This is a genomic window from Chryseobacterium nakagawai, assembly GCF_900637665.1.
Lineage (GTDB): Bacteria > Bacteroidota > Bacteroidia > Flavobacteriales > Weeksellaceae > Chryseobacterium > Chryseobacterium nakagawai.
Genome location: NZ_LR134386.1, coordinates 403370 through 461040, shown reverse-complemented (window position 1 = coordinate 461040; position 57671 = coordinate 403370). Strand labels below are relative to the sequence as shown.

Annotated in this window: 45 protein-coding genes (1 of these 45 cut by a window edge); 20 read left to right on the top strand and 25 right to left on the bottom strand. The window is 36.3% G+C overall.

The annotated features are described in order from the left end of the window. From EL260_RS02115 to EL260_RS02105, 3 genes are all read left to right on the top strand, one after another. Positions 1-154 carry the final stretch of a polyadenylate binding domain-containing protein gene (locus tag EL260_RS02115; protein ID WP_123858639.1) on the top strand. It extends 491 nt beyond the left edge of the window, so the window shows 154 of its 645 coding nt (coding positions 492-645); its start codon lies off the left edge, out of view; the stop codon is at positions 152-154. 19 nt (positions 155-173) lie between these two features. Then, positions 174-539, top strand: coding sequence for a hypothetical protein (locus EL260_RS02110; RefSeq protein ID WP_228445279.1), 366 nt, complete (start codon positions 174-176; stop codon positions 537-539). Between the two features lie 67 nt (positions 540-606). Next, positions 607-3303, top strand: coding sequence for a TonB-dependent receptor domain-containing protein (locus EL260_RS02105; protein WP_185145891.1), 2697 nt, complete (start codon positions 607-609; stop codon positions 3301-3303). A 338-nt stretch (positions 3304-3641) separates the two neighbouring features. Here EL260_RS02105 and EL260_RS02100 read toward each other — a convergent pair whose 3' ends face one another. The 12 genes from EL260_RS02100 to EL260_RS02045 form a co-directional block, all read right to left on the bottom strand. After that, positions 3642-4139, bottom strand: a complete 498-nt coding sequence (locus EL260_RS02100) for a cupin domain-containing protein (protein ID WP_123858638.1) — start codon at positions 4137-4139, stop codon at positions 3642-3644. A 25-nt stretch (positions 4140-4164) separates the two neighbouring features. After that, positions 4165-6447 carry a GH92 family glycosyl hydrolase gene (locus EL260_RS02095; protein ID WP_123858637.1) on the bottom strand — a complete coding sequence of 761 codons (2283 nt, stop codon included), beginning with the start codon at positions 6445-6447 and terminating at the stop codon, positions 4165-4167. A gap of 21 nt (positions 6448-6468) precedes the next feature. Next, positions 6469-7332 (bottom strand): ROK family protein, encoded by an 864-nt coding sequence (locus EL260_RS02090; protein WP_228445277.1) that lies wholly within the window; start codon positions 7330-7332, stop codon positions 6469-6471. 118 nt (positions 7333-7450) lie between these two features. Then, entirely contained in the window at positions 7451-9856 is a 2406-nt protein-coding gene (locus EL260_RS02085; protein WP_123858636.1) for an endo-beta-N-acetylglucosaminidase H, read from the bottom strand. Positions 9857-9919: 63 nt separating this feature from the next. After that, the gene (locus EL260_RS02080) at positions 9920-12076 is read right to left on the bottom strand and encodes an endo-beta-N-acetylglucosaminidase H (RefSeq protein ID WP_123858635.1); all 2157 of its coding nucleotides are present in this window, start codon (positions 12074-12076) and stop codon (positions 9920-9922) included. Positions 12077-12185: 109 nt separating this feature from the next. Then, a complete protein-coding gene (locus EL260_RS02075) occupies positions 12186-13613 on the bottom strand; it encodes a glycoside hydrolase family 125 protein (RefSeq protein ID WP_123858634.1) in 1428 nt (475 codons plus the stop codon). Positions 13614-13645: 32 nt separating this feature from the next. After that, positions 13646-15877 carry a GH92 family glycosyl hydrolase gene (locus EL260_RS02070; RefSeq protein WP_123858633.1) on the bottom strand — a complete coding sequence of 744 codons (2232 nt, stop codon included), beginning with the start codon at positions 15875-15877 and terminating at the stop codon, positions 13646-13648. A 122-nt stretch (positions 15878-15999) separates the two neighbouring features. After that, a complete protein-coding gene (locus EL260_RS02065; protein WP_105683163.1) occupies positions 16000-16971 on the bottom strand; it encodes a glycoside hydrolase family 130 protein in 972 nt (323 codons plus the stop codon). Positions 16972-17006: 35 nt separating this feature from the next. After that, positions 17007-18305 carry an MFS transporter gene (locus EL260_RS02060; protein ID WP_123858632.1) on the bottom strand — a complete coding sequence of 433 codons (1299 nt, stop codon included), beginning with the start codon at positions 18303-18305 and terminating at the stop codon, positions 17007-17009. A 151-nt stretch (positions 18306-18456) separates the two neighbouring features. Beyond that, entirely contained in the window at positions 18457-20094 is a 1638-nt protein-coding gene (locus tag EL260_RS02055) for a SusD/RagB family nutrient-binding outer membrane lipoprotein (RefSeq protein ID WP_123858631.1), read from the bottom strand. 15 nt (positions 20095-20109) lie between these two features. Next, positions 20110-23070, bottom strand: a complete 2961-nt coding sequence (locus EL260_RS02050) for a SusC/RagA family TonB-linked outer membrane protein (protein WP_123858630.1) — start codon at positions 23068-23070, stop codon at positions 20110-20112. Positions 23071-23442: 372 nt separating this feature from the next. After that, positions 23443-24321 (bottom strand): AraC family transcriptional regulator, encoded by an 879-nt coding sequence (locus EL260_RS02045; RefSeq protein ID WP_123858629.1) that lies wholly within the window; start codon positions 24319-24321, stop codon positions 23443-23445. A gap of 254 nt (positions 24322-24575) precedes the next feature. Between EL260_RS02045 and EL260_RS02040 the strand changes: the two genes are divergently transcribed. The 5 genes from EL260_RS02040 to EL260_RS02020 all read left to right on the top strand — a co-directional run bounded on the left by EL260_RS02040 (position 24576) and on the right by EL260_RS02020 (position 29720). Continuing rightward, positions 24576-24992, top strand: coding sequence for an OsmC family protein (locus tag EL260_RS02040; protein WP_068940661.1), 417 nt, complete (start codon positions 24576-24578; stop codon positions 24990-24992). 118 nt (positions 24993-25110) lie between these two features. Then, positions 25111-25716 carry a TetR/AcrR family transcriptional regulator gene (locus tag EL260_RS02035; protein ID WP_123858628.1) on the top strand — a complete coding sequence of 202 codons (606 nt, stop codon included), beginning with the start codon at positions 25111-25113 and terminating at the stop codon, positions 25714-25716. Between the two features lie 10 nt (positions 25717-25726). Beyond that, a complete protein-coding gene (locus tag EL260_RS02030) occupies positions 25727-26995 on the top strand; it encodes an acetyl-CoA C-acetyltransferase (RefSeq protein WP_123858627.1) in 1269 nt (422 codons plus the stop codon). Between the two features lie 191 nt (positions 26996-27186). Continuing rightward, positions 27187-28428, top strand: coding sequence for a beta-ketoacyl-ACP synthase II (gene fabF, locus EL260_RS02025; protein WP_123858626.1), 1242 nt, complete (start codon positions 27187-27189; stop codon positions 28426-28428). A gap of 167 nt (positions 28429-28595) precedes the next feature. Then, a complete protein-coding gene (locus tag EL260_RS02020) occupies positions 28596-29720 on the top strand; it encodes a TlpA family protein disulfide reductase (protein WP_123858625.1) in 1125 nt (374 codons plus the stop codon). 82 nt (positions 29721-29802) lie between these two features. On the opposite strand, the gene EL260_RS02015 is transcribed toward EL260_RS02020, so the two are convergent. The 3 genes from EL260_RS02015 to EL260_RS02005 are packed head-to-tail and all read right to left on the bottom strand — an operon-like array spanning position 29803 to position 32063. Beyond that, complete coding sequence (locus EL260_RS02015; RefSeq protein WP_228445275.1) at positions 29803-30282, bottom strand: cupin domain-containing protein; 480 nt, start codon at positions 30280-30282, stop codon at positions 29803-29805. A 21-nt stretch (positions 30283-30303) separates the two neighbouring features. Next, on the bottom strand, positions 30304-30723 hold the full coding sequence (locus EL260_RS02010; protein WP_123858624.1) for a Dabb family protein: 420 nt from the start codon (positions 30721-30723) through the stop codon (positions 30304-30306). Between the two features lie 11 nt (positions 30724-30734). Then, the gene (locus tag EL260_RS02005; protein WP_123858623.1) at positions 30735-32063 is read right to left on the bottom strand and encodes a hypothetical protein; all 1329 of its coding nucleotides are present in this window, start codon (positions 32061-32063) and stop codon (positions 30735-30737) included. Between the two features lie 240 nt (positions 32064-32303). Here EL260_RS02005 and EL260_RS02000 point away from each other — a divergent pair, with 240 nt between their 5' ends. Continuing rightward, positions 32304-32990 carry a response regulator transcription factor gene (locus tag EL260_RS02000; RefSeq protein WP_123858622.1) on the top strand — a complete coding sequence of 229 codons (687 nt, stop codon included), beginning with the start codon at positions 32304-32306 and terminating at the stop codon, positions 32988-32990. Beyond that, positions 32987-34366 (top strand): HAMP domain-containing sensor histidine kinase, encoded by a 1380-nt coding sequence (locus EL260_RS01995; protein ID WP_123858621.1) that lies wholly within the window; start codon positions 32987-32989, stop codon positions 34364-34366. Before EL260_RS02000 ends, EL260_RS01995 begins: the two co-directional genes overlap by 4 nt. A gap of 17 nt (positions 34367-34383) precedes the next feature. Here the strand turns inward: EL260_RS01995 and EL260_RS01990 are convergent, their stop codons facing one another. Continuing rightward, complete coding sequence (locus tag EL260_RS01990; protein WP_123858620.1) at positions 34384-35142, bottom strand: murein L,D-transpeptidase catalytic domain family protein; 759 nt, start codon at positions 35140-35142, stop codon at positions 34384-34386. A gap of 129 nt (positions 35143-35271) precedes the next feature. Continuing rightward, positions 35272-35799 carry a peptide-methionine (R)-S-oxide reductase MsrB gene (gene msrB / locus EL260_RS01985; RefSeq protein WP_123858619.1) on the bottom strand — a complete coding sequence of 176 codons (528 nt, stop codon included), beginning with the start codon at positions 35797-35799 and terminating at the stop codon, positions 35272-35274. An 82-nt stretch (positions 35800-35881) separates the two neighbouring features. Between msrB and EL260_RS01980 the strand changes: the two genes are divergently transcribed. Together EL260_RS01980 and EL260_RS01975 are read left to right on the top strand one after the other, a co-directional pair. Next, positions 35882-37126 (top strand): DUF445 domain-containing protein, encoded by a 1245-nt coding sequence (locus EL260_RS01980; RefSeq protein ID WP_123858618.1) that lies wholly within the window; start codon positions 35882-35884, stop codon positions 37124-37126. Between the two features lie 16 nt (positions 37127-37142). Beyond that, complete coding sequence (locus EL260_RS01975) at positions 37143-38036, top strand: hypothetical protein (protein ID WP_123858617.1); 894 nt, start codon at positions 37143-37145, stop codon at positions 38034-38036. A 169-nt stretch (positions 38037-38205) separates the two neighbouring features. On the opposite strand, the gene EL260_RS01970 is transcribed toward EL260_RS01975, so the two are convergent. Next, positions 38206-39243: a quinone-dependent dihydroorotate dehydrogenase gene (locus EL260_RS01970; protein WP_123858616.1), complete on the bottom strand. Its 1038-nt coding sequence runs from the start codon at positions 39241-39243 to the stop codon at positions 38206-38208. A 132-nt stretch (positions 39244-39375) separates the two neighbouring features. Continuing rightward, entirely contained in the window at positions 39376-40095 is a 720-nt protein-coding gene (locus EL260_RS01965) for a pseudouridine synthase (RefSeq protein WP_123858615.1), read from the bottom strand. 344 nt (positions 40096-40439) lie between these two features. On the opposite strand from EL260_RS01965, the gene EL260_RS01960 reads away from it, so the two are divergent. The 3 genes from EL260_RS01960 to EL260_RS01950 all read left to right on the top strand — a co-directional run bounded on the left by EL260_RS01960 (position 40440) and on the right by EL260_RS01950 (position 44541). Beyond that, complete coding sequence (locus EL260_RS01960; protein WP_123858614.1) at positions 40440-41981, top strand: glycine--tRNA ligase; 1542 nt, start codon at positions 40440-40442, stop codon at positions 41979-41981. 105 nt (positions 41982-42086) lie between these two features. Next, a complete protein-coding gene (locus EL260_RS01955) occupies positions 42087-42911 on the top strand; it encodes a hypothetical protein (protein WP_123858613.1) in 825 nt (274 codons plus the stop codon). Between the two features lie 100 nt (positions 42912-43011). Beyond that, a complete protein-coding gene (locus EL260_RS01950; protein WP_123858612.1) occupies positions 43012-44541 on the top strand; it encodes a hypothetical protein in 1530 nt (509 codons plus the stop codon). Positions 44542-44746: 205 nt separating this feature from the next. Here EL260_RS01950 and EL260_RS01945 read toward each other — a convergent pair whose 3' ends face one another. Continuing rightward, positions 44747-46075 carry a M48 family metalloprotease gene (locus EL260_RS01945; protein WP_228445273.1) on the bottom strand — a complete coding sequence of 443 codons (1329 nt, stop codon included), beginning with the start codon at positions 46073-46075 and terminating at the stop codon, positions 44747-44749. Positions 46076-46172: 97 nt separating this feature from the next. Here EL260_RS01945 and EL260_RS01940 point away from each other — a divergent pair, with 97 nt between their 5' ends. The 3 genes from EL260_RS01940 to EL260_RS01930 are packed head-to-tail and all read left to right on the top strand — an operon-like array spanning position 46173 to position 49494. Further along, complete coding sequence (locus EL260_RS01940) at positions 46173-47306, top strand: serine hydrolase domain-containing protein (protein ID WP_123858610.1); 1134 nt, start codon at positions 46173-46175, stop codon at positions 47304-47306. 4 nt (positions 47307-47310) lie between these two features. Then, complete coding sequence (locus tag EL260_RS01935; RefSeq protein ID WP_123858609.1) at positions 47311-47922, top strand: YdeI/OmpD-associated family protein; 612 nt, start codon at positions 47311-47313, stop codon at positions 47920-47922. A gap of 12 nt (positions 47923-47934) precedes the next feature. Next, a complete protein-coding gene (locus EL260_RS01930) occupies positions 47935-49494 on the top strand; it encodes a helix-turn-helix domain-containing protein (RefSeq protein WP_123858608.1) in 1560 nt (519 codons plus the stop codon). Here the strand turns inward: EL260_RS01930 and EL260_RS01925 are convergent, their stop codons facing one another. From EL260_RS01925 to EL260_RS01905, 5 genes are all read right to left on the bottom strand, one after another. Beyond that, positions 49495-50406 (bottom strand): hypothetical protein, encoded by a 912-nt coding sequence (locus tag EL260_RS01925; RefSeq protein ID WP_123858607.1) that lies wholly within the window; start codon positions 50404-50406, stop codon positions 49495-49497. 10 nt (positions 50407-50416) lie between these two features. After that, positions 50417-51229, bottom strand: a complete 813-nt coding sequence (locus EL260_RS01920; protein ID WP_123858606.1) for a complement C1q domain-containing protein — start codon at positions 51227-51229, stop codon at positions 50417-50419. Between the two features lie 11 nt (positions 51230-51240). After that, positions 51241-52101, bottom strand: a complete 861-nt coding sequence (locus EL260_RS01915) for a complement C1q domain-containing protein (RefSeq protein WP_123858605.1) — start codon at positions 52099-52101, stop codon at positions 51241-51243. 231 nt (positions 52102-52332) lie between these two features. Next, a complete protein-coding gene (locus EL260_RS01910) occupies positions 52333-53604 on the bottom strand; it encodes a Y-family DNA polymerase (RefSeq protein ID WP_123858604.1) in 1272 nt (423 codons plus the stop codon). A 189-nt stretch (positions 53605-53793) separates the two neighbouring features. Continuing rightward, positions 53794-55377, bottom strand: a complete 1584-nt coding sequence (locus EL260_RS01905; RefSeq protein WP_123858603.1) for a Na+/H+ antiporter — start codon at positions 55375-55377, stop codon at positions 53794-53796. Positions 55378-55827: 450 nt separating this feature from the next. On the opposite strand from EL260_RS01905, the gene EL260_RS01900 reads away from it, so the two are divergent. Next, the gene (locus EL260_RS01900) at positions 55828-56328 is read left to right on the top strand and encodes a M15 family metallopeptidase (RefSeq protein WP_123858602.1); all 501 of its coding nucleotides are present in this window, start codon (positions 55828-55830) and stop codon (positions 56326-56328) included. Between the two features lie 191 nt (positions 56329-56519). Continuing rightward, positions 56520-57557: a patatin-like phospholipase family protein gene (locus tag EL260_RS01895; RefSeq protein ID WP_123858601.1), complete on the top strand. Its 1038-nt coding sequence runs from the start codon at positions 56520-56522 to the stop codon at positions 57555-57557. Positions 57558-57671: the final 114 nt, after the last annotated feature.

Below are 57671 nucleotides of genomic sequence, written 5' to 3'. Positions count from 1 at the left end.
AACGATTCAAAATAATATTCAGGTTACCCCTACTCCAACCCCTGCCCAGGTGGCTTCACAAAATCTGGCCATGGGAGAAAAACCAAAAGTAAACCCTGCACATGGGGAACCTTGGCACAGCTGTTCGCTAAAAGTTGGTGATCCTTTGCCATAAATTTTGTATTTTTGCAGATATGAAGCTGTTTCACATACTTGCAATAGTATTTTGTTTGGGAATCTTTCTGGTTCCCAAGGATAGTTTCTACAGTCAATCTATGAAGGAAACCTGCTGCAAAGCAGAATCCGAAAAGAAAAGTGACTGCTGTAAAAATCACTCCTCAAAAAAGAACGGAAAACACGATTCTACAAAATCATCCTGCAATGATGACTGCTGTTCATCATGTGCTATCTGTTATACCTTTATTGAGACTCCTTTTTCAAAAAACCTACGCCTGGAACTGTCTTATTACAAAACAAATAAGAATCCTCAGTTTCAATATTCAGATCCTTATCTTTCAGATCGTTTAAAGGAAATCTGGCAACCGCCTAAAATAGGTTAATTAAAAACATTCTGAGTTCGTTACATCCCGTATCGAACTGTATTTTAATTAATTTAAACTTTAACAAATGAAATTATATATTTCCAGGTTGATACTTGGTACATTATTCTTATTTACACCATTTATATCCGCTCAAAACCTTCAGAAAAACCAGTTCAAAGTAAAAGGGAACTGCGAAATGTGCAAAACAAGAATTGAAGGAGCCGCTAAAAAGGCAGGCGCAAAAACGGCTGTTTATTCTATTGATCTTCAAACATTGACTTTAGAAACGGATAAGGTTTCCACAGATGAAGTTCTAAAAAAAGTAGCGGAAGCAGGTCATGATAATGAAAAATTTAAAGCTTCTGATGATGTTTACAAAAACCTGCCGGGATGTTGTCTATACGAAAGAGATTTACAGCCTACTCAAGCTACAACTGAGCATCATGAGCATCATCCTGCAGTCAAAAAAGAAAATGAATTTTACGTAAGAGGAAACTGTGCTTCATGCAAAGCAAGAATTGAAAAAGCAGCTCAGAGAGCAGGAGCAGATTCCGCGGAATGGAGTGCAGAAAAACAAACGGTTGCTTTACATTTTGATGCTGCAAAAACCTCATCGGATAAAATTTTAAAAGCGATTGCTGATGTTGGCCATGATAACGAAAAATACAAGGCCTTAGACACTACTTACAATGGGCTTCCGGGATGCTGTCTGTATGACAGGGATTTTACTTTTGGAGAACCTAACCCAAAAGTTCATTATGAAGAAGAAGCTAAACATGAAGATCATAATAATCATTCGGCTTCCTCTGATAATGATTCTCACAGCAAACACGAGAAGAGTATTGATGGTGTTGTAGTAACAGGTTCTAAAGCAGCGACTTCTTTAAACAAGAAAGAAGCAGGCTTGGTCTTTAATATTGATAAAAAAGAACTATTAAAAGCGGCATGTTGTAATTTATCTGAAAGCTTTGAGACGAATGCCACAGTAGATGTATCTTTCAGCAATGCGGTAATAGGAACAAAACAGCTGAAAATGCTGGGGCTGGATCAAAAATACACAAGCTTAACGAAAGAACAACTTCCCGAGATCAGAGGACTGGCTTCAGCATACGGATTAAATTTTATTCCCGGAAGATGGATTGAAAGCATCCAACTGACGAAAGGAGGAAGTACTGTAACCAACGGTTATGAAAGTATTACAGGACAGATCAACACTGAATTGTTGAAGAATGCCAAGACTCCGGAAACTTCCCTAAACCTGTTTTCTGATTTTAATGGAAGGGCTGAAGCGAATATTACCAGTGTGTCTCCCATTAATGATAAATGGTCACAGACTTTCCTTCTTCATGGAAACGGAACTTTCGGGAATACAGATATGAATCACGATGGCTTCCTGGACAGACCAAAAGGGACTCAGATCAATGCAGCTTATCTTCTTAACTATAACGATCTGGAAAAGTCAGGATTCGGATCTCACTTTGGAATTAATTTTATCCGAGATGAGAGAACTGCAGGACAAACTGCATTTGATAAAAAACTGGCTCAGGATAAACAACCTGCCTATGGTGTGGGGATTGATATTTCAAGATTTCAGGTTTGGAATAAAACAGGGTATGTTTTTAAAGGAAGACCTTATCAGAGTATTGGCTGGATGAACCAATATGTTTATCACCAGCAGGATAGCTTCTTCGGATTGAGAAATTATGCCGGAAAACAGCATACATATTATTCCAATTTAATTTTTGAAAGTATTCTTGGAAACACTAACCATAAATATAAAGCAGGAGCAAGCTTCCTGTATGATGGTTATGGGGAAACTTATTTAACGGATAATATCAAGAGAAATGAAATTGTTCCAGGAATTTTCGCTGAATATACCTTAACAGGATTAAAATATACTTTAGTAGCAGGAACCCGAGTGGATTTCCACAATCTGGCAGGAACTCAGTTTACGCCAAGAGTTAATTTTAAATATGATTTTACTCCACAGACTATTTTAAGACTTTCTGCAGGAAGAGGATTCAGAACAGCGAATGTTTTTGCAGAAAGCCAGCAGTATTTTGCTTCTAACAGAGTGATTAACATCATGCCTAATGGAGGAAATATTTATGGTTTAAAACCTGAGATTGCATGGAACTATGGAGCAAGTTTACAGCAGGAGTTCAAGCTTTTCGGAAGAAAATCCACAATTATTGCTGATTTTTTCAGAACCGATTTCCAGGATCAGGTATTAGTAGATTTAGACAGATCACCTCAGCAGCTTACCTTCTATAACCTTGAAGGAAAATCATTTGCCAATTCATTTCAGACACAGTGGGATTTTACACCTTTCAAAAACTTTGATGTAAGATTAGCTTATAAATATTATGATGTACAGGCAGATTATATTGATGGTAGAAGAGAGGTTCCTTTTATGGCAAAGCACAGAGGGTTTGTTAACCTTGCCTATGCTACGAACAAAAACGATAAAGGTGGATTCTGGAGTTTTGATACCACACTAAACTGGGTAGGAAAACAAAGGCTTCCGAATATGGCTGGTAATCCTGCAGAGTTTCAGTTACCAACCTATTCCAATTCTTATGCTGTACTGAATGCACAGATCTCAAAAAACTTCAACAAGAAGCTTAGAGCTTATGTAGGAGGAGAAAACTTTACTTCATATTACCAAAAAAATGCAATCATCGATTTTAAAAATCCTTTCGGAAATTATTTTGATGGCGGAATGGTATATGCCCCAATTATGAAAGCGAACTTTTATGTGGGACTGGACGTAACGTTTTAAAGAGGGAGATTGAAATACTGCTGGACAGTTTATTGAGTTGAAATATTTATAACTTCTTTTTCTGTTTCAGAAAATCCTTGAAAATATAAAACAGCATCAAATTGATGCTGTTTTTTTATCATCAAAACTTTCAAAAAAACCTTATAGGTTTCTAAAATCTATAAGGTTTAAGTATTCATATATTTTTACAAAAATCCGGAGACCTATCTCGATCAATAAATTCGATGGTAAAATAATGGACAGGTTTTATGAAAACAGACAGTAAATCTCCTCTTCCAGCATCCTGCTTCCTTACCCAATAAAAAGAGCAGTATCAAAATTGATACTGCTCTTTCATTTTATCTTCCAAAGTCATCCTGTACTCTTACGATATCATCTTCGTCTGAAGGGTTGGATGCATCAGTATGCTGCCAGATTTCGGCTACAATTCCCCAGCCTGAAAGCCCTATCAATCTGTGTCTTTCTCCCTGTTGAAGTTTGACCTGATCTTTCGGACGGTATTCTCCAATTTCTCCTTCTTCATCTGTAGGACTTCTTTTGATTCCTACCGTTCCTTCTACAACCTGCCAGATCTCTGCTCTTCTGTGGTGATACTGCCAGCTTAATCTTGCTTCTGGAGCTACAATAAGAATTTTTGGACTTAGCTTCCCGCCTATTCTTAAGTTCTCCACATCAATTCCATCAAAGTATTGGTTGGCAAAATCCTGTGCCTGTGTTTCATCTATTACAAAAAAACCTCCCCATGGTCTGGTTTCATCTTTTGAAGCAATTGTAAAACCCTGAGTTTCCAAAGTTTTTGCAACTCTATCGAATATTTCTTTTTTTTCCGTGCTCATATATCTTTTTTCTCTTAATTAAAAATTATTTACCTGACTCTTCTTTTGACATTGAATAGGGGAAATCTTTTTCCTGCGTTCCTCTGTCAGTATTCGGTTTACTATCCATTTTAAAGTCTAAAACCGCTCCTTTGATTAATTCTTTATGACTTAACCAATTTTTGGAATAAGGCTGCTGATTTACGTTCAATAATTTTACATATAAATTTTCAGCATTATTTTCCGGTGCTTTTATTTCAATTTTCTTGCCATTTTCCAGGTGAATGGTTGCTTCTTTAAACAATGGTGCGCCCAACACATATTGATCTGTAGCCGGTGTTACCGGATAAAAACCTAATGCTGAGAAAATATACCATGCGGAAGTCTGCCCATTATCTTCGTCTCCACAATAACCATCCGGAGTAGCCTGATACAATTTGTTCATTACCTGCCTCGTCCAATATTGAGTTTTATAAGGTGCTCCGGCATAATTGTACAGATAGATCATGTGCTGAATAGGCTGATTTCCGTGAGCATACTGCCCCATATTCATAATCTGCATTTCTCTGATCTCATGGATCACTCCACCATAATAGCTGTCATCAAAAACCGGTGGTAAAGAAAATACCTCATCCAACTTGGCTTCAAATTTCTTTTTACCGCCCATTAGTTCTGAAAGACCATTGATATCCTGGAAAACCGACCAGGTATAATGCCAGCTATTGCCTTCTGTAAAAGCATCTCCCCATTTAAAAGGATTGAAAGGTTTCTGAAAATTACCGTCTTTATTTTTACCACGCATCAATCCTGTTTCCTTATCAAACAGATTTTTGTAATTATACGCTCTTTTTTTGTAAATATCAATTTCTGAGGCAGGTTTTCCTAATGCCTTTCCTAATTGATAGATTGCAAAATCATCATAAGCGTATTCTAATGTTCTGGCTGCATTCTCATTAATTTTTACATCATAAGGAACATAACCTAATTCATTGTAATATTTTACTCCTGCACGTCCTACTGCTTTCATCGGACCTTCATTGTTGGCACCATGTTTTACTGCCTGCCAAAGGGTTTCCACATCAAAGCCGCGAAGTCCTTTGATATACGCATCTGCTACTACGGAAGCGGAATTGTTTCCGATCATAATATCAGAATATCCCGGACTGCTCCACTCTGGTAAAAATCCTCCTTCTTTATAAGCATTGGCTAATCCTTCCTGCATTTCTACATTGATGCTTGGATATACCAGATTCAGAAAAGGATATAAAGCGCGGAAAGTGTCCCAGAATCCTGTTCCTGCAAACATTCTCCCGTCTGTAATTTTTCCGTTGTAAGGACTCCAGTGCTTTATTTTATTCTGAGCATCGATCTCGTATAATTTTTGAGGAAAGAATAAAGTTCTGTATAATGAGGAATAAAAGGTTCTCATCTGTTGATCTGTTCCTCCTTTTACTTCTATTCTTCCTAAAGTTGTATTCCAGATATTTTTAGCATCGGTCTTTACCTGATCAAAATTTCTGTTCCCGATTTCTCTTTTAAGATTAAGCTCAGCCTGCTCAAAACTAATGAATGAAGAGGCAACTTTTGCATAAACGGTTTCTTTATTTTTCAGTTTAAAGCCAACTATTGCTCCGGTATGATCGCTGGTAATCTCCAACTTATCATTCACCAAGTTATCATCTTTCCATGTTTTTGTCAGTTCAAAGTCTTTATCGAACTGGATGACAAAATAGTTTTTAAAATTTTCATATTTCCCTGTGGAATATCGGGTAGTATACCCCAGAATTTTTCTTTCTTTGGGTACTATTTTGATGTATGAACCTTTATTCAGGGCATCAATAACTATATACGCACTATCTGTTTTCGGGAAATCAAATTTGAAAAAAGAAGCTCTTTCCGTAGGGGTAAATTCTGTAGTTACATTGATATCTGCTAAATAAACACTATAGAAATAAGGGGTTGCAACCTCAGCTTTATGACTGAACCAACTTGCTCTGTCGTCTTCTTTAAATTTTAATTTTCCTACTCCCGGCATGATGGAAAATGCGCCATAATCATTCATCCAGGGAGAGGGTTGATGGGTTTGTTTGAATCCTTTTATTTTATCGGCATCGTAAGTGTAGGCCCATCCGTCACCCATCTTTCCGGTTTGTGCCGTCCAGAGATTCATCCCCCATGGAAGCCCAACTGCCGGATAGGTATTTCCGTTGGATAATGAGGGTTTGGATTGAGTTCCCATCAATGGATTCACATAATCTACAGGAGATATATTCTGACCAAACACTAGGGCCTGTAATAAAAGAAAGCAAGTAGAAAAAATAAACTTCATTGTATCGTTTCGTTTGTTAATTTATATAAGCTTTTTTAATGCATAGCTGGCCGCTCCCAGAATGGCCGCATCTTCAAATATGGCCGAAATTTTAACCTGCAAGTTAATATTATTCTTTATTAGATTCTGAATAAATCTTTGCTCAAAATGAGGATACGCTTTTGCGATATTTCCTCCTATAACTAAAACTTCCGGTTTGTAATGATCTACATATTTTACAATAAAATCGGAGAAAGAATCTGCATATTCATCAAACATCTTTTGCTGTATTTCTAAAGGTTTATCCAAAAGATCTTTAGTTCCTGAAATTTTCTCTCCGGTAAGTTTCTCATACCTATTTACAAACCAGCGTGTAGCTAGGTAATCTTCACCTATTGAGTCTTTAAATGGTGAATCCCATAAGTCTTCATCGGTCGCAAATTCTCCGTTGTAAAATGTGGTTCCTAATCCTGTACCCAGTGTTACTCCAAAAACTCTTTTAAAACCCTGAACACAGCCTCCAAATACTTCTCCTTCCATAAAGGCAGCAGCATCATTTACAAAATGAATCTGCTTTGAAGAAATGGATAATCTATTCGCCAGTTCTTCTTTTATATTGACCTGGTATATATCAATAAATTTCCCTTGCTGCATTAGAGAGATTCCGTTTTCATAGTCGAAAGGACCCGGCATAGCAATTCCAATCAAAAGATCTTCTTTCACCAGATCATCGGCTGCTTTCTCAATAGCTGAAGTCCAAGCTGAGAAAATGGTTTCTTTATTATCAAAAGAATTAACGTGCTCTCTTACATACGTTGAAGTGATAATTTCTCTTTTTTCAGCATCTACCTGTGCCAATGTAATATGTGAGCCGCCAATATCGATTCCTAATATATTCTGCATCATTTTTTATTTTAAATTCAAGCTGTTCTATTGACTTAAAAAACAGACAAACAAGATACTGCTTGTCTGCCTGCTTTACAGTCTTTTTTATTTTCCAGATAAAATCTTCATCAACTGATTTTTATTTTACGATGATTTTACCTGATGATACCACTTTATTTTTTGAGGATGTAATCTTGTAAATATAAGTACCACTGGTTAAATCCTGTGTATTCACTGTATTATTATTTTGATTAATTTCCTGCTTCTTCAATAATTTCCCTGAAATATCATAGAATGAAACTTCGCCGGAGCTATCGGTACCTGTAAAATGAATATCACTTCCTCTTTTAACGGGATTCGGATAAACGGTATTGTTTTCTTTTACAGATTCAAGATCTCGTACAGACAATGAAGCGTTGCAGGGAACCTCTGTTTTCCAATTGGTATCACTCATATTCACCAATGTGGCAAAGTGAGTATTTGCAGTAGCATCCAAAGCTCCAGCTCCACTTCCTTCATCCATTTTCCAGTTGGCCTCCAGGCCTTGTGAGTTCGCTGCCACGTTACAGCTGTTATTCATAATTTCCTGAGCTGTTAATGCTCTCTTCCACACTCTGAATTCATCCAAAGCACCATTAAGCGCACGGGAATTATCATAATTTCTTGCTAAATAAAGAATACCATTGGCGGTAAAGTTACCTGTAACAGGTGTAGTTGCATCAAGATTACCGTTGACATACAATTTCATCGCTGTTCCATCATACGTTGCTGCCACATGATACCATGTATTGGTATTAAATGCTGTATTGGTATTGATTTTCGTCTGTGAGGAACCAAAGCTCAATATAAACTGAAGTTTATTATTCGCCAGGTTGCCGTCTCCAAATCTAAGCATTGCAGAATTATTATCTCCCACTTCAATGCCAAGCACTGATGAAATATTAGGGAAAGCTGTTTTAAAAGCATTTACTTTTACCCATCCTTCAATCGTTACTGCATTTCCACTTAAATTAAATTGTCCGGCATTCAGGTAATTTGTGCTTCCGTTAAAGGAAAGTGATCTTGGACCAGGACTTACCACAGGTGCAAAGCCACTATTGAAAGATCCTTCTCCTGAATAAGTACTTGTTGTTCCTCCATTACATGCTGCCTGTACTTTCCATACATAATTTGTATTAGGAGTAAGATTTTGCAGTGAATAAGTATTGGTTGATATATTCTGAACTTCAGACCATGACGTGGCTGCTGTTGTTTTGTACTGTAATGTATAAGAAGATGCTGTTCCGGCATCCCATGACAATTGAGCAGAATTTCCAAGATAGCTTCCTGACACTACTCCCGAAGGTGTTGCACATCCGTTTCCGGAATTGAATCTTGGAGCAAAAAGGTAGGTACTGGTTAGTGTTGGGGAGCAGTTTGATTGTATTCTCCAATCATAATCTGTGTTCATAGTCAGATTATTGATGACTACATTACCTCCTGAATAATTGCTTGCTACATTGATCCAGGTTGTTGAATTGGCGGGTTTATAATCAATATTATAGGTTTGAGAAGCATTAGAAGTCCAGTTTAATTTAGCTGAAGTTCCTGTTACATTACTTACATCCAACCCTAATGGCGGATCACAGGTTTGGCCCTGGCTCCATGAATACAATTGTCCGCTTAATTGAGTATCTTCATTATAAAGAATATTGGAACCGGTACTTAGGTAATTTGCCATATTGGTTCCTCCTAAATCGTACCACATAAATACACCATATCCGTCATTTTTAGTACTGGTAGCTAAAGATGCCAGTGTAGATGCTGAAGTAGACTGTGGATTTGAATTTTGTATCCAAATTGCCGCAGGAGAGAGTTTTGATTTATCAAGAGGAGGAACATTTGGAGCAACATAAGTTCCATACATCGCGTTCCAGCTATAGTTGATATAATTTCCTGCTAAATCCCCATTATAAGTTTGTCTTGAAGTTGCAGGTCCATAATAATAGAATGTAATCAGCTTATCAGGCATAGCAGCTTTAAGCTCCTGCAGCAACATTACAAAAGAACTGTTATTAGGCTGTCCTGTCCCATTATTTCCATATCCTGCGTATTCATCATCCAGATCCACCCCATCTAAACCATAAGTATATACTGTATGGGCTACCTGTAAAGCAAAGTCTTTGGCGGCTTCACGATTAGGAAAATTGGAGATCCCAGCTCCCTGATGATTTCCTAAAAGGTCCAGCAATACCTTAATTCCTTTTTGTTGTAAAGGTTTTACATAGGTATTTACATCATTTAATACTTTGGTAACGTTATTATTATTTGAGATATACGCTCTGCTTTTAGAAACATCATAGTTGATATTGGCAGCGAAGATAATAGCAACATCAAAAAGCTGCCTGTTGGTGGTTTGTAGAGTATAAGAACCTGCATTCAGCATGTTATTGTTATTTACCTCCACATAACATACTCCCAAGGGATTGAGCTGTTGGGCTTTGAGTTGAGACCCGGCTTGAAGCATCAGGGCCATCAGGGGAATAAGAAAGGATTTTTTTTTCATAGTCTATTAATTTTATTAAAATGAGAAAAAGCCATTGGGCCTGAGACCCAATGACTGATTTTATTATTTTACTATTAATTTTTCGGTCTGCTTTTTACCTCCATTCTGAGATTCAAACTGAAGGATGTAATTTCCTGTTGAAAGTCCTGAGGATTCATAATGATTATCTCCGGCATTGAGAGATTTTGTACCTACAACTCTTCCGTTAAAATCATAGATTGTCAATTTTCCTTTGTTGTATTCATCAGGAACTGAAACCGTAAATGAAGAAGCTTTGCTTACAGGATTCGGATACAACTTTATCTGATTCCTACTTTTGATTTCTCCTGAACCGATCCCTCTTTGAACTATTGTATTACTTGATAATTTTGAAGTCCCTGTCGTACATGGAAGATCAGTTGCCCAGTTGGAAGCATCTACCCCTGTCAAGCTTAGAGTCACACCATTCCCTGAACTATCCTGAACGGTAGAACCACTCCCTTCATTAAACTTCCAGTAGGCTGCAAGGGAAGAAGCAGGAACAGATACATTACACATATTCTGACTGATTTCCGTCTGGCTCAATGCACGTTTCCAAACTCTGACCTCATCTATTTTACCGTTGAAGTTTCTGGAAGTGTTATATAAATATCCTACATTGAAAGCTCCGTTGGAACTTACATTTCCGGTTTGTGCTTTACTTGCATCCAAAGCACCATTGATATAAAGTTTCATCGTACTTCCATCATAGGTTGCTGCCACATGATACCATGTATTGGCATTTAAAGCAGTAGCAGAAGCTAGTTTTTGCTGTACATTATTGACACTTATTACAAACTGAAGCTTATTATTGGCAAGGCTGGCATCTCCTAATCGCAAGAACGCTGAATTGCTATCACTTACCTCCGTTCCCATGATTGATGAGATGTATGGGGATGCTGATTTAAAAGATGAAGGTTTGATCCAGCCTTCGAAAGATAATGTGGAACCATTTAAGTTCATATTTCCGGCTGCTCCGGATTCAGTGCTTCCATCCAAAGACAGAGCATAAGAACCTGTAGGTGCCGTTGTTCCAGATCCGCTATTGAATCTTGGAGCAAACATATATGTACTTTTTACGCTACAGTTTGTTCTGATTCTCCAATCGTATTCGGTATTAGCGGCTAGTCCTGAAACTGTGATTGAACTAGAGTTAACCGCTGTAGCTGCACTCGTCCATGTTGTTGACGAGGCTGGTTTATAGTCAATATCATAAGTATTGGTTCCTACCGTAGACCAGTTTAATTTCGCACTTGTTCCGGTAAGATTGCTGGTGTATAATCCGATAGGAGCATCACAATTGGTTCCTTGGGTCCATGATTGTAAAGTCCCGCTTAAAACCGTTGGTTCACCATATAATGTCTGGGTACCTGCTGAAAGTTGTGACGTTTGATTGGTTCCTTTAAGATCATACCAAAGATATAATCCATACCCCCCGTTTTTTGTTTGGGTAGCCAGACTGGTGGTAGTAGAATTGGAAGTATTCCCAAGCCATACTGCTGCCGGAGAAATCTGTGCTTTGGTAAGAGGCGGAACATTAGGTGCGGAGAATGTTCCGTACATCGCATTCCAGCTGTAATTGATATTATCTCCTACTCGGGCTCCGTTCCAGGAAAGTCTTGAAGCAGCATCTCCATAATAATAGAATGAAATGATCTTATCCGGAAGTAATGCTCTTAGTTCCTGAACAAGCATTACGAAGGAACTGTCATTAGGCTGCCCGGTCCCATTATTTCCATAGTCTGAATATTCATCATCAAAATCAATCCCATCCAGACCATAAGTATTTACTGTATTGGCTAATTGTAATGCAAAGTCTTTTGCTGCCTCACGGGTAGGAAAATTACATATTCCTGCTCCCTGGTGATTTCCCAGAATGGTAAGGACCACTTTCATTCCTTTCTGCTGCAATGGCTTTATGTAGGTATCTGCATTGGTAAGAACCTTCGTCACATTATTATTAGAGTACAGATAGGCTCTTCCACGGCTGGTATCATAATTAATATTGGCCGCAAAAATATTGACCACATTGAACAGGTAACTATTCGATGTTTGCAGTTTATATGCTCCTGCATTCAGGAGGTTATTGTTGTTCACTTCCACATAGCATATTCCTTTAGGATTAAGCTGTTGTGCATGAAGAAAAGCACCAGACTGAAGCGCCATGGCCATCAGTGCGGTAAGGATGGATTTTTTTTTCATTGTATAATTTTTTTAAGGTGTTTTGGTGTCTTAATTTTATATAGCATTCCCCTGATCCTTTCTTTTTGAGGAAAGCATCTTAAGTAAATAAGCCGTATAAAATATGGGGCTATGTCAGTAGCTCAGGGTTTTCGTTAAAGGTTTTCCATAGCAATTCTCCAAATAAGGTATTGGCCCATGCAAACCATTCTCTGGTGAATTTTTTGTCATTGTCTTTATGGAAGGACTCATGCATAAAGCCTGTCCCTCCGTGCGTTTTCTGTAAGGTATTGATGCACCATCTGATCTCACTTGTATCTTTTGTAGTGAGCGCTTTCATAATGATACTCATTGGCCAGATCATGTCAAGTCCGATATGTGGACCTCCTATCCCTTCTGCCAGCTTTCCTTTGAAGAAGAATGGGTTATTTTCCGACCACACGAATTTTCTCGTGTTCTGATAAACAGCGTCGTCAGCTTTCACCGCATCCAGATAAGGTAATCCTAACAGGCTTGGACAATTGGCATCATCCATCAGGTTATAACTTCCAAAGCCATTCACCTCAAAAGCATATATTTTTCCAAATTCAGGATGATTGTAAATTCCGTATTTTTTGATGGCTGCATCTACCTCATCAGCCAGGCTGTTCAGTTGTTGAGCCAACGTTTTTTCATTTTTAATCTGAGACACCATTTCTGCGGCCTGGCGTAAACTTACTACTGCAAATAAGTTAGAAGGAATCAGGAATCCATAGATCGTAGCATCATCACTTGGACGGAACATAGAACTGATAAGCCCTACAGGTTTTGTTGGATAACCATATCCGCCCATAGGAACCCCGTCAGTTGCCCAGGATGTTGTACGCTCAAATTTATAAGGTCCTAAATCTTTTTTCCTCTGCTGTTCTATAAAGGTCTGCAAAGTAAGTTTAATTCCCTGTAGCCAGTTAGCATCAAAAGGTTTTGTATCTCCTGTTGTTTTCCAGAAATGATATGCCAAACGAATAGGATAACACAATGAATCGATCTCCCATTTTCTTTCATGAGTTCCCGGCTTCATATCGGTGTGGTCATACTCTTTCCATTTGCTTATCTTCTTGTCATCATTATAAAATGCGTTGGCATAAGGATCTTTCAGGATGAAAGTTGTTTGCTTATGGATTACTCCTGAAATCAACTTGTGAAGTTTTTCATCTTTCTTTGAGAACTGCAGATAAGGAAAAACCTGTGCAGAACTATCGCGAAGCCACATCGCATCAATATCTCCCGTAATCACATAAGTGTCCGGTGTACCGTTGCTTTCACTATAAAAAACAGTAGTATCTAATGTATTTGGAAAACAGTTTTCAAAAAGCCAGCTTAGCTCTTTATTGTTTACTTTCTTTTTAAAAGCTGCAATAGCACTTTCTACGGATTCACTGGTAAAATGTCTTTTATTTTTAGGAACACGGACAACAGGAAAACCTTCCGTAGCCAGGGTTTTTGCAAAAACATTTTGAGTAAACAGCAATCCGGCTCCTGCCAGTGCACTTGTTTTAATAAAATCTCTCCTTTCCATTGATACTTTTGTTTCGTTTATTTTTATTAGTCTTATTTTACAGGCTTACTTCCCATGACAAATCTCAGCTCTCCACCGTTCATGATGTCACTATGGTTCAGTTCCCAGCTTTTGTACTCTTTTCCGTTCAGGAACATTTTCTGTACATAGATATTTTTATCTGATATTTTATCAGCAATCACTGTGAATGTTTTTCCGTTTTCCAATTGTAATGAAGCTTTCGGGAACTGAGGGGCTCCAATCGAATAAACAGGTTTTCCAGGTGTAACAGGATAAAATCCTAATGAAGAGAAAATATACCATGCTGACATTTGTCCACAGTCTTCATTATTCACAATTCCATCAGGTTTGGCAGCATACATATTATCACGGATGTATTTTACCATCTTTTGTGTCTTATAAGGACTTCCTGCATAGTTGTACAGGTATGGAACATGATGTCCCGGCTCATCTCCAAATCCTAAAGACCCGATGAATCCGGAAATATCAACATGCTGCTCTCCTTCCATTTTAAGGTTTTCAGTAAATGTTTTATCCAGTTTTTCTTCAAATCCTTTCTTTCCGCCATACAGATTCATCATTTCATCGATTTGATGTGGAACAAAGAAATCATAAGCCCAGATATTTCCGGAAACCCAATGTGGCTGAAGCTTTTTCCAGTCATTAAGAGGAAAATCTGCCAGAAATTTTCCATTTTTTTGTCTCGGCCAGAAATGGTTATTTTCTTTATTGAAAGTATTCAGGAAGTTCATGGAGCGTTTTCTGTATACTTCAGCTTCCTCTTTTTTTCCTAATTTTTCTGCCAACTGCTGAATACACCAGTCATCATAGGAATATTCTAATGTTGCAGAGACAGAAGCTCCATTTTCTGAAGGAGTATATCCTAGCTTAATATAATCATTAAGCCCTCCGCCTCCATCACTGCTGCTCATTTTATCCGTCAGAGAAGCATCTTTCATGGCTGCAAAAGCTTTTTCACCATCAATCCCAGGTACTCCTTTGGAAATAGCATCCCAGATTACCGAGGCACTGTGATAACCCAGCATACAGAAATTATCATATCCGCATAGCTCCCAGATCGGCATATGATCTTTACGGTCAGTATATCTGCTGATGAGAGAGTTAGCAAATTCCTTGGTATGTTTTTGATCCATAATAGTCAATAATGGATGAGTAGCTCTGAAACCATCCCAATATGAATAGGTACTGTAATTCGTAAACCATTTCGTATTCATATTTTCCTCGGCTGCTACATAATCTCCGTTAACATCCATATACAGATTCGGAGCAATAAATGTATGATAAACTCCTGTATAGAAGATTTTTCTCTGGCTATCCGTTCCCCCGGTTACCTGGAATCTTCCGATAAGATCCCGCCATGTTTTTTGTGCAGTTTCTTTAGCTTTTGCAAAATCCACATTATTCGCTTCTGTATCAAAGTTTTCCTGTGCATTTTCTGTGCTTACCGGAGATAAAGAAACTTTTACTTCAATACTTTCCTGATCTTCTGTAGCAAACCTTACAAAGGCTTTGGCATCTTTTGCCAGCGCAATTTTTTCATTGTTCTTTATTTTCCCTTCAGCATATACTCCATAAGATTTAAACGGTTTGGAAAACTCCATCACGAAATAGGCAAATCTTTTTCCACCCCAGCCATTACTGTAGCAATATCCTTTTATTTTGTTATTACCTTCTACGCTTACCAATGTATGGTAAATATTTCCGAAGATCTTATTGGTAGGATCAATAATAATATTGGCTTCATCAGTCTTCGGGAAGGTATATTTATGAAAACCTACTCTTGGAGAGGCTGTCAATTCTGCTTTCACTCCATAGCTATCCAGCATTACGGAATAGTACCCCGGAGCTGCAGTTTCTTTATCATGAGTGAATGTTGAACGATATCCGGTTTCAGGTTTATCTTCTGATCCGGGAACCATTTTTACCTGTCCCACAGTTGGCATTACCAGAATATCTCCAAGATCTGCCCACCCTGTTCCGCTCAGATGGTTATGGCTGAATCCCATGATCGTCTTACTGCTGTAGTGGTATCCGGAACACCAGTCCCAATCTCCACTTTTGGTATTTTGATCCGGACTCAGCTGAATCATTCCGAATGGTGTAGTGGCCCCCGGAAAGGTATGTCCATGTCCTCCTGTCCCTATAAACGGATCTACCCAGGATAAAATGTCATTCTTATTTTGTTGGGCATTCGCTATGGAAATCAGAGATGTAAAAAAACAGATCAGCAATTCTTTTTTCATGATAAGAGAGTATCAGAGATTTTTTAATTTAAAAGTTTGTTTAAAAATATGAAAACCATTACAAAGATCCCAAAAAGCAGAGAAATTAAGCCGGTTAACATATTTTTTTCATCTTAGAATGATTAGATTGAATTCTTTTTCATAAAATCAATAATTTCTGAGATATATCCAAAGGCAATTGCCACTACAGTATCGGCTGCCCCATAATATACTGTTACTTTATCTCCCTCCGTTAAAGCTGCACAAGGAAAAACCACATTCGGTACATCTCCTGTTAATTCGTACACCTCTGCCGGAGCCAATAAATAAGGTTTTGTCCTATACAATACTTTTGTAGGATCTTCAAGATCAAGCAAAGCAGCTCCCATTGAATATCTGAATCCTCTACAAGTGTTGATTACTCCATGATAAAACAATAACCATCCTTCTTCTGTCTTGATAGGAACCGGTCCGCCACCAATCTTAGTACACTGCCACGCACTGTCTTCGAAAGGAGTAACTTTCATCACACAACGGTGCTCACCCCAGTATTTCATATCAGGGCTGTAGCTGATATAAATATCTCCAAAAGGAGTATGTCCGTTGTCACTTGGGCGGCTCAACATCGCATATTTACCATTGATTTTTTCCGGGAAAAGGACTCCGTTTCTGTTGAAGGGGAGGAATGCATTTTCACACTGGAAAAATTCTTTAAAATCGAAAGTATATCCAATTCCGATAGTAGGTCCATTGTATCCGTTACACCATGTGATCCAGTATCGGTCTTCTATAAAGGTAACACGCGGATCATATTTGTAGTCGGATTCAATCATATCGGTATTTCCTGCCTGCATTTCAATAGGATCATGATTGATGTCCCAATTGATTCCATCTTTACTAAACCCTGCAAAGATATTCATCTGTACAGCTTTATTATCGCAACGGAATACTCCTGCAAATCCATCTTCAAAAGGAATTACCGCACTATTGAATATACTATTGGATGTTGGTATTGCATATCTGTTAATGATCGGGTTTTCGGAAAACCTCCACATAATATCATTACAACCTTCCGGGCGATCCTGCCAAGGGATCATTACTGATTGAGCTGTCATAAAGTATTTTTACTTTTTTATTTAAAATTTGTTTATTAATTGATTATTCCTTCTTTCTGATTTTCTGAATAAGGGAAAGGAACAAACAGGGTGACAAGGAATGCAGGAATGGTAGCGATCAGCACCCAGATAAAGAATATTTTATATCCTACCCAGTCACTAATCATCCCACTGAACATTCCCGGTATCATTACTCCAAGGTTCATAATTCCTGTGGCAAAGGCATAATGGGCTGTTTTATGTTTTCCGGGAGCAATCTGCTGCATCATATAGAGCATCAATCCCACAAAACCAAATCCATATCCAAAATATTCTACCACTACAGCCATTCCTACAGGTAAAAGATCAACCGGCTGATAATAAGCCAGTAATGCATATACCACAAACGGAATATTAAATGCACAGCACAGCCATATCAATGATTTTTTCAATCCGCGGGCTGAAATAAAATATCCAGCCAAAACAGATCCTAGAATGAATGCCGCAGAACCATAAGTTCCATAAATAAGCCCGATATCTGAAGTTGACAACCCTAATCCACCTGAAGTTCTTGGAGCTTTAAAAAATAAAGGAGCAATCTTTATTGCAAAACCTTCTGCAAAACGATACAGGATAATGAACAAAATACACCACAGGATTTTCTTCTTGGTAAAGAAGGAAGTAATGACTTCCAATAATTCTTTACGGACATTACCTGCCGTTTTTTCATCTTTCTGCTCTTCTTTATTTTCTTTTGGCAGAATGAAATAGTGATATATCGCTAATGCAAAAAATAATAATGCATAGATCACCATAATGATCATCCAGGCATGGGTAACTCCTTTTGTTTTTTCCAACACTCCGGCAGCATACACCAAAGCTCCACTACTGATAATTTTGGCAAGGTTGTAAAATGCGCCCTGCCAACCAATGTACTTAGCCTGTTCCTTATTACTCAGAAAACCAATATACGTTCCGTCTGCTACTACATCATGGGTTGCTCCACAAAATGCAACTACTGCAAAAAGAGCAATGCTGTATTTGAAAAAGTCGTGCAAAGGCAGACTTAAGGCAACCAAAGCAAATAGAATTCCTATGGCAAACTGGGTAGAAACAACAAAGAATTTTTTAGTTTTATAGATCTCCAGAAAAGGGCTCCAAAGTGGCTTTAATGTCCATGAAAACATAATCAAAGCCGTCCAGAATGTGATCTGTGAATCCGAAACACCCATATCCTTATACATGATCCCCGACACCGCATTAATGGTTACAAAGGGTACTCCCATTGCAAAATATAATGTGGATATCCAGAGAATTGGCTGAATCCGACGGGTTCCGGAGTTGTTTTTTCCCATATTTAAAAATAAGATTCTAAAGAAAAAGAGAACATCTCAAGGTTCATTCCGGCTAAAAAACGAAACTATAAATTTTTTGGAGATCCTACGCTTATCTCCTGCCTGAATGATGATCCTTTATGAGATGTCTCTGTATTTTGAAGTGATTTGATTATTTTTTATCCCACCATAGCTTGGTTCCTCCATTATCAGGGCCTCCTAATTGCTGAACAGCTTGTGAGTAATTGAAAGTCGAGTTTTTTGTATCATTTGTGAACGGAATTCTTCTAATCATCTGATCTGTACTAATTAATCCTCCACTATCATTTTTTCTGACTTTGAACAAAATTGGGTATCCTGTTCTTCTTTGTTCAGCCCATGCTTCAGGGCCATCCGGATAAAGAGCCAACCATTTTTGAGTGATGATTCTTTCAAGTTTCTTTTCGTTCGAATCGCTGTTGTTCCAGGCAATGGTAATGGTGCTTAACTGAGCATCTCCCACAAGAACGTTATTGGCTGCATTTTTAGGGTCAATATAAGGAGCTTCTGTAGAAACACCATCTGCAAGATAAGCACCCAGATCAGAACTTTTCCCCCATTCTCCAAAAGACTGAGTGATACCCGCTTGATAATTAGCTTGCGCATCACCTGCTCCCGAATATCCTCTTAAAGCTGCCTCAGCTTTTAAAAACCAAGTTTCAGCGGCAGTAAACAATTTGAATTTTCCATCAGTCCCAGAGAAATAATCTCCACTTGCTGCTCTTGCTGCCGGTTGAGAATATCCTCCATAGGTTGGCTGCCCATTGATTAAATCAATACCTTGGCGTATTCCTATATATTGAGGTTTACCCGCTATAAAGGTTGCCGGATCTTTTGCGGTATTGGCATACGCCGAAATTCTAGGGTCTTTGAAGCCATTCATATAAGCCATTATGGGTGCCCCTATAGAGCAATCTCCCCATGAATAGATAATAAAACTTAATTCGTGCTGCCCAACACTTATCAATGCATTATCTGCATTATCAGATATTAATCCTGCGGAAGAAGCAAAAACTTCCTCAGCATATTTTTTTGATTTTGCGGGATCAGCATAACTCATACGCAAAGCAAATCTCAATTTTAGAGAGTTGGCTAGTTTTGTCCATTTAGCAATATCTCCACCATAGATCAAATCTGCTCTTTTTACGACAGCTTTATCTTCTACATTCTGTGTTGCTGGAGTATTTTGTACTTTTTGCAAATCAGAAATAGCAGTGGTAAGATCAGTAATAAAATTGTTGTAAGCATCCTGTTGAGAATCGAAATCTGTAATCCCGTTTGCATTAGGAGTGTCATATTTACTATACACTACAGGTCCATGGCGATCTGAAACTCTTGCTGCTGTAAGGATTTTTAATATTTTTTTAACTGCAAAAGTTGCTGTAAAATCTATTCCGGGATAATTGTATTTTGCCGCGTCATCTATGACAATAGAATTATTAAAAACATCACGCTGTCTTGCAATGATTCTATTATTCCAGCCATCCATCATTAAATAAGTAAGATTATTCGTTCCTCCATTAAACTGTGATGCCGTACTAAACATTCCACTAAACATATCTGCATTGAGATTGGTCGCTAACTGATAATCTGACTGAAAACCTCTTTGGATGTCTTTCATAGGATTTACAATGGCTGTAAAATCTGCATAAAAATTTTCCGGACCTCCAACTTTCTGCTGATTAAACTCTTCAAAGTCTCCGATACAACTGGAGGCAGAAAAAAGCACAGCTACTCCAAGTATATAAGTTTTAATATTAATTATTTTCATTTTAGTATTCAATATTTAGAAGTTAGCTTTTAGTGATAATCCGATAGATCTGGTAATAGGTATACCAAAAGAATCTACTCCTACACCACCAGGTGTGTTTCCTGAAACCTGTTCAGGATCAAACGGTGCTTTTTTATAAAAGAAAAATAGGTTTGTTCCCACGATACTTACCGTTGCATTCTTTAGGTAGCTAGATTTGATATCAAAAGTATATCCTATAGATGCCTGGCGCAGCCTTACAGTGGTTGCACTATAGATATAGGCTTCATCAATTCCTGCTCCTTCCTGATTTGCTCCTACCGCTTTATAATAAGCTTTAGCATCCGTTAATCCAGTATAGGCAGTTCCTGCATTTGGTGTTCCTGGTGCATATACCGCATTCGGGATAGCTACTCCTCCTGCATCTCTGGCTGAAGCACTGTTCTGGCTTACCCCAAGTAAATCATTGGCTTTTTCTGTAAGAGAGAGAACCTGACCTCCAAATTTCCCATCAATAAGAAAAGAAATTCCCAGTTTTCCAATATTAAAAGAGTTATTAAATCCTAACATAAATTTAGGATTAGGATTCCCTAAATAACCAATCTGTTTATCTGCCATAGGTTTTCCATCAGCATCTACTAAAATTCGCCCCTGATCATCTCTCAAAAATTTAACCCCATAAATGTCTCCGAAAGATCCGCCCAACTTAAGTTTTGTATAAATACCACCACCCGTAAGTGCAAGAAGCTGATTTTCAAGACCACTGAGCCTAGAAGGGAACAATTCTACAATTTTATTTTTGTTTGCAGAACCATTTAAGTTAGCCGTCCATCCAAATTTTTCTGAATCAAATATTTTATAGGATAGAGAAGCTTCAAAACCTGTATTTTGTATTTTTCCGGCATTTATATAATAGGAACCGGATGGTAAACCTCCTAAGTTAGAGTCAATATTAAGAGGCAAAAGCTGGTTGGAAGCATTTGAATTATAATAGGTGATATCAAAACTTAAACGGTTTTTAAACAATCTTAGTTCAGTTCCAGCTTCAAAAGTCTTATTAAGTTCTGGTTTTACAAATAATTCCTTGTAAGCAGGATTTGTTACAAGTGAATATTTAGGTTTTACAATTTGACCGGCATCAACATTGTATCCATAAACACTATTATATGGAATCATAGCCGTTGTCAAATTTGCGGGCAGTCCTAATCCTACTGTAGCATAGGACCCTCTTATTTTCCAAAAGCTAATGGCTTCAGGAAGTTTAAAGATTGAAGATAATACAGCGTTAGCACCCACAGATTCATAATCATATCCACTGGTTCCTGTATAAGCCAAAGTGGAATCCCAGTCATTTCTAAAAGTCATATCCACAAAGAACATATTCTTATACCCCAAAGATGCACTTGCAAAAACCGACTGTATTTGTTTTTTGGTACTATAGCTTATATTATGAAAACCATCTCCTACTCCTCTATCTACATTCCACTGCAGATTACTAAGCGTAAACAAATTCGGAATTGCCAAATAAGCATTATCAATTTCAGTTACTGTATTTCTTGAGGTATTGATACTTCCACCCACTGTAAAGTCTAATGAAATGTCTTCACTTAATTTTGGACTCCCTACTAATAAAACATCACCATAAGTAGAAGAGTTTTCGTATTTGTTTTGAAGAAATCTTCCATTTTCTCCGTTGCTCGTTATCAGAATTGGATCTGAGTAGGCAGAAACACCTCTTTGGCTATCTGTAATATTCCAGCTATAATTCCCTCTTACTCTTGCTGATAACCACGGATTGATTTGATATGCTAATGATATAGCGCTATATGTATTTTTATTGTTAACGGTAACTTTATCTCTGTTTAATATCCAGTAAGGGTTTTGTGTTGCAGGATTTCCATTGAATTTTCCGTCTGGTCCTATTGCCCACCAATTTTGTCCAGGCAATAATCTCGATTTGTCTATATAGTAGTAGTTACTATTATTATATTGATCAAAATCTACTCCTCTCGGTAACCAGTATAAACTCACTAACGGTGAAAAAGAAACACCAGGAGTCTGTCTATTGATGCTGTTTTGTAAAGAGCCAATAAAATTAGCATCCAGAGTTAACTTATCATTCAGGTATTTACTGGAATTTCTAAAAGAAACGTTGTACTGATCGAAATAAGAAGAAGGAACAATTCCTTTATTTGTGGTATTCCCTATTGAGAAATAATTTGTTGATTTTTCGGTTCCTGACTGAAAAGAAAGGCTATTAACCCATGTAGTACCAGTTTGTAGAAAATCTTTTAGATAATCCTTAGAAGCTCCTTTTGCTCCCCAGCTTTCATTGGAAACACCAGGAGTTTGTCCAGAGACTGAAGGATCATAAGATAGATAACTATGTTGTAATTTAGGAAGACTATAGGCTTGATCTACTGTAAAACTAGTGTTATAACTTATAGAACTTTTACCTGCTTTTCCTTTTTTAGTGGTAATCAGAATTACACCATTCCCTCCAATAGAACCATAAAGAGCAGAAGCGGAAGCACCTTTTAAGAAGTTGATACTTTCAATATCATCTGGATTGATGGAGCTTAATACATCTCCTGCATCCGGCATTGTAGAGTATTGGCTCGCCTCTGCAGATTTTCCAACGCTGTTAATAATGGGAATACCATCTATTACATATAAAGGTTGACTGCTATTAGCAGATTTATTTCCTCTCATTAAAACCCTAACCGAACTTCCTACACCGTTAGTTCTATTGATCTGTACATTGGAAACTTTTCCGCTGATTGAGTTTAAAAAATTAGGAGTTTTCACTTCTGTAAGCTCATCTCCGCCAATCTGCTGACTGGAATAAGTAAGAGCGCGAGCCTGCCTTTTAACCCCCAAAGAGGTAACTACGACCTCCTGGATATCGGTTGTCTTCGTAGTGTCGGCCGCTTTTTTTTCCTGTGCAGTGGCAGAAAGGGAAAAAACAAATAGAACCGGTATAACTGCTTTTCTCATAAGGTTTAGATTAGTTAGATTTAATTGAGAATCAGTGTCATTACTTTATATTTTAATACCTAAAATTTTATTATTTTTTTAGCAATATTTTGCTGTTTATGTATTAAATTATTTAAAGTTTTGTTAAGATTTAATTCACATTAACAAATCTAAATTTTGTAATCAGTCCGATATAATACTATTTTATCATAAAACGATATTATTTTTTCAGTCGATTAATTTAAAAACAGATAACAATCTAATTAACAGAAAATTAAACCCAAATTGAAACAATCAAAAAAAAGGAATTATTTCTTATTTTTTAACATTCAATATGAAAGTATACTGGGAAATATAGAACTCAATGAGTAAAGCAAAAATAGAAGGAGAACGTTATTCAATTTTTTTAACTCCTTTAAACTGTTCTCTGAATTCAGTAGGAGTCGTCTTTTTAATTGATTTAAAGACTTTATTAAAGTTCGCGATATTATTGAACCCAGCTTCGAAAGCAATTTCAAACACAGTAAGATTTTTTTCCATCAGCCAGCGGGCAGCATAGCTTATTCTGATTTCATTAAGATAATTGATAAACGTTTTACCCGTTCTTTTTTTAATGAATCTGTTGAATGTTACGTTACTCATATTAACCAATGAAGCTACCGTATCCAATGTTATTTTATTCTCAAAATTCTTATGAACAAAATCGTGGATAACTTTCATTTTATCATTATCATCAAAAGTCTCAAGCTCAATACTGTAAGAAGACAAAAGCGTTTTATCTTCTGCAATGGCTAACTCGTTGAGAATTTTCATAATTTCTATGAAAGATTCAAAACTGTTCATTTTGGATAGATTGAGAAACGAATCTTTTAGTTTTTCAGCAGTTTCCGTAGAAAATAAAATTCCTCTGATCGAATCCTTAATCAGATGATTAATTGGTTTCAGAATATTTTTTTGCATCAATGCCTGATTAAAAAAATCCTGATTAAACTGTATGGTAATTTCGTGAGTTTTCTTGTTCTTACATTTATAATTGGCCCAACAATGTGGTAAATTCGGTCCTACTAAAACCAATTCAATATCTCCGATCTCCCCTGTATGGTCCCCAATCATTCTGCGATATCCTTTTCCTTTGTACACAAAATTAATTTCAATCTCCGGATGATAATGATAGGGGAAATCAAATGAAGCCTTGATCCTGTCAAACACCAGAAAACTGTCTTCAGGAGATAGTGGAGTTATTTCTCTAAGAATATTTTCTAGTCCGTTCATGCAGCCAATTTAGAAAAAAGGTTAAATATCGTTCGCAGTACAAATCTTTGTAAAAATGATAAAATAATATCAATGTAAAAACATATTAATCGTTTTTTTTACCTCATTTTGGTATGTATATCAGAATAAAATCAAGCTTCTGTAATTTAATCTCCTTCAAGCATTGCTTTTTTGTATCTTTATACAGAACAATTTTCATCAGGTAAATATATTTTCACATCAATATCAATTAATATTAATCAAAACCTAACAGTATGAGACGTAACGCAACAGCCGTTTGGAACGGCACCATTAAAGAAGGAAAAGGCCATATCACTACACAAAGCACTACTTTAAACCAAACACAATATTCTTTTAGCAGCCGCTTTGAGGATGGTGTAGGAACCAATCCTGAAGAGTTATTGGCTGCTGCCCATGCAGGATGTTTTACGATGAAATTAAGTGCTGAACTTTCTCAAGCGGGTTATACTCCTGAAGAACTAACCACCAAATCAGTCATCACGCTTGATCCAAGCATTGGAAAAATTACCAAATCTGAATTGACCCTTACCGCAAAAGTTCCCGGAATTTCTGAGGAAGAATTTCAGAAATATGCAAAGATTGCAGAAGAAGGTTGTCCTGTAAGTGCAGCATTTAACTTTGAAATTACCCTGAATGCCACGCTAGCTTAAAAAGCTCATCTATTAATACAATAAGTCTGAGTTCTTATATGTTCTCAGACTTCATTTTAAAATAAAATATACCACTTGGTATATTTTTGTATATTTGCATCATAATTAAGTGTTTAAAATGTCAAAAGCGGAAAAGACAAAACAATTTATCATTGAGAAAACGGCTACTTTGTTCAATACCAAAGGCTATAGTGCTACGTCTTTATCAGATATCACCCAGGTAACCGGACTCACCAAAGGGAGCATTTATGGAAACTTTGAAAACAAAGATCAGGTAGCTATTGAAGTGTATAAATATAATGCAGGACTGCTAAGTAAGGTAATGAACCATTCACTTGGAGATCAATACTCAACCTCAACCGATAAACTTCATGCTTTTGTATCTTTCTACAGGAAAAACTGGCGTTCTGTATTTTCAAACGGAGGTTGTCCTCTAATGAATGCCGCAACGGAAGCTGATGATTCCTTCCCTGCACTTAAAGAATATGTTCAGAAATCATTTACCCTATGGACGGAGAAAATATCTGCAGTGATCACTCAGGGACAAAAAAACAGTGAATTGAAAGCTTCAATAAATGCTGATAAATATGCGTCTTTGTTTATCATGCTTATTGAAGGGGGAATCTTACTTTCAAAAACCATGGATGATGAACGATTCCTGAACCAGGCTCTGGATAAGGTAAAAGATATGATAGATCATGAACTCACAATTATTCCATCATAAATTGCATACTATGGAAACAAAAAAAGTGGCTATTGTAGGATACAACAGAATCCCATTTGCCAGAATGAATACCGCCTATTCGGAAAAAGGTAATCAGGAGCTTTTACTGGCTGCTCTGAATGGTTTGATAGACCGTTATCACTTACAGGGTAAATTACTTGGAGAAGTAGCTGGTGGTGCAGTTATCAAACATATCTCTGAAAGCAATCTCATCAGAGAAACGGTAATGAATACATCATTGAACCCTGCCACTCCTGCCTGCGATCTTCAACAGGCTTGTGATACAGGAATTGAAGCGGCTATCTATATCGGAAATAAAATTGCTCTTGGACAAATAGAAAGTGGTATTGCCTGTGGTGTAGAAGCCATGAGTAATATTCCTTTTGAATCTTCTCCCCGATTGAGAAAAGCTCTTTTAAAAGCAAATAAAGAAAAATCTGCATTTGGAAAAATAAAACAGTTATTAAGTCCAAAGCTAAAAGACTGGATGCCCATCCCTTACAAGGGCCAGGAACCGAAGACAGGTTTGGTAATGGGAGAACATACTGAAATAACAGCAAAATATTATAAAATTCCAAGGGAAGATCAGGATGAATTGGCTTTGAAAAGTCATCAGAATATGGCCAAAGCTTATGATGAGGGATTCTTCGATGATATGATTACCCCTGCCTATGGCTTGGAGAAAGATAATAATCTACGTCGTGATACCAGCCTTGAAAAACTATCCCAATTAAAACCAGCTTTTGATAAGCAAAACGGAACTTTAACAGCAGGAAATTCTACTCCTTTTACAGATGGAGCTTCTTCTGTTTTATTAGCTAGTGAAGAATGGGCTAAAGCTAATAATCTTCCTATTTTAGCTTATATTACATTTTCAGAGCTTGCTGGGATAGAATATGTTGAAAACAAACAGAATTTGTTATTGGCTCCTGTTTTCGCAGCAGAAAGAATGCTAAAAAAAGCAGGAATGAATTTAGAAGACTTCGACTATTACGAAATTCATGAAGCCTTTGCTGCTCAAGTGCTGGCCACCCTCAAAATTTGGGAAAATGATGATCTGGCTCAACAGTTCGGACTAGAAAAAGCCCTTGGAAAGATAGACAGAAGTAAACTCAATGTAAAAGGCGGAAGTCTTGCAGCCGCTCATCCTTTTGCAGCAACAGGCGGAAGAATAATAGCCACCTTAGCCAAACTCCTGAATGAAAAAGGAAGCGGAAAAGGTTTTATTTCCATTTGTGCTGCCCGCGGACAAGGGGTAACAATGATCTTAGAAAAGTAGTTTCCAGCTATTTTTATTAAAAAAACATTCATTATGCTATAAATAATACACCTGTTTATTCGTCTGCAGCGAAAGAAAAATGATAATATTGCAAACGGAAAACAGAATGATAAAGAAAAGCAGTGAAATGAAGCATGGGTAAAAACACTTTACCTCATGAAAATCTAATCAGTTTTAAATAATCAACCAATATGAAAAGAGTTGTCATTACAGGATTGGGCGCAGTGACACCCTTGGGAAATAATGTCGAAGATTTTTGGCAGAACAGTATTAACGGAGCTAGCGGAGCAGGGTTAATCACTCATTTCGATTCAGAAAAATTTAAAGTACACTTTGCTTGTGAGGTAAAAGGTTTTGATCCGAAGCTACATCTTACTCACAACGAAATCAAAAGAAGTGATCTTTTTACACAATATGCAATGTATGCTTCAGCAGAGGCAATACAGGATTCCGGCTTAGACCTTGAAAAAATGGATCCTTTCGATTCAGGAGTAATCTGGGGAACAGGACAGGGCGGAATGTGGACTTTTGAAAAGGAAGTAATGGATTTTGCACAGGGTGATGGAACTCCTCGTTTTAATCCGTTCTTTGTCCCTAAATTTATTGCCAATATGGCTTCAGGGATGATTTCCATGAAATACGGACTTCAGGGGATCAATTATACAACCGTTTCTGCCTGTGCAACAGGAAATACAGCATTGATGGATGCCTTCAATTACATCCGTCTCGGGAAAGCTAAAGTAATCATCAGTGGAGGTTCTGAAGCTGCTATTACTCCCGCTTCAATAGGAGGGTTCTCTATTATGAAGGCCATGTCTACAAGAAACGATGACTTTGCTACAGCCAGCCGTCCTTATGATGCAGAAAGAGATGGCTTTGTAATGGGTGAAGGCGCAGGAGCATTGGTTCTTGAAGAATACGAACATGCAGTGGCTAGAGGAGCAAAAATCTATGCAGAATTAGCAGGTGCAGCCATGACGGCAGATGCATATCACATGACAGCACCTCATCCTGAAGGGGTTGGAGCCATCAAGGCAATGCATTTAGCCATAAAAGAAGCAGGTGCTAATATAGAGGACATTGATTATATTAATCCACATGCTACTTCTACTCCATTAGGAGATCTGGTTGAATTAAAAGCCATTAATAATGCTTTTAAAGGAAGTAAAAATCTTGATATCAGTGCAACGAAGTCAATGACCGGGCACCTATTAGGTGCTGCCGGAGCTGTTGAAGCCATCCTTTCTATTAAGGCTATTCAGAATGGTATTATTCCACCAACCATCAATCTTCACAGCATTGATGAGAGCATTCCGAAAGATATTAATATTGTTTTCGGAGAGGCTAAGGAAAAAGAGATCAATTTTGCATTGAGCAATGCTTTTGGCTTTGGAGGACACAATGCTACTTTAGTTTTTAAGAAGTTTTCTTAATTTTTAAAATAACATTCTGAGAGTTTTTTCAATCGGAAATTGAACAATACATTCTTATTGAGTCCGAAGGACAAAATACAAGAAAATATTTATAATCCCTGTGTTTTTAAAGCACAGGGATTTTTGTGTATAATTTTTTTGTAAGTTAGTTTCGTACAAATTATTTTATGAAGAAATTTCACTATGTATTACTAATTCTCATTTCAAATTTTATTTATTCTCAGAATAATTTTGAAATTGATTTCAGTTCAAATTCATATATTAATGACAGTCTCATGTTCGGAGCTCCGATGACAAGAAATGGATTTGGAGATCTTTATACATTTAAAATACAAACGAACCAAAATATTTCTGATTTTGGGAAAAAGTTCAAGACAGATCATTCAATTTATTATTTTAAAATTCAAAAGAAAAATATTGTCAATGGTTTTATAGAATATCCTCAGCCTGTAGCCTTTAGTTATATAAGAAAAAAAGGTGAGGGAGTTTATAATACAAAAATATTTTTCTTAGAAAAAGGAATATATAAAATTGATTTACCTCAAAATATTAATAATCTGGAGCTAAATATAGATTCTCCAACCAATAAAGAATATAAAGATTTACAAAAAACATTGGAACAGTTTTATATCAAATCCAAAGGTTCCCATCAACGCGACAGTTTGATAAACATGGAGAAAAAACAGCAGTTTTTAGGGGAATATATAAGGAAAAATCCCAATTCGTATGTTGCATTATGGGAAATTGTGAATGATTATACTCTTGAAAATTACCACCCTGCTTACTTGAAAAACTTGAATTTATTTTCAGCAAAATTTAAACAAAATAAATTATACAAAGGTGTTGAAGCTCGTTTAAAAGCAGAACAGTCTACCTCTATTGGGCAAAAAATACCTGATATTTATTTTGACCAGGAAAATAAGTTGACTTCTGAAGACTTTAAGAAATATAAATTAACGTTTATTGACTATTGGTCAACTACTTGCGCCCCGTGCATAAAAAGTATGCCCGAAGTTGTGAAACTCTATCATGAATATAAAGGCCAAAATGTAAATTTCATTACGATTACCGACGAGCAAAAACTCAATAGAATGGAGGTTGCAAAGAATATTCTAAAGAAAAACAATGCCAGTTGGGTTAATTTCTTTGATACAAACAAAGACTTCCAAAAGAAGGTAAACGCTACAAGCTATCCTCTTCATTTTATCATTGACGAAAACGGAAAAATAATTGCCCGAATCAGCAATAGCATTGAGGAAGCCAGAACCGTTATCAAAGAATATTTACAATAAATTCTTTAAAATAAAAAAGCAGCCAATTGGCTGCTTCATAACATAACGAATCTATATACTCTATAAAGAGTTGTATTAAAAGTTACTGACCATCACGTACAAAAAAGTCATCAGCATTTTCAGCAATTGGGATATATAATCTTTCCCATTCTTTACTTTTCACCATATCCCAGCTATGTCCTGTTCCTTTTAGGTCTTCAGCAAGAAGTACTACCCCAGGTTTAATCATAAAAGTAGAGCCATCTGTTACTTTAAATCTGATATTTCCTTTGATAGTAATAACATATTGCCTTCTTGGAGCAGGATGGGCATTTTTTTCCCATTCTTCAGTCTTGTTACTCATCCAGAAAGTAGTTGTATTCATGTGTTTCAGCGTCGGAATCTTTCCTTTTTCGAAAGAACATGAGCCATCCGGATTATTAATTAATCTTATGGCAGGAATAAATTCTGTAGATGCTTCCGTGGTTACGCTCACATTTTTATGATTTTTATGTTGTCCATTCATAAATCCTACGGTGCTTAATGCTAAAACAAGGCTAAGCCCTTTACCTATTTTTTTCATTATAAATTTAAATTTTATTTTTTAATTATATACAGTATCGTGAACTAACATTCTCTCAAAGAATGGTTTATATTTTTGTACCAATGCAAGATGCTCAGGAAGCTGGCCATAAGCTTCCAGTTCTTCCAGACTATCAAATTCCATAGATGCATTGTAGGTAAATGTATTATCTAAAACATTTCTAGGACTTGAGGCTGCCGGTTTTCCATAGCGGAGGTTTTTCTGATAAGGAAGTTTTTTAAGGCCTTCAAAAAAATTTTCAAACTCTTTGATCTCTGGATCTGAAAGATCTTTTCTTAGCCAGAATAATAAATAATGGAAGTACATTTTTTTCTTTTTTATAGGATTAAACATGGGTAAAGCAGATGCCAGCATATTTCCGGAAATAAGTAACAGAGCCGAAGCCTGTACAGAGCGGAATAAAAATTTTCTTCTTTCCATAGTCACATATTTTAATTAAAATCAATTCTGTATTTAAGGACAAACTGCCATTTTCTATCTGAAACAACCGCATTATTTGAAGGATCATTAGTGTAGACCGGTCTATTCTGAGCGTCAAAGGTTAATCTCGAAGACATTCCATTCATCAGCAATGATATTCCTGCATCATAGACTACAGCATTATCATGAAACCCTTTTAAATCGGACAACTGTACTCCAACAGCAGGTTGAAGCTGAAGGTTTTTCTTTTCTTTATCTAAATAAGGAAGGGTTCCTCCTAATTGTACATAATACGTATTTCCTGTTCCTATAACCGGCATTGCATTTCCTGCACCATTTAGACTTGCTTGTGTAACATCTACCGAAGTTGCGGGATTATTCGTCCCTACATAACGGATATAATTAGGACCATAGTCATTATGCATTGCCATTCCGTAAGCACTTATTGAGGTTCCTTTTTCTTTATTTAAAGGAGCATCATAAAATAAGTCTACCGCAAAGCTCTTCATATCATCATTGACTGTATTTTTAGCAGCATCTTGATGCCATAAGGCATTGTGAATGTAATCAAAACCTGCTCCTAAGCTTAAGACATTCTTTTTCCCCACATAGGTACCTGAATTAAATGGCGTTGAAATATTTTCTTTATCTAAAAAAGCATATCTGAAATACCCTGAGAAATCTTTTCCTGGAGAATTCTTACTAAAGGTGGCCACATTAAATTTAGGATCTGAAGTTGCCATAGTATAAGGATCAGCAACAACCAATCGATAATCAAATTTTCCCAGCTGACCTTTCACATATGCACTCAGCTCACGTACCGTATAATCGGTAGCTCCTGCATTAGCTGTTGCATAAGCCGGTAAATCATACAGCAACGTATTCAAAGGGCCTGTTGTAAATCTTGAAAGACCTCTCCAGGTAGAACGCCCAGCCCCGAAAGCGATTTTATCACTGAAAGAATACTCTGCATAAGCATCCAATAAATCAAAATAATTACTTCCTTTTGCGTTGACATTGATATTGGTAGTTCCTCCTTGTAGAACAAACATTAATTTTTCAGTAGGCTTGTACGTCATTTTTACCCGAACTCTACGAAGAGAAAGGTCAGAAACATCCGTTTTTGCTTCGTTATTGATAAGGCTTCCGGGGTTAAGCTGAGCATATCTTGCCCATAATTCTGCATAACCACTCAGGGAGATATACCGGGAATGTTCATCATTAAAATAATGAGTCAATCCCGGGTTATTAAAGTCATTTTTTTTCTGAGCTTCTAATTTTCCCGTAATTCCCAACAGGACAAATAAAGCGATTCCGGTTCTGAAAGATCTTGTCTTCATATTTTTCTGTTCTAATCTTTTTTGTTGATTTCAACGGGACAAAATTAGATCGGGAAGGCCTACACCGTTATTAGAAATCTATTAGAAACCTTTTAGAAAACTATTAAAAGAGTTAATCTGCTACCATAAAAAGAAAATAAGAAATACCTTTGCAAAGGGCTTTAGGAAAGCTGGAAATCAATATTTTAAAAACAAAATACTGAACTGAAAATCAGCCTTCAACACTTTTAATATTTCCTTATGAGAATTTTAATAATAGAAGATAATTCACGGGTTTCAAGTCTGTTAAAGCGAGGGTTAGAAAGCCAGGGCTATCAGGTATATATTTCTGAAGATGCAGAAGATGCTATTGCGCTGCTTGGTAAATTAACTTTTGATTTGGCTATTACAGATATTATGCTTCCCAAAATGAACGGCATAGACTTGTGTAAATTCATTAAACAGAAATATACTGACCTCCCAATTATCATGCTTACAGCATTGGGAACCATTGATGAGAAGGTAGAAGGATTTGATGCCGGTGCCGATGATTATATGGTAAAACCATTTGAAATAAGAGAGCTTTTTGTAAGAATAAAGGCTATTCTCCAAAGAAGTTCAAACAAAGCCAAAGAAACTTACCTTATTGATCTGGAATATCATGATCTTAAGATTAATCGAAAAATAAACCGTGTCTTCAGAAATAATGAAGAAATAGAACTTACTCCAAAAGAATTCAAACTCCTGGTTTTTCTTGTAAGTAATGCGGAACGAATTCTTACCCGTGAAGAAATTGCGGATAATGTCTGGGGAAATCATTTTGATACAGGAACCAACTATATTGATGTATACATTGCCTATTTACGTAAAAAAATAGATAAGAATTTTGACACTAAACTCATTCACACCAAACCGGGCGTAGGATTTATTTTCGCTTCACAATTATGAAAATAGCCACCAGAACAGCATTAATTTACGCCATTCTTACGGCAGGCATTCTCTTTATGTTTGCTTATGTGCTCTATGTGGTCTCTGAAAAAAACAGAGAAGATGAGTTTAATGATCGTTTAGGATATAAAGTCATCTGGCGCTCCGAATTTATTTTTGATGTCCGAATCAGTGATGAAAAGATCCGTGAACTGCATCAAAGAAACCAGAGATTGTTGAATGAGGCTGATATCAGCGTTTACAACAGCAAAAAAGACCTGACATTTACTGATATCCCGCCTTTAAAAAGCAATGAAAAATATCTCGATAAAATCATTAAATCCAACAAAAACAGAATATTCTGGCAACAGGATGATCGCCAGTATATCGCCATTAAATTCAAATCGGCTGGAGAAGATTATTATATCATCGGAAGTGCAGTAGATGTAACCGGGAATGCCCATATCGCCGAGTTTAAGAAAGATATTATTATTATTTATATCAGTTCGGTTATTGTTATTTTCATTATCGGGTTTCTTTTTTCCTATTATACTTTGAAGCCTCTGAAAGATATCATTCTTCAAATCCGGGATATTTCAGAACATAATCTCAACCAGCGTCTGGATGTTCCGAAAGCCAAAGATGAAATTTACGAGCTTACCGAAACTTTTAACTCTACTTTTAACAGGCTAGAAAAATCATTTAACAATCATAAACAATTTGTGACGACCATTTCTCATGAATTCCGTACACCACTTTCTACCCTGATTGCAGAACTCGAACTTGCAAAAGAACTGAATGTAACATTGGATGATTATAAACTTTCTATTGACAATGCTCTTCAGGACGCTAATGATGCTTCAGAGCTTTCATCAGCGCTTTTAGATTTTGCGAGAGCCAGTTATGATGTTTCACAGATCAGCTTTACCAATATTCGTTTAGATGAAATTTTAGCAGAGGCAAAGCTGGCACTGATCAAAAAAAACATCCACTATAAAATCGGAATCAACTATATAAGTAATGATGAAGAGGAAAGCAATTATGATGGGTATGGCAACCCTTATTTACTGCAAGTAGCCTTTTCAAATCTTATGGAAAATGCTTGTAAATATTCCAATGATAAAAGCTGTAGGGTAGAAATTGAAGCCCATACCTCATCGATAAAAATCCGTTTTGTAGATCAAGGTGTAGGAATGTCTGAACAGGATCTCACAAAAATATTTGAACTGTTTTACAGAGGTTCCAATAAAAACTTTGAAAAAGGAAACGGAATTGGGCTATCTATCGTAAAAAGAATTGTAGAAATTCATGAAGGAAACCTTTATGTAGATTCTGAGGTCTCTCAGGGAAGTACATTCACTATAGAATTTTCATCTAAAAATAAAAAAGCAGTCTGATCAGACTGCTTTTCCGTTTATGCTTTTAACCATTCCGAAGAGGAAAGATAATTCTGATCAGGATAGTAGATGAATAATAGATTTCTTCCTTTTATCGTATTGATCATTGATTGTGAGAGTTCTCTGGGAACAGCAGGACATCCCCAGCTTCTTCCGATTCTTTTATGTACCGCTGCAAATGCATCACTTACATAATCTGCACCATGCATTACAATTGCTCTTCTGTACGCAGCATCATTGAATCCTTTATCCATTCCTAATAATCTCAATGAATATCCATTATCTCCCTGATACGTTGCATCTGTGATATAAAATCCCATGCTGCTCTGTCGCGAACTTTCCGTGTTAGAAAAATTCGTGGCAAATTCTTCGCCTGTATTTTTACCGTGGGCAACCAATGAGTTGAATACTACTTTTTTGTCATTAAGATCAATGACCCAAAGTCTTTTGGTATTAGAAGACATAGAAAAATCGCAGATAGTCAATAAATGCGACTCATCAGTAAGCAATCCTGCTTTCTTTAGGTTTTCAAATCCTGTTAATGCTTTAGAAAAAACTTCATAGTTCAGTTCATGCTCAGGGTCAAATTCAATGGATTGGTAGAGTGCTTCTGAAGAAGATACTGCCGTAGTAGTATTTTTCTCAGATTTCGTGTCAGTTATTCTTTCTGTCTTTGTTATGTTGACGTTTTCATTCTTCACCACCGCTTTCGGAGAAATGTAGAATGAAGTCGTCACCATGTAAACAAGGCCTATTACGCCATAAAATCCTTTCATTCAATAATATATTAGTACCAAATTAGTGGGGCAAAATTATAAAAACATCGCTATCAGCCACTTATAAGTCTACAAAGTTTAACTGAATTTAAGAAACTTTAACGTCCTGATTCTGTGAAATAAAGCCCGTTATTTTTGAGAATCTCCAACAAATTCCAGGCTAACGGAATTCATGCAATACCTCAATCCTGTAGGCTTTGGACCGTCATCAAACACATGTCCCAAATGAGAATCACACCTTTTGCAAAGTACTTCTACCCTATCCATTCCATACGCCTGATCTCTTTTGTAGTATACACCTTCTTTATCTGCTTCAAAGAAACTTGGCCACCCACAGCTGCTTGAAAACTTTGATGTGGAACGGAACAAATGATTCCCACAAACCGCACAATAATAATCTCCTAACTCATCAAAATCATTATATTTTCCGGTAAAAGCTCTTTCTGTAGCCGCTTCTCTTGCTATTGCATAAAGATCCGGAGCCAGAACTTTCTTCCATTCTTCATTTGAAATAGTCAATTTCGTAGTATCGGTTCTTGAGTAATATGGATTGTTTTTTGCTTCTTTATTTTCCATAGAAGTGATTTTAATAGGTTGCTGTTTCTGCCTACATCCCTGCAGAACAATTAATATGATGGTTGAAATTAAAAATTTCATCGTAAATTTTAACTTTTAAAGTTTAATAAAAGCTTTATTAACATTGAATGGTTTCATAACCAAATTTAGTAAATTTGAGAATATGAATGACGAAGCAAAAAGAAAACAGCTTAGAAAATATAAGGCATTTGCTACAGGGCTATTTGTTCTGATGGCTCTTATTTTCATTGTAACCACCATTATGCAGAAGTCCAGTTCTTCTCATTGGATTGGCTATGTACGTGCTTTTGCAGAAGCTGCCATGGTAGGAGCCTTAGCGGACTGGTTTGCCGTAACGGCATTATTCCGCCATCCATTGGGGCTTCCAATTCCTCATACCAATCTGATTGAAAACAGTAAGCAAAAATTAGGAGACAATCTGGGAAGCTTTGTCGTTAGTAATTTTCTTTCCCCTCAAAATATCCGGCCCTACATTCAAAAGATAAAGGTTTCCGGCTTTGCAGGCGAATGGCTTGCCAAAGAAAAGAATCAGGATATTCTGATCCGAAACCTGTCAGATATTATTCTTGATATCCTCAATAAGCTTGACGATTCTACTGTGAGTCAGTTCATCAGTAAAAAGGTATCAGAAATGACAGATGATATCAAACTTAACAAAGTGGTAGGAAATGGTATTCATTATATCCTGGAAAAAAATGACCATCAGAGAATTATTACCAATCTTTCCAAACAGATCAAGGAATACATTATTCAAAATGATGAAATGATTAAAGACCGGGTAAAGAAAGGAAGTTACACTTTCATCCCCTCTTTTGTTGATAATAAAATTGCAGATAAGATTGCAGATGGGCTGTCTGATTTTTTCAAAGAAATAGAAGAAGATCCGGAACATGAAGTAAGAACTTTAATTACTCAAAAAATTCATGAATTTTCCGTTGATCTTAAAGAAGATCCTAAATGGGAGGAGGAATTTAAAACCATTAAAGATGGATTGCTTAAAAATGATAAGCTTGATGAGTATTCCAATGATATTTGGGTCTCTATCAAAAAAACACTGATGAAAGAGCTGCAGGAAGACCATTCTGCCTTGAAAAATTATCTTTCCAAAAACCTGAATGAGTTTTCTAAAAATTTAAAAACCGATGAAAATCTTCAGAATAAAATCGATCATTGGGTTCGGGTAACGGCCTATAAATATATTTTGAAAAACACGCATCAATTCGGAAACCTCATCAGTACTACTGTGGGCAATTGGAAGGGTAAGGAATTGAGCGAAAAAATGGAACTGGAAGTAGGAAAAGATCTTCAGTTCATCCGTGTTAATGGAACCTTGGTAGGAGGTCTGGTGGGACTTATCATTTATACCATTGCCCATTTCTTTATTTAAAAACGGTAATACAACCATGAAAAAACTTCTTATTGTTCTTTTACTTTCCTTTTTCCTTCCGGGTAAAAGCCAAAAAGTAGAATTAAAAACCGTCACAGATTCTTCTCAAATCTTTAAGGGAGAAATTGCAGGTGCTCCCATTACACTGGAGCTTCATTATGACGGCATTCCGGATTGCAATTTATACCAGCATTTTGTGGAGGGTTGGTATTACTACGATAAATACCAGAAGAAAATTCCTCTAACAGGACTTTATGATTATGGTAAGCTGTCATTGTATAATTTTGGTCCTAAGCACAAACAGATTTCCAACCAGTTTAAAGAAAAAATCAACTCGCCACAGGACGTTGAAAAAACAGCTGAAATTGTCAAAAATTTCACTCCCAAAGAAACGATCTTATTTGGGCAGGATCAAACTCAGAAAAATCCTATTTCAGGAAGTTTTTATTTGGATAATAAAGATAAAGTTCAGTCTGCTAAATTATTCACCGGCAATGATATGATCTATCGTTACAATAATTATCTAATCTTACCTAACCATAAAAGAATCAATACATTTGATATCATCAATCAATATGGAGGGAATGAACTGATTTCCTACATTTCCGGAGAAAAAGGGAACCGGGTTTTACTGTATTTTGAACATTCATCCAACCTTAATGCTTGTGGAAGATGCGGAGCCAGCGAGGGTGAAAAAGGCTATCGGGTTCTTTATTTTACCAAAGACTGGAATTATAAAAGATATGAAGAATTCCTTACTGAAAGCTGTCTGGAAAATATCTATGACACCATCAAAATAAAATCAAAGGATGACAAAACGATAATGTATAAAATCGGAAAATCGAATTCTTCTCCAGCTTATAGACTAACTGTTGATATTAAAAATGCTGCTGTAACAAAGTCAAAATAAAAAGGATTCTATCTAACATCATATTTTTCCTTGCCGTGAATGCAAGAATTTTTTTATTTATGCATTTAGAAAATAAAGGTTCTTATATGAATTTATAGCAGATAGCATTAATGAAAATTTGTGTATCCGTAGCGAAAACAAAAAAAGAGACCAGATGGTCTCTCTATATTTATCTTGGCAATCTGCTTGCTCTTTTTAAAATTTCTTTGTTAATTTCATTAATCAATTGTGGTCCTTCATAAATAAATCCGGTATATAACTGAACCAGGCTTGCCCCAGCATCTAATTTTTCAATCGCATCTTTTGCAGAGTGAATTCCTCCTACTCCAATGATCGGAAATGCCCTATTACTTTTATCCGAAAGATATTTGATCATTTTAGTACTTCTCTCACGAATCGGTTTTCCGCTTAATCCTCCGTTTCCGATCTGTTCTAAAACTTCTGGAGAGGTCTTCAATCCTTCTCTGTTGACAGAAGTATTGGAAACAATCACACCATCTATTTTAGTTTCTGCAATAAGATCTATAATTTCATCCAATTGTACATCATTAAGATCCGGAGCAATTTTAAGTAATATAGGTTTCTGTACGGATTTTGACTGATTGATTTTCTTTACCTCCGTAATCAGTTCACGCAGATATTCCACATCTTCCAGCTTCGCATGGCTTCCAACATTCGGACAGCTCACATTGAGTACAAAATAATCTACATGCGGATGAAGACCTTCAAAACAATCCAGGTAATCCTGTGTATAGTTTTCAGGTTTTGTATCTGTATTTTTTCCGATGTTTCCACCGATGATTATTTTTCCTTTATTGGATTTCAGTTTTTCAATCGCAGCCTGTAACCCATCATTGTTGAATCCCATTCTATTGATAATTCCACCATCTTCAATCAAACGGAATAATCTTTTCTTAGGATTTCCTGCCTGAGCTCTTGGGGTAACTGTTCCAATTTCTACAAACCCGAAACCTAAGTCTCCCAATTCGTTGAACAAGACGGCATTTTTATCAAAACCGGCAGCCAGTCCTACAGGATTTTTAAATTTCAATCCGAAAACTTCTCTTTCCAGACGTTTGTCTTCAATAGGTTTGGGGAAAAATAATTTAGTAAGAAATCCAAAATTCTTAAGCATCGAAAAAGTAAAGTGATGTACTTCTTCAGGATCAAATTTGAAAAGAATCGGACGAATGAGCGATTTGTACATTGAAAAAAAGTTTTACAAAATTACTCATTTTAAAATTAATGGCAGATTAACCTATGATATTTTATCAAAATGTTTGATATACAGCATCTATAGTAGAAAATTAAATTAATCAAAAAAGATCCTTGTCAAGGATTAGTCTTCCTCTTTGGTTGTTGATTGAGAATACGCAGTTAAATCAAAATTAAGAAGATTCCCTACTCTTTTAAACTCTTCATCTACTGTAGCATTCAGTATCATTTTTTCGTTGGTGATAGGATGATTGAAAATTAATTGATGGGCGTGAAGGGTCATTTTGTTGATACCAAATGTTTGAAGCCACAGTTTATTCTGTTTATTACATCCGTGTTTGCGACAACCCAAAATTGGGTGTAGGATATGTTTAAAATGTTTTCTCAATTGATGAAATCTTCCCGTTTCAGGAATGGCTTCTACTAAACAATATCTCGAAGTCTGATGTTTTAAAAAAGGCAAATCAATTTCTGTTTTTTGCAAAAGATGATAATAAGTAATCGCGTTTTGCTTGACTTCATTTTCATTAACCAAGTCGTAATCGATGGTTTCTTCTTCTTTGGCCCAGCCTCGTAAAATGGCAATATACTTTTTTTCCACTTCTCTGGTTGCAAAACGATCGCTCATGATTCTAAGCGTTTCTTTATCTAAGGTAAACAATAAAACTCCAGAAGTTTTGCGGTCTAAACGATGCACAGGATACACTTTTTGTCCAATCTGCTTTCGTAATTCCTGAATAGCATAGGTATCTGCTTCACCTGCATAGAAGGATTTGTGAACCAATAATCCACTGGGCTTATTGATGGCAATAATATGCTCGTCGCGATAAAGAATTTCTAACATGGGGCAAAAGTAGAAATTTTCTACTGATTCTTGTTTCAGAGAGAAGCTTTAAAAATGTAAGAGGCTATTCTTATTCTAACCCTAACAGGTTTTTGAAACCTGTTAGGGTTGTAGAGGCGCAGCAGTCAATAGCCCTGATTGAGCGGTATGTTTGAGCTCTTTTCTTAGTTTCGGCGGCGGCAAAGCCGCCGCCGAAACTAAGAAAAAGCGAGTAGCAAAAGCAGGTTCCCGGCTCCTAAAAAACAAAAAAAGACCTATTTCAAGTATTATTATACCTTTTTTTATTGAATTTCATGATTTTGGAATCCAAATTCATATTTTTGCACATCAGACGTAAAAAAATTATGGCAAAGCAAGAAGATGTTTTCAAGAAAGTAATTTCTCACGCTAAAGAATATGGATTTATTTTCCCTTCAAGTGAGATCTATGATGGTTTATCCGCTGTTTATGACTATGGACAGAATGGAGCTGAACTTAAAAATAATATCAAACAATACTGGTGGAAAGCTATGGTACAGCTTAACGAAAATATTGTGGGTATTGATTCGGCGATCCTTATGCACCCAACGACATGGAAGGCATCAGGCCACGTAGACGCTTTCAACGATCCATTGATTGACAATAAGGATTCTAAGAAACGTTTCAGAGCAGACGTTTTGGTGGAAGACTACTGTGCTAAAATTGAAGATAAAGAGAATAAAGAAATCGAAAAAGCAGCGAAGAGATTCGGAGAAGCTTTCGATAAAGACCAGTTTGTAGCTACGAATCCAAAAATTCTGGAATACAGAGCGAAAAGAGAGGCTATTCTTTCAAGATTGGCAAAATCTTTAGAAAATGAAGATCTTGCTGATGTAAAAGCATTAATTGAAGAACTTGAAATTGCTGATCCTGATACAGGTTCTAAAAACTGGACAGAGGTGAGACAGTTCAACTTAATGTTTGGAACTAAACTTGGTGCTTCTGCAGACAGTGCTATGGATCTTTACTTAAGACCGGAAACGGCACAAGGTATTTTTGTGAACTATTTAAATGTTCAGAAAACTTCACGTCATAGATTACCTTTCGGTATTGCACAGATTGGTAAAGCTTTCAGAAACGAGATTGTTGCAAGACAGTTTATCTTCAGAATGCGTGAATTCGAACAAATGGAAATGCAATTCTTCGTAGCTCCGGGTACAGAACTTGAATTCTATGAGCAATGGAAACAAAAGCGTCTGAACTGGCACTTAGCTTTAGGATTAGGTACTGATAATTACAGATTCCATGATCACGAGAAATTAGCTCACTACGCCAATGCAGCAGCTGATATTGAATTCAATTTCCCATTTGGTTTCAAAGAATTGGAAGGAATTCACTCAAGAACGGATTTTGACCTTAAGGCTCACGAAAAATTCTCCGGAAGAAAACTTCAGTTCTTCGATCCTGAAAGAAACGAAAACTATGTTCCTTATGTAGTAGAAACTTCTGTAGGTTTAGACAGGTTATTCCTTTCTATTTTCTCTCACTGTTTAAAAGACGAAGTATTGGAAGATGGTTCAGAAAGAACAGTTTTATCTTTACCTCCGGCTTTAGCACCCATTAAAGCGGCTATTCTTCCTTTAATGAAGAAAGATGGTTTAGCAGAATATGCAGAAAAGATCTTCAACGACCTGAAATACGATTTCAACTTATTCTACGAAGAAAAAGATGCCATCGGAAAACGTTACAGAAGACAGGATGCGATCGGTACTCCTTATTGTATTACGGTAGACCATGATTCATTAACGGATCATACGGTAACCATCAGAGACAGGGATACGATGCAACAGGAAAGAGTTCCGGTTTCAGAATTGAGAAGAATCATTGATGAGAAGACCAACTTCAGAAATCTACTTTCTAAAATATAATGTAAAAGCCCTGAATTATCAGGGCTTTTTCCTTTTCAAAAAATATTCATATCCGTATTGGGAAAATGATTATTTTTGAAGCAATTAAAAAAACTAATTATACCTATGAAGAAATTAATTATTTCATCACTTGTTTTGGCAGTAATGGCCAGCTGCAGTTCATCAAATGATGACAGTACAGATAACAACAATAATAATCAATCTACTCCTTATCTTCTAAAGAAATCAACCGAGATCACTCAGGACGGCGAGTCTTTTACTATAGAGTATAAATACAACGGAACAAGAATAGTTGAAGCTTTTGATGTTGCAGATAATGAAAAGACATTATATACGTATGATGGCGATTATATCATAAAAACGGAAGTATACTCCAAGACTGGCGCACTACAAATTATGAGAGAATTTTCTTATGCCAATGGAAAACTGGTTTCTGAAAAAGTAACGGATAAACATCAGCCTGGAACATTGGTTTACACCGAAACACTTCAATATCTGAGCGACAGCCATGTAAAACATAAAGCTCTTCAAACCTATCTCTATAATCCAACGACCGGAACTTACTCAGATATTAAGTATCAAGACAAAGATATTTATCTGGATGCTAATGGAAACCTGCTTTCAATCACTTACTCGAACAACGGAACAACCTTCAGTACTACATTTTCTTATGACGGCAATAACCATCCTATGAAAAATGTAAAAGGGTATATAAAAATGGATCTATTCTCTCTTTCAGATGGGGAATTAGGCTACAATAACCTGGTAAAAGCAGACGGAAATTATGCAGGGGCATCGAACGGAACTACCAAGACCAGTGCTGTTCATACTCTTAATACCGCTAATTACCCTACTAAATCGGTAATGACCTATACAAGCTCTGCTTTTGGAACTAATAAACATACTTACCTTTACGAGTATAACAAGTAATTGTTTACTTTATTAAAATACTGAGCTCTGATTTTTCAGGGCTCTTTATTTTCTTTAGCAAATAGTACTATAATTTATTATTTTAGTTCAAAATTCAACCATGAAAAAAATTACTTTATTGATGTTTGGACTTGTCCAAACATTTTCATTTTCCCAAACCCAGGATTTAACAACATTAGCCGCAGGAGATCATGTAGGAATGAATGCTTTATTTGATGATAAAGATAATCTGTATGGCTATGTTTCCCTATATTCTTATGGGAAATCCGGAGATAAAACCAAAAAATTTGAATATGTTATCTTAGATAAGAACCTCAACCCTGTTGCCAATAAAGAATTTGAAGGTGATATCACAGCAGCTTCTTATAGAGGATATGTGGATTTCAAAGGACAAATTATTCTTAAACCTTCTATGATGGATTATTCACAGGTAAAGATCAGAGAAGTATTCACCCCTGTTTCTATGGTAATAGATCCAAAGACTAACACAATTACCAGAAAAATATATTATGATTATCAGGAAGATGGCACTTTCAAAGAGATCAATGAGCCCAAAAGCTGGAAAGAACAGCGTAAAGAAAACCGTGACGAGAAAAAGGAAAAAGGCTATAATTATGTTTCAGCAGTTGGAGAATTGAAACAAGGAGGTTATTTTGCTATAGAATATAAAGATTATGGAAAGTATCAAAACAGCAATAGCCTGATCCGATTCGACAATAACAAAAAGGAAGTCTGGAGGTATAAATACAATACTGAGGGAAGTAAAAAGATTTTCACCACATTATCAGTTCTTGAAAGAGATGAAAACTATATGTATTGTGTGATGAAAAAAGTAAATGAAAAAGATAAAGCATTCAGCCTTCTGGTCATTGATATGAAAACGGGTAAAGAAGCAGCAAACAAACCCATTACAGGGCTTTCTGATGATGCTATAGACAATATTGACTCTTTCTATTCTGACTACAAACCGCTCGATAATGATAAAACTTTTGATGACAAAGTGGTGCTGCTGGGAAGGAATTACAACAATTCTGATTTTGTAGGATTTGCAAGATTAATAGTAGATAAGTCAAACTTTACCACAGACACCAAAGTTATTAATTTTGATCCTCATATTGCTTCTTTTCTACCAAAAGTTAATAAAAATGGCTTTGTAGAAAATGGCTATATGTTGCAAACCAAAGACATGTATTTTATGAATGACGGAAGTGTCGGAATTTTATCCGAAAAGTATAAACCAGCGGGCCAATATAATGCTCCCAAAACAACCGATCTTGTTTATATTTATACAGATAAAGATTTCAAAGTAAAAAATGTTCAGGTTTTTGAAAAGGAAAAATCAAAATGGGTAAATAGTGATTACCTGTTCTCACAATACCTTAACGGAGGTAAAGATGTAGTATTCTTTTATCGTGACTATCAAAAGGATGAAGCTACAAAACAAAAAAGATGGAATCTTTTTATCAATACGATTATTGACGGAAAATTCAAACAGGAAATTATTCCTATTTCAGAAAAAGACAATTATACTGTCATTCCATATGTAGGAAAAGAAGGTTATATCTTACTTCGTGAGTATAATGAGAAAGAAAAGTTCAACAAAATCCGCCTGGAAAAGCTGAACTACTAATAAAAAATTGTTCTTTCCTCATTATTTTTCAAGTCTCTATTCTATATGCCTAGGGAGCAAAATTTTTTAAACCATTGACACATAAGCTTTATGTAAATAAAATCATTGGTATATACTTGGCTAAAAATAAGAGCTATCTCACATTTGAGATAGCTTTTCGTCTTGAAAATCTAAAGTATTGTGATGCTCACACCGACTTATGATACTATTTGGGTGTTGCAGCAATTCCAGCGACCTGATAATAATCTGAAATATTTTTGATCTCATCCAGACCCAGGTTCCACATAAAATTCAGGAACTGCTGATAGCTTTCACTTTGATTTTTAGGTTCTATCCGATCCAAATAACGGTTCAGATTATACTTTTTTCTGGCTTCGTAGATTTTAGTAAAACATTTGCCCAGCCAGTCTTTATAGTATTTTTCTTCTTCCCCATCCTGAAGGAACTGCATTGCTGTATAAATCCCTACTCCATAATCTTCAGAATGAAAATAATTAGGAAGAATTTCCATTCTTGCCGTTTTTTTCAAAGCAAGATAAGCCTCTGAAGGTTTTTCCGGTTCTACAGACCTATTAAGTTCAGGAAAAGTCTTTTTAAGTTTTTCTATCCTTCTAACCATTTCGGGATGTGATGCTACAGAATCTTTGTTTAGCTTTTCTTTATAAAAGTTGTAATTGTAAAGGGAAAAATCTTCTTTCTTCATCCATTTCTCCTTGAAGGCCTGTTTTGGGAGATCAAAAAGTTTTTTATAAGTCTCTATCTTGAGTTCTCTGGGAGAAATTGTGTCAAATGTCTGAAGTATTTGTAAACCATTGATAAATTCACTTTTCTTAAATTCACTGTTTCTAAAAATAACATATCCCAAAGAATCTGCCTGTATTTCCTGCTTTCTTTTTTGGATACTTTTTTTGTAAAGCCTGTTTTTAAAAATGTCAAATGCTTTTTGATTTCGTCCAAGGCTTTGTCTATCTGTAGTTTCCTTGATATTCTGTACGGTACTTTTATCCAACTCATTTTGCTCCACAAGACTTAGAACCATTTTCATTGTATGCTCCTCTATTTTATGTCCCAATTCATGGGAAATTACACCCGCAATCTGAGCTTCATTATCCATCCAGATATACAGTCCCATATTAATAACAAAAGTACCATCCGCAAGACAGTAAGCATTAGGAGTATTATCTCTTGCGATTAGAATTTTAAGATCTTTTGGAATTTTGGGATTATTTTTTCTAAGACGCTCTACCAGAGATTTAATGACTACATCAAACTCAGATTTAAAAACAAAGTCTTTATTTTTCACCTGTTTTTCAAAATCAGTTCCAAATTCTTTATATATTTTGGAAATTTCAGAACCTCCCCGTCCGGAATACTGTGACCTCAGCCCTTTGATCAGATTTTCATTATTGACTGTAAAACTTTTTAAAAACTCTTTCCGCTGAAGATAATCTGCGGTATCTATTGCTTTATAAGTTTGGGAAATTCCTGCTAAGGACAGCAGGAAGCACATCAATACAATAAGTTTTCTGGTCATATTTTTCATCAATTAAACAAAAATAATGTATTTGATGATTCATTTTCATTTTTTCATCCAAATTATTTTAAATTTGTTAAAGACCAATTGACGAAAAATGAGAATACTAAAATACATGATAGGTGGTGCAGCGGCCGGAGCTGCGGCTGCTTACTTTTTGGGATATGATTATTTATTTAGTGGCATTTCCAAAACTTACCTTAAAGGAAGATCAAGCGCCTATATTGATGATGGAAACCTGTTTCCCAGTAATCCCATTCCTACAGGATCTCCTAAACGATGGGAAGAGCATTCCGAATACAACAAAAAGGAATTACCGAAAATCTTAGTTGATAATTTAAAACATTCTAAAACGGCAGCTTTTGTAGTGATAAAAGATGGGAAGATTCTTCATGAACAATACTGGGAGGGCTATAATCAGCTCTCTCAGACCAACTCTTTTTCTATGGCAAAGGCTGTTACTGTTATGCTTTTAGGAAAAGCTTTAGAAGAAGGGATAATTAATAATATTAATGAAAACCTATCCAATTTTTATCCTGAATTTAAAGAGAAAACTTTCGGAGACCAGGTTACCATTAAGAATCTGGCTCAAATGGAATCTGGTCTTGACTGGGATGAAAACTATAATAGCCCTTTTCTTCCTAATGCCAAAGCGTATTATGGAAAGAGTCTTGCAAAGGCAGTATTTTCACGAAAGTTCAAAGAGTTGCCAGGAACAAGGTTTGAATATCAAAGCGGAACCACTCAGCTTCTTGGTTTTGTCTTAAAAAAAGCACTTCAACAACCATTAGCCAACTATCTCTCTGAAAAATTCTGGATTCCAATGGGAATGGAACAGGATGCAAAATGGAGTACAGATAATTATGGAATGGAAAAGACCTATTGCTGTATCCACTCCAATGCAAGAGACTTTGCCAAACTGGGACTTTTATTTCTGAATGATGGTAAAGTTGATGATCATCAAGTTCTTAACACAGGTTTTATTGAACATATGAGAACCCCAACAAAAAAGTCTGAAAACATTTACGGAATGGGCCTTTGGATCAATCACGACAACCCCATCAAACATTATTATTTCCTAGGACTTCAGGGACAATATATCATTATGGTTCCTGAGTATAATATGGTCATCGTGAAAACCGGAAGTTATGCCAACAATCCCAAAAATGACAGAGGTAGACCAGATCAGGTGAAGTTTCTGGTGAATGAAACCGTACAATTATTTCAATAAAATCATGGAAAAATACAGCTCAAAAGTAGACACCTATATTGAAAAATCTCAAGATTTTGCGAAACCTATTTTAAATTATATCCGCGAAACAGTTCATGAATACTGCCCTGATGCAGAAGAAACCATGAAATGGAGTTTTCCACATTTTATTTACAAAGGGAAAAACCTTTGTGCTATGGCTTCATTCAAACAACACTGTACATTCGGCTTCTGGCTGGAAAAAGAGATGAAAACCATGCAGGAAATCACTCAAGATATTGAGAAGAACTCTATGTTTAGCCTAGGTAAAATTACAAAGATTGAAAACCTTCCCTCAAAAGCTCAGCTGAAAAAAGCCATCAAAGAAGCTATGGAGCTTACCGATATGGGGGTGACTATGAAAAAAGCGGCTCCTACCAAAACAGAAGCGGAAATTCCTGATTATTTTCTATCTGCACTAAAAGCTCAGCCAAAAGCATTGGGCATTTTTGAAAAAGCCTCTCCATCATTCAGAAAAGAATACATTACATGGATTGTAGAGGCAAAAACAGAAGCTACCCGGAATAAAAGAATGGAACAGTCTTTGGAATGGATTGCTGAAGGAAAAGGGAGGAACTGGAAATATGAAAAAAAATAAACACAAAACACAATGAAGAAAAAAATCACTTTATTTTTCTTTTTCATTATTTCAATTTTTACATTCTCACAAACATTTGATTTTGATGGACAATATAAATATGCCCGGGTTCTTTCTTCTAAAAATCCGGACAGTTCAGAAATTGTTTTGAATCATATTATTGATTCTGCACAGAAAAGAAATGTGCCGGAATATCTTGCTAAGGCTTATTATTTAAAATCATACAACAGTTATCTAAAATCAGATGCCAAAAGCAGTCTTGATTTTGCAGAAAAAGCCTTAAAAATTTCCACGCAAAACAATTATTCAATAGGGAAAGCATTGGCTTACAGAATGCAGGGAACACAATATGCAAAATTAGGTCTTCTCAACGAATCTTCCAAAAGTCTCGAAAGTGCTTTATCTGAGGTAAAAAACAATAATACTGATGAAGGGCACGAATTGAAAGGAATGATCTATAATTCTTTTTTGATTCTCTTGAATAAAAATGAGTACAAAAAGAAAGAATTCTATTCAATAAGTGCTATCCGAGAATTTCAAAAGATCAAAAACACCTCTAGAAGAAATGAACTACTGGTCTCTGCTTATACCAATATAGGCTACAGTTTATCCGAAGTCAGCAGGTTCACAGAAGCAAAGCCTTATTTTGTAAAGGCTCTTTCTTTAGTAGGTGAGAGTAATTATTATCTTAAATCTAATATTCTCAATGACATCGGATTCTCATTTTTTAAACAAAACAAGCCTGACAGTTCTGTTTTATATTACCAAAAAGCATTGGCCATCGTTAATCGGTATGGTTTTAATGAGAAAAAAATAGAGGTCACAAAAAATCTTGAAGAAGCCTATTCTCAGTTGAACGATGTTCCCAATGTTCAGAAATACAATCTTGAAAATCTTAAATTAAAAGACAGTATTGCTTACAATAAAGCCATGGCCGTCAATAAAACACTTTCAAAAAAAGAAGAGAATTTTGATCAGCAGCTTACAAAAAGTAAAAAGGTTTCAACAACCTTAGTTGCCGCCTGCCTTATTTTAACTGCCATCTTGGGTATTGTTGTGTTACACATCATGAGCCTTAGAAAAAAACATAAAGAAATGGTCTCTAAAATATACCAGGAAGGGATTTCTCCGGTTATTTATGAAGAAGATCCTATAGAAAAAGGAGAAGAACCCTTACCACAAGCTATCAACCATCCTTCAGAAATAAAAATTTCCCCTGAAGTAGAGGAAAATATTTTAGTAGGCTTACAGAACTTTGAGGAAAATCTGCATTTTAATGACAAGAATATCTCGCGTTACAATCTTTCCCATACTTTGAATATTAATACAAAATATCTTTCAGCAGTCATTAAAAAGCACAAAAATTTCAACTTCAATCAGTACATCAATCATCTTCGGATCAACTATATTGTTAATCAATTAAAAAATGAACCACAATACCGGAAATACAAAATCAATCATCTTGCTGAGATTACAGGATATTCTTCGCACAGTGCCTTCTCTCTTGAATTCAAAAAAGTAGTAGGGCTTCATCCCTCCGCTTTTATCAAAACTTTGGATGAGATCACCTGATTATTGTTCTGCTATTGTAAGATTGTTGTACCCTCCTGTGTTGTTTAAAGAGAAATTAGCCAGGTTTGAATTATTTAAATTAAACCAGATATAAGGCATCAGTCGCTGTCCCGAAGTCATATAGAATGATGCTGTACAATTACTTCCTGCATCAATATTTCCCATACTGTTGGAAGACATTGTATTCACACATTTTACAGTATTTACAATATTTGCAGGCAGCAAACCTGCTGTATTATCGTAGAGTTGCCAAATAGCTTCTATCTGAATAGGATTTAAAGGGTCTGTTGTATAATTGATTGCCAAAGGCGCCAGATCTGTTGTAAAAGTAGCCACATATACTCCATTTCTCGGTGCAGTAAAAATTCCTGTGGATGCGTTAAAGTTGGTTCCTGAATTGCTTTCAAAAATCTTTGCCCAGTCTACGAGATAATTGCTCGACCGGTTTTGAAGACCTGCAGTGACTGTCGCAGCAGAAGGAACTGCGAGCTTTACGTTATTGTTCGTTTTGGCAGCAATCACAATAACTTTATTACTTGCCGGTTGTGCTGTCAGTATAGGCAGCCATTCATTTCCATTAGAATATTCCACACCGTTATTGTAATGAAGTGCCCCTTCATCTGCCGCAGCTGCTGTCAGTGAAGAAGTACCAAATCCAATCGCACCGTTTCCTGAATTTCTCGCATCAACTTTTACCGCTGGAGTAAGCATTCCTACTCCTACCCTGCCGGCAGCTGTAATTATCATATCATTACTTTGCTGAGATGGAGTAAATGATGATCCTGTAGACGGATTATCCTTCTGCCCGTCAATGTGTAAAATACCCTGTGGATTTGGGGTATTGATTCCAACCTGCGAGAATACACAATGGAAACTTAAAAACATAAGTATAAATAAACAATTCTTTTTCATCATCTTATTTTTATAATCCGAAAATACTTAAAGAGGTAAGGGTTGCATCTGTATCTAAAGTCTTTGAACTTCCCAGCTTCTGGTTCAGGCTCACGGTAATATTGTCTCCTTGGTTTAAATTAAATATTCCTGAACAATTTCCGGCCACACGGTTTTCAATCGTATTATTTCCCGGATAACTCCCTACACATTTGAACACTTTATTCGTTGAGGAAGAAGCTGAGTTCGTTTGAATGAGCGTTTCATACCGGGAATCATTGCCAATATTTCCTGAAGCCAATGAAATGCTAAAAGAAACGACGTACACTCCTGTTTTTGAAGCTGTGAAAATTCCCGTAGATGCATTAAAACTATCGTTAACATCTGTTCTCTCTGTCCAGCCCGTGATTGCAGATGGTACTCCATCAGTAAAATTCTGTGCAGAAGAATTTTCGGCATCTACAAAATCATTGGATGTTTTATGGGCCAGAGAGATCCAGGAAGTCCCATTAGAGTAGCTAAGATCCTGCGTCCCTGAGTTATACCTCAGCGCACCGGCTTTAGCAGCAGCAGCTGTCTGCACAGTTCCTCCGATCCCCATAGCATTTAATCGCTCTCCAGATCTTAGATCCAATCTCGTTTTGGGAGTTTTCGTTCCCACTCCCATATTTCCGGAAGAGGTGATCACTACATCATCATAATAGCTGGAAAGGGTGGAAGCTGAAGTATTTTTCAGACCATCCACATGTAATATCCTCTCAGGAGTAGACATATTAATTCCTACCTGAGCACTCATCCATACACTTCCGCACATGAGCAAGGCTGGTATTAATTGTTTTTTCATATTCAAATGTGTTATTGTTCTAAAATTGAAAGATTTACAAAGCCATAGTCATTACTTGCAGAAGAAATATCTGTACGTAAACTCAAACTGCCATTATAAACAGACTGATAAATCTGTGGCTGGAAGGTATCTCCTTTATTAAGCTGGACTCCTGCAACACATGAACCTGCAACTTGTGCCTGTTTTGAGATGTTGGAAAAAGATTTTACACATTTTTTTACGGTATTGCTTCCGTTCACTACATACCTGGCCTCAGAAAAATAACCGGATACTATAGGAATTCTCACAAAATCATAAGTAAAAGAGACCAGATATACACCTGTTCGTGGAGCAGTAAAAACTCCTGTACCCGGATTAAAACTGACTGTAGAATCGGAGATTTCATTCCAGCCGGAAATACCCGTAGAAATCTGGTAAGGAATTTTAATTGCAAAGTTGGCTGCCTGAATATTCGCCACGATTACAGCTTTAGTGGGTGAAGAAATAAGATCCTGCCATACTATTCCATCAGAATACTGCATCTTCCCTCCATTTAACGGATTATATCTTATCGCCCCACTTCCTGCTACAGACGCAGTCTGGGAAGTCTCTCCCACCCCAATCGAATTGTCAGTATTACTGGCAGATCTTGTATCGATCTTTACAACTGGAGACAGAATACCTATCCCTATTTCTCCCAAAGAGGTAACTGCTACATCATTGGAGGCTTGTACAGAAGAAGGAGTTCCGGATGCCGGATTATCTTTAGCTCCGTCTATATGGAAAATGGTTTGGGGATTAGAGGTATTAATACCAACCTGTGCTGTTAAGGAATGTATAAAAAGGCATCCGGCAATGAATATCCATTTCCTCAAAATAATTAAATTTTTCATGTAATTTGTGGTTTTAAAACGAGTACTATTCTCTGCCAAAGATAGACTCAAAAACAGATCCCACACAACAGACACTTTCCGAAACAAAACATAAAACACTGAAAATGTAATAAATAAGCAACTGTTTTACAATATCAAAATACGGAATTTTAATATTTTTTGAAATGAATATTTGATTTTTTCTGAAAGTTTAAAAAAATAACGAATCCCTTTTCTCTCGATTTTCCAATATCAATGAAACCTAAAATTAGCTTCCGGCAGCGTATTCTTTTTTAAGAAAGCTTCATATTCCGGAGATAGCTGGGCACGGCCAAAAGTATTTTCACCGCTCATGCTTCCCAAACGTACTTTATCCTTTCCGAATTTCCGGTTCATGGCATCCATCGCCTTCATTACAGGAAGATGTTGATTTTGTGTATCTTCTTCAAAAAGGCTGATCTGTCTCTGATCTTCAGGAACAAAGTCATTTACCATCACCCCTGCCCTTTTATAATGAAATCCGTCTCTGTAAACGGCTTCAAAAAGCTCATTGACGACCCTTCCAATCAATATAGATGAATTGGTTGGATTGGGAAGAATTTGGGTCATAGCATTTCTGTATTCAGGAAGGTCATTTCTAAAACGATTTGTTTGTACGAAAACAGTAATCATTTTACAGCAGGTATTTTGCTTTCTCAATCTTTCTGAACAGTACATTCCAAAGGTTTCTACGCGTTCCCTAACGGATTCTTTATCGGTAAGCATTTGCATAAAGCTTCTGGTAACAGCAATTGATTTTTTAGGAGATGGAGCATCCAGTTCCAATTGACGAATTCCTCTTAATTCATGAATCATCCTTACCCCATGAATTCCCATAATTTTCCGAACCCACATTTCAGGTTTCTGAAGAAGGTCCCAAGCTTTATAAACACCATTATCATTCATTTTAGCAGCCAGCTTTCTCCCTATTCCCCAAACGTCTCCTATATTCAGCCATTTCAATGCCTTCTCTATTTTCTCAGGAGTATCCATAATATAAACTCCCTTACATTGCTCCGGAAATTCTTTCACAATTCTGTTAGCCACTTTACATAAGGTTTTACTGGGTGCAATTCCTATACTGACAGGAATATTTTCTTTCTCCTGAATTTCTGTTTTGATTTTAGAACAATACTCGTGAATGTCAATATATTTAAAGCCTGTAAGATCTAGAAAAAGCTCGTCGATACTATAAACTTCATACTCTAAAACATAAGAACGGGCTATATTAATTACCTGTTGACTTTTATAATTATAGAGTTCAAATTTTGCAGAAAAACTTTTTACATCATGTTGGTTGAAAAGTTCTTTGTATTTGAATGCAGGCGCTGCCATAGGAATTCCAAGGTCTTTTGCCTCCTTACTTCGAGACACTACACATCCATCGTTGTTAGAGAGAACCACAACGGGTTTGCCTTCAAGGGAAGGGTCCAGAGTCCTTTCACAGGAAACAAAAAAGTTATTGCAATCTACCAGCGCATACATGACGATTGTGAATTATCTACACAAAATTATTCTTTTTCAAGAATAAAATCACTTTTTTGCCATTAATTAACATCATATTTAACACATTGAAAAACAAATAAATATTATTTTTAAATACGACATATTTTGTCGCATTAACATCCTAATTTTGTTTACAAAAACATCATGTATTGAATGCGGTACAGCTGATTAAATCATTTTCAACCGTTCTTCCTCCAGGTCAAGCTGATAAAGCTGATGCCGGATAATCTCTTCATTCACAGAAACGTCTTTATTAAGCTCTGAAAGGAACTGTCTTTGGATTTCAAGCATTTCGATAAAAACAGCCTTGGATTTTTCGTTCATCCAGTCAGCATCATTGGCTTTGTTTTTTTCTTCCCAATGTCGCAACAATCGTTCTATTCCTGCATCACTATGAAGTTCGCTTTCATGTTTGTTTTTAAGAAAGTGATAAACGTGCTGTCTTAATTTTTGTTTGATTTCTTTACGGGCCAGTTCTTCTTTTTCTTCATCTATAAAGTCATCAAATATTTTTCCATATTTTATAAAATAAGGCAATGTAAGCCCTTGAACCAAAAGAGTAAGCAATATCACTACAAAAGTGATGAATAAGATAAGATTTCTGTTTGGAAAAGGGGTTCCATTTTCAAGAGTTATAGGAATGGCAAGTGCTGCCGCCAGAGATACCACTCCCCTCATTCCCGTCCATCCAAGTAAAATAGGCATCATCAGACGTCTTCTCATGGAAGATGCTCTGGGAGCGACAGAGGGGCGAAAAATAATCGTGGTAATCATTGCCGCATAGGAGCTTATAATTCTAGCTGCAATAAGAATAACAGTCACTAATACTCCATAATTAATGGCAGTCTTTAAAGCTATTCCTTCAGAACGCAGGCCGCCTACAATTTCAGGAAGCTCTAGTCCGATAATTAAGAAGACAATGCCATTCAAAATAAATACAAAGCTTTCCCATACGCTATATCCTCTTATACGACTTGTACTGTTTAAAAAGATCATTCTTTTAGCAGACATATACAGGCCTCCGCAAACAACTGCCAAAACCCCGGAGCAATGAATTTGTTCTGCTATCCAGTACATCAGATAGGGTTCAATAAGGGTCAATGCAATATCTGATGAAGCATCTGTAGGAAGTCGTTTGTGAGCTTGTACAAAAATCCAGGCCAACAATAGGCCAATTCCTGCCCCTCCGATCACCATCCATAAAAAATCCAATGAAGCCTCCTGCCATACAAATTGTCCGGTTCCTACTGTAATCAGAGCAAAACGGAATATAATCAGAGAAGATGCATCATTCAGTAAACTTTCTCCTTCCAAAACAGCTGCAGTGGTATTGGGAATTTTCACAAATTTCATAATGGCACCCGTACTTACAGCATCTGGCGGAGACACGATGCCTCCCAATAAAAATCCCAGAGCAATCGTAAATCCCGGAATAAAATAATTGGCAGCAATGGCCACTGAAAACGCGGTAAAAAATACAACCAGGAAAGCAAAGCTTCCAATGATACGCCACCATCTTTTCATTTCTTTAAAGGAAATGGACCAGGCAGCCTCAAATAATAGTGGGGGTAAAAATATAAAAAAGATAAGATCGGGATTGATCTTTACAGCAGGCAAACCAGGTATAAAACTTACAAGAAGTCCAAATACAACCAGCAAAATCGGATAAGCGATTTTTAATTTAGCAGCCCACATATTTAATAATACAATAGCGGCTATCATGGCCAACAAAAAGGGTAAAATGGTGTGCATTGATATTGTGTTTTTTTATTTTCCTTCTATTATCTTCATGATCTATCTGAAGACAACATTTCTTACAAATATACACTCAATCTGTATTTTAGCATCCATTTTTTCAATCTTATCAAAACTTAAATAGGAACTGTACAATAACACCTCAACATCACTCCTGATCCTCAGGAGGAAGTTCGAATTCCATTTATTAAACGTCCTTTTTTCCTTCCCTTTCTAGCATATGGTATTTTTATAAGTTTTAAACTTGAATTGCAGAGACAATTATTAATCAAACTCATCTTACAGTCGCCAATATTTAGCCTCAATATAAACAACAAAAGACTAAGTCTTGGGGCCATTTTTATTAAAAATAAAAAACTCAATAAAGGGAGAATAAAATATTTTTCATTCGATACACGTCAAGTTTTGTCGCTTCCGCCCTATACTTTTGCTCCATAATAAAAGAATATGGATAAAGTAACAGCAGAGAGAATTCAGGAACTTCACCCGTTTGTAAGAGATGAAGTAAAGCAAATTATTAAAGAATGTGATGCGGCCCTCACCGGCAAAGCTAAGATAAGAATTACCCAAGGATTAAGATCTTTTGAGGAGCAGGAAAAGCTTTATGCAATTGGAAGAATAACATCCGGAAAAAAGATAACCAATGCCAAAGCGGGCCAGAGTATCCACAATTATGGTCTTGCTGTAGATATCTGCCTGATGATCGACGGAAAAACGGCCAGTTGGGACACTGTAAAAGACTGGGATAATGATAAGGTTGCAGACTGGTATGAATGTGTGAAAATCTTTGCAAAACATGGCTGGGATTGGGGTGGAAACTGGAAAACTTTTAAAGATCTTCCCCACTTTGAAAAAAAGACAATTCCATCGAAGAAAGGACCTGTAAAAACCAGTTGGAGAAAGCTTTTGAAGATGTCTAGAGATCAAAAAAATTATGTTGTTTTTTAATTTTTTTTCTTTAAAATTAATTTAAATACGTCAAGTTCTGTCGCTTCCCCGCCCTACCTTTGTTTTACAAGAAAGCCACTAAAAGCAACAAGATCTGAATATGGAATTTCACTGTTTTTCTGACCCCAAAATTACTAATTCCACAAGATCATATTGCAATGTATTCTTAAAAAAATAATTAACAAAATAACATGAAAAAGACAACCATTCTTTCTTTGGACGGAGGCGGAATAAGGGGAATTATTACCTGTATTATTCTGCGTTACATAGAAGAACAGCTCCAGTATTATGATAAACCAAGTGCTAAGCTTGGGGATTATTTTGATCTGGTGGCTGGCAGCAGCACAGGAGGACTGATTGCTTCTATTATTCTATGTCCTGATGAAGTCCGTAAAGCAAAATATTCTATCCAAAAGGGATTGGAATTATATGCTGAAAAGGGCGGTGATATCTTCCAGGTTTCCTTTTGGGAAAAGCTGGTTAATCCATTTGGATTGTTGAATGAAAGAATTTCTCAGGAAGCTCTTCAAAAAAACCTGAACGACTTTTTTGGAAATTTAGAATTAAAGGAATTAATAAAACCGTGTTTAATAACAAGTTATGATATAGAGAACAGAAGAGCAAAACTTTTCAATTCCTGTGAAGCTCATCTCAGTACAGATAATTTTTATGTAAAAGATGTTTGCAGGGCAACATCCGCAGCACCTACCTATTTCAGCCCGGTACAGATCAAATCAATGTATGGGCAAATCTTCAGCCTGATTGATGGAGGTATGTTTGCGAATAATCCCGCTCTTTGTGCTTATGCAGAAGCCAGAAAAATTCCTTTTGCAGAAGTTTTAAAAAATCATCAGAAAGCTAATCATCCCGGAGTAAATGATATGATTATCATATCTATAGGAACCGGAATTGAAGCGAGGCCTTATTCATTTCATAAACTCGAAAAGGCAGGAAAAATTGGCTGGGTAAATCCCATTATTGATATTTTAATGTCTGCCAATGCAGAAACCGTAGATTATCAGCTTTCTCAAATGTTCCAGACCTTGGGGTTGAGAAACCAGAAAAACTATTACCGTTTGAATCCCTCATTGAAAAACGCTTCTCCAGCCATGGATAACGTAAGACGGTCTAATATTGAAAACCTGATACAAGCCGGACTAAGCTATATTGATGATAACAGAGAAGTCCTGAACCAGATTGTCCAAAAGCTCATCAGAAACAAAATATAAGCTTAAAAGCTTATATTGAACCTAAATAAGCTTTTAAGCTTATATTAAAATTCACACCGAATTAAAACATGTGACCTTATCAGTTTATAATATTCATCAAAAATGTAATAAAAT

Excerpts from the sequence above, each read along its gene's own strand:
- EL260_RS02110 (WP_228445279.1), top strand. The coding sequence starts at position 174 with ATGAAGCTGTTTCACATACTTGCAATAGTATTTTGTTTGGGAATCTTT.
- EL260_RS01980 (WP_123858618.1), top strand. The coding sequence starts at position 35,882 with ATGAATGACGAAGCAAAAAGAAAACAGCTTAGAAAATATAAGGCATTT.
- fabF (WP_123858626.1), top strand. The coding sequence starts at position 27,187 with ATGAAAAGAGTTGTCATTACAGGATTGGGCGCAGTGACACCCTTGGGA.
- EL260_RS02080 (WP_123858635.1), bottom strand. The coding sequence starts at position 12,076 with ATGAAAAAAAAATCCATCCTTACCGCACTGATGGCCATGGCGCTTCAG.
- EL260_RS01960 (WP_123858614.1), top strand. The coding sequence starts at position 40,440 with ATGGCAAAGCAAGAAGATGTTTTCAAGAAAGTAATTTCTCACGCTAAA.
- EL260_RS01945 (WP_228445273.1), bottom strand. The coding sequence starts at position 46,075 with ATGACCAGAAAACTTATTGTATTGATGTGCTTCCTGCTGTCCTTAGCA.
- EL260_RS01905 (WP_123858603.1), bottom strand. The coding sequence starts at position 55,377 with ATGCACACCATTTTACCCTTTTTGTTGGCCATGATAGCCGCTATTGTA.
- EL260_RS01895 (WP_123858601.1), top strand. The coding sequence starts at position 56,520 with ATGAAAAAGACAACCATTCTTTCTTTGGACGGAGGCGGAATAAGGGGA.
- EL260_RS02065 (WP_105683163.1), bottom strand. The coding sequence starts at position 16,971 with ATGACAGCTCAATCAGTAATGATCCCTTGGCAGGATCGCCCGGAAGGT.
- EL260_RS02075 (WP_123858634.1), bottom strand. The coding sequence starts at position 13,613 with ATGGAAAGGAGAGATTTTATTAAAACAAGTGCACTGGCAGGAGCCGGA.
- EL260_RS01970 (WP_123858616.1), bottom strand. The coding sequence starts at position 39,243 with ATGTACAAATCGCTCATTCGTCCGATTCTTTTCAAATTTGATCCTGAA.
- EL260_RS02040 (WP_068940661.1), top strand. The coding sequence starts at position 24,576 with ATGAGACGTAACGCAACAGCCGTTTGGAACGGCACCATTAAAGAAGGA.
- EL260_RS01995 (WP_123858621.1), top strand. The coding sequence starts at position 32,987 with ATGAAAATAGCCACCAGAACAGCATTAATTTACGCCATTCTTACGGCA.
- EL260_RS02000 (WP_123858622.1), top strand. The coding sequence starts at position 32,304 with ATGAGAATTTTAATAATAGAAGATAATTCACGGGTTTCAAGTCTGTTA.
- EL260_RS02010 (WP_123858624.1), bottom strand. The coding sequence starts at position 30,723 with ATGGAAAGAAGAAAATTTTTATTCCGCTCTGTACAGGCTTCGGCTCTG.
- EL260_RS01950 (WP_123858612.1), top strand. The coding sequence starts at position 43,012 with ATGAAAAAAATTACTTTATTGATGTTTGGACTTGTCCAAACATTTTCA.
- msrB (WP_123858619.1), bottom strand. The coding sequence starts at position 35,799 with ATGAAATTTTTAATTTCAACCATCATATTAATTGTTCTGCAGGGATGT.
- EL260_RS01935 (WP_123858609.1), top strand. The coding sequence starts at position 47,311 with ATGGAAAAATACAGCTCAAAAGTAGACACCTATATTGAAAAATCTCAA.
- EL260_RS02095 (WP_123858637.1), bottom strand. The coding sequence starts at position 6,447 with ATGAAGTTTATTTTTTCTACTTGCTTTCTTTTATTACAGGCCCTAGTG.
- EL260_RS02085 (WP_123858636.1), bottom strand. The coding sequence starts at position 9,856 with ATGAAAAAAAAATCCTTTCTTATTCCCCTGATGGCCCTGATGCTTCAA.
- EL260_RS01910 (WP_123858604.1), bottom strand. The coding sequence starts at position 53,604 with ATGTATGCGCTGGTAGATTGCAATAACTTTTTTGTTTCCTGTGAAAGG.
- EL260_RS01920 (WP_123858606.1), bottom strand. The coding sequence starts at position 51,229 with ATGAAAAAACAATTAATACCAGCCTTGCTCATGTGCGGAAGTGTATGG.
- EL260_RS01925 (WP_123858607.1), bottom strand. The coding sequence starts at position 50,406 with ATGAAAAAGAATTGTTTATTTATACTTATGTTTTTAAGTTTCCATTGT.
- EL260_RS02050 (WP_123858630.1), bottom strand. The coding sequence starts at position 23,070 with ATGAGAAAAGCAGTTATACCGGTTCTATTTGTTTTTTCCCTTTCTGCC.
- EL260_RS02105 (WP_185145891.1), top strand. The coding sequence starts at position 607 with ATGAAATTATATATTTCCAGGTTGATACTTGGTACATTATTCTTATTT.
- EL260_RS02090 (WP_228445277.1), bottom strand. The coding sequence starts at position 7,332 with ATGATGCAGAATATATTAGGAATCGATATTGGCGGCTCACATATTACA.
- EL260_RS01915 (WP_123858605.1), bottom strand. The coding sequence starts at position 52,101 with ATGAAAAATTTAATTATTTTGAGGAAATGGATATTCATTGCCGGATGC.
- EL260_RS02055 (WP_123858631.1), bottom strand. The coding sequence starts at position 20,094 with ATGAAAATAATTAATATTAAAACTTATATACTTGGAGTAGCTGTGCTT.
- EL260_RS01900 (WP_123858602.1), top strand. The coding sequence starts at position 55,828 with ATGGATAAAGTAACAGCAGAGAGAATTCAGGAACTTCACCCGTTTGTA.
- EL260_RS02005 (WP_123858623.1), bottom strand. The coding sequence starts at position 32,063 with ATGAAGACAAGATCTTTCAGAACCGGAATCGCTTTATTTGTCCTGTTG.
- EL260_RS02100 (WP_123858638.1), bottom strand. The coding sequence starts at position 4,139 with ATGAGCACGGAAAAAAAAGAAATATTCGATAGAGTTGCAAAAACTTTG.
- EL260_RS02015 (WP_228445275.1), bottom strand. The coding sequence starts at position 30,282 with ATGAAAAAAATAGGTAAAGGGCTTAGCCTTGTTTTAGCATTAAGCACC.
- EL260_RS01955 (WP_123858613.1), top strand. The coding sequence starts at position 42,087 with ATGAAGAAATTAATTATTTCATCACTTGTTTTGGCAGTAATGGCCAGC.
- EL260_RS02020 (WP_123858625.1), top strand. The coding sequence starts at position 28,596 with ATGAAGAAATTTCACTATGTATTACTAATTCTCATTTCAAATTTTATT.
- EL260_RS02030 (WP_123858627.1), top strand. The coding sequence starts at position 25,727 with ATGGAAACAAAAAAAGTGGCTATTGTAGGATACAACAGAATCCCATTT.
- EL260_RS01990 (WP_123858620.1), bottom strand. The coding sequence starts at position 35,142 with ATGAAAGGATTTTATGGCGTAATAGGCCTTGTTTACATGGTGACGACT.
- EL260_RS02070 (WP_123858633.1), bottom strand. The coding sequence starts at position 15,877 with ATGAAAAAAGAATTGCTGATCTGTTTTTTTACATCTCTGATTTCCATA.
- EL260_RS02060 (WP_123858632.1), bottom strand. The coding sequence starts at position 18,305 with ATGGGAAAAAACAACTCCGGAACCCGTCGGATTCAGCCAATTCTCTGG.
- EL260_RS02035 (WP_123858628.1), top strand. The coding sequence starts at position 25,111 with ATGTCAAAAGCGGAAAAGACAAAACAATTTATCATTGAGAAAACGGCT.
- EL260_RS01940 (WP_123858610.1), top strand. The coding sequence starts at position 46,173 with ATGAGAATACTAAAATACATGATAGGTGGTGCAGCGGCCGGAGCTGCG.
- EL260_RS02045 (WP_123858629.1), bottom strand. The coding sequence starts at position 24,321 with ATGAACGGACTAGAAAATATTCTTAGAGAAATAACTCCACTATCTCCT.
- EL260_RS01975 (WP_123858617.1), top strand. The coding sequence starts at position 37,143 with ATGAAAAAACTTCTTATTGTTCTTTTACTTTCCTTTTTCCTTCCGGGT.
- EL260_RS01965 (WP_123858615.1), bottom strand. The coding sequence starts at position 40,095 with ATGTTAGAAATTCTTTATCGCGACGAGCATATTATTGCCATCAATAAG.
- EL260_RS01930 (WP_123858608.1), top strand. The coding sequence starts at position 47,935 with ATGAAGAAAAAAATCACTTTATTTTTCTTTTTCATTATTTCAATTTTT.